This is a genomic window from Bacillus sp. PSXD-155, assembly GCF_049310765.1.
In the GTDB taxonomy this organism is placed as follows: Bacteria; Bacillota; Bacilli; order Bacillales; family Bacillaceae_G; genus Bacillus_A; species Bacillus_A cereus.
In genome coordinates this window covers 1-57671 of the sequence record NZ_JBMOWC010000023.1, presented here as the reverse complement: position 1 = coordinate 57671, position 57671 = coordinate 1, and the positions used below count along the sequence as shown (strand labels likewise).

The following is a 57671-nucleotide window of genomic DNA, read 5'->3' as shown; positions in this document are numbered from 1 at the left end:
TAAATCTATCGGGGTTGAAATTTGCTACTCTTTAAGTGGTGGGGATAAATATTACAAAGCAGAAGATAATGCAGCAATTGTTATTGCTCAGTTAATGAAACACTTCAATATTCCAATTAGTAATGTACGTACACATAAGTCCTGGAGTGGCAAGCATTGCCCACATCGTATGCTTGATGAAGGAAGGCTGGATCAATTTATTAAGAAGATAAATGAAGCACTTAACAACGGTAATAACGATAATAAACCGATACAACCAAAAGGCCTTGGAATTGCGACATCTAAATATCCAGAGGGTTGGGGTATTAATTTATATAGTAGTGGTAATAAAGATGCTTGGTTCACTGGTGAAGTAATTAATACTAAGACTCCATATTTAATTTTAGATGGTGCTTGGTATGGTGGTAATGAAAATATGCTGTGCCTAGGATGGCAGCAATGGGCGAAGCAAGAACATCTTGATGTACAGTGGTTCTATGCATATTCAAAATATCCAGCAGGTTATGGTATTAACACATATAAAGGGCCGAATGGTGAATGGACTGGTAATGTAGATGGGTCTGTGCCTTATGGGATTTTTGCAAGAAAAGATGGTTATATCGATATTGGGCAAAACACATGGGTAAAAGAAGAACATTTTAATGTGAGATAAGGATATGAGAGTAGGATCACTCGTGTGATTCTCTTTAATTTTTGAAAAGGAGATGAGAACGATGGAAGAACAAATCTTCAATTCAATGATTCAACAAGGAGCATTCGCAGCTTTATTTGTATGGATGCTGTTTACTACGCAAAAAAAGAATGAACAGCGCGAAGAACAATATCAAAAAGTTATTGAAAAAAATCAACAGGTCATTGAAGAACAAGCGAAAGCATTTAGTTCGTTGTCGAAGGATTTATCAGATGTTAAGCAAAAAATCTTAGGAAACGGGGATGAGAAATAAAATATGATATTAAAGTATTTGTCGCGTATGCAGGTTCTCAAATAGGAATGCGATTAATATATAGCTAATGAGAAAAAGCCCTAATACCGATAAGTATTGGGGCTTTTTCTCATTAGCTATAGTGAATAAGGTTGTGGTGGATTCTTCAAGAGGAAAGAGTGAATGAAGTCTAATGTAAATGAAATGAAACCTTGAATGATGCCTAGTTATAACACAGTCTTATTCAGAATTTCGTTAGTTCATTTTCTAAATTTAGGGAATAAATATAGCTTAGTACCTTGCAATAAATAATACTAAGTGGTATATTATGGATAAATCAGGTACCGTGTATTGAACAGTACTAAGATAGGGAAGGAGGATGGCACTTGAACGTTCAGTTTAAAAAAGGTGTGCTTGAACTTTGTGTATTAGCACTTGTAAAACGTAAAGATAGTTACGGTTATGAACTTGTTCAGCAAATCTCTAATAAATTTTTAATATCGGAAGGATCAGTATACCCTTTATTACGTCGTTTGACGAAAGAAGGGTATTTTCAAACGTATTTAAAGGAATCTACGGAAGGGCCACCTCGTAAATATTATCAATTAACAGAGCAAGGGGAGACGCAATTTCATTTGTTAGTAACAGAATGGCGTGATTTTGCGAAAGGGGTACAAGAAATTATTGAAGGGGTGGAATGGGATGAGTAAAGAAGGGTTTCTTAAAGAATTATTAAGTTATCTTAGAAAGTTACCAGAGGAAGAGAGGCAAGATATTTTATTGGATTATGAAGAGCACTTTCAGTTTGGACTAGAAGAGGGGAAAACTGAATCAGAAATAATTCAGGGCCTTGGTTCTCCGAAAGTAATCGCAAAAGAGTTACTTGCGATGTATCGCTTCGATGAAATGAAAAAAAATCCATCGACTTCAAATGTGACAAGAGCTGTTATGGCAGCGATTGGACTTAGTTTGTTTAATTTTATTATTGTGTTAGGCCCGTTAGTCGCAATTGTTGCTTTTATATTTTCTTTTTGGATTGGTGGTATTGCTAGTGTAGTAACACCATTTTTCGTTATTGGAAAAGTGTTTATGGGTACTTTTATATGGTTGGATCTTTTCGTTAGTATAACGTTTGTTGGAGTAGGTTTATTGTTATGTATTATCGCTTTTTATAGTACAAAGTGGTTTAAGAGATTGTGTGTACGATATGTAATATGGAACTTCAAAATGATAAAAGGAGAGTAAATGATGAAAAAACTATTTTTAATCGCTATCGCTTGTATCATTATTGGAGTAATAGGAATTTCCCAAACATATGAAAAAGCAGTACAAACTGCTGAAAAAGGCGATAAAGAAGATGTAATTAAAAACGAAACATTAAAAAATATAGAAGTTAAGTTAGATGCCGGAGATATTGTTATCCAAAAATCTCCTGATTCTTCTTTTTATGTAAAGCAATCAGGAGATGTACGTAAACAAGAGATTCGTATTGCAGAAGATGGTGACACATTAAAAATTATTGGGGAAAGAGAAAAAGGTGCTTCATTTGATTTTTCTTTTTATAATTTTAGGTTTCAAACGTCTAAATTGACTCTCCTTGTGCCTGAGCGCTCTTATCAAGATGTAAAAGTAAATTCATCTGCTGGACAAATCGAAATGAGTGATGTGAAAAGTGATAGCGTAAGTGTTAGAACACTTGCTGGAGAAGTAGAGTTGAAACAAGTAACGGCTAAGAATGTGGAAGGATCGACAAAAGCTGGTGAGGTGAACTTTAAGAAGGTATTAGGGAAAGTGACCGCAAAAACAACAAGTGGGGAAATAAATATTCAAGATCATGATTCCAAGTATAATCTAGAAGCAAGTTCAACTGCGGGAGATATAGATATTACTTTATCGGAAAAACCACAAGATGCGGTAATTACTGGGCAAAGTGCTGCCGGAGATGTAACAATTTTTAATGAAGAAAATAATAACGTAACAATTGGCAATGGTAGTAAAAAGATTAGCGGTAAAACGGCTGCGGGAGATGTGACGATTGAAACTCGTTAATAAGAAATAGAATGTATGGAAATCTATCAAAATACAAAAAAAGAAGATAATTACCGTATATAAATAAGGTAATTATCTTCTTTTTATTATTTTTAATGTAAATCACGATATACGCCAATTACTTTCCCGATAACTGACACTTGTTTTAAAATGATAGGTTCTAATGAAGAGTTTTCTGGTTGTAGACGGAAATGGTCTTTTTCTTTATAGAAACGTTTAACAGTTGCTTCGTTATCTTCTGTTAAAGCGACTACAATTTCACCATTATATGCAGACTGTTGTTGGCGAACAACAACTAAATCTCCATCGAAAATACCAGCTTCAATCATACTATCTCCAGAAATACGTAACATGAACACTTGGTCTGCTCCAGCAACAATACTAGCTGGAAGTGGGAAATGTTCCTCTACGCTTTCAACCGCTGTAATTGGTAAACCGGCAGTAACTTTTCCGACAATTGGAACTTGAATAACAGATTGTGTTTCCGTATCCATTCGGTCTTCACCTAAAATTTCAATGGCACGTGGTTTTGTTGGATCGCGTCGAATGTATCCTTTTTCTTCTAATCGTGATAAATGTCCGTGCACTGTAGAACTAGAAGCGAGGCCGACTGCTTGCCCAATTTCACGTACGGAAGGTGGATATCCTTTTTCTTGTACTTTTAGCTTAATAAAGTCGAGAATGTCTTGCTGGCGTTTCGTTAACTTTTCCATGTTTTCTAACACCTCGTTTTCTTTCATTTTTCTTATTAATAAGTATAACATGTGAAAAAACATTCTACAAACATAAGTTCGAACAAATGGCGGATTTATGTTACACTATAGGGAAATAATAGGGAGAAAGAGGGGTTCAAAATGAATGCAATTATTTATGCACGTGTGAGTACAACGAAAGAAGCGCAAGAAACATCATTATTACGGCAAAAAGATGAATTATTGCATTTAGCTGAGCGCTATCAAATGAATGTTACTAAGGTGATTGAAGAGCAGGCTAGTGGATATACAATTGAACGTGACGGTATATTAGAGGTGTTGGATACAATTCGAGACGAACAAATTGATGTGTTACTTATACAAGATGAAACGCGCCTTGGTAGAGGAAATGCGAAGATCGCATTAATGCATTGTTTACATAAAGAAGGCATAAAAGTATATACGCATACACATAATGGTGAATTACAATTGTCGGATTCTGATTCGATGGTATTAGATATTATTGGTATTGTTGAAGAATATCAAAGAAAGATTCATAATTTGAAAATTAAACGAGGTATGCAACGTGCAGTAGAAAAAGGTTATCGTCCAGAAAATAATTTAAAAAATCGTCATTTAAGTGTAGGAAGAGAGAAAAAAGAAGTGCCAATTGAGGAAATTGTACGTTTGCGAAAAAGTGAACTCACGTTTGAAGAAATTGCAGCAACATTACGTGGATTTGGTCATAATGTTTCAAAGGCGACTGTACATCGTAGATATGTAGAGTATACAAAGCAATTGCTTGATAAAGAAGAGTAACTATTGTATGATAATAATCAGTTTTGATTAGAAGGGGGATTCGAGATGATTAATCACGAACTCGTTGAACGCATTAACTTCTTAGCGAAAAAAGCAAAAGCTGAAGGTTTAACTGAAGAAGAGCAACGTGAGCGTCAATCGCTACGTGAACAATATTTAAAAGGATTTCGTCAAAATATGTTAAACGAACTTAAAGGAATTAAAGTTGTTAACGAAGAAGGTACAGATGTTACACCGACGAAATTAAAAGCTTTAAAAAAGCAAGATAATGCAAAATTAAATTAAAAGATGGGCGAAGCCCATCTTTTTTTATTTGTAAAAATCGTTATTTAATAACTTTCCAGTTGTTATTAACTGTTGCTTCTATCGTTTTATGTTCCAATATATAATTAGCGATAAGTTCAGACATATCTGTGGGTATATCTTTTACTACCGGTTTGTTTTGAAACATAAAGAAATTTCCCCCGCCACTTGCACGATAATTATTCATTACAACTTCATATTCTTCATTCATATTAAGAGGAGCACTGTTATGCTGTAAAGATTCTACTCTTTCACCAATTGGTTTTGAAATGTTTAATACATATGAAATCCCTTCCCACATATCGTAATTATAATGTTGTGGTTTTGGTTCTATGTAGGTAGGACTTACGATGATGGATCCATCTGTTTTTAATGTGAAATAAGAAGCAGAGAGTTCAAGAGCGGCTTTTATATCAGCTCCAGTTATTCTAATTACTTTTAATGTGTTTGGATAAATATAATTAGAAACGATGTCACGCATTGTTACATGTTCCGGGAAACCTGGAGATGTATTATGGAACATACTTGTACAAGAAATTGATACCTTAGCTATATCCATCTGTATTTTATTTATGAATTCGATAAAAGGATGATCGTGCAAACGAGTTTGCATAGCATCTGAAATTTGCATGTCCCCCTGAATGATTCCAATAGGTTGATCAAGCCACTTTTGTGTTTTCTCTTCGTAATCGGCTACCAATGAAAGTACATCTTGGTCCGCTTCAATTCCTTGTACAGATAATAATTCAGAAGAGCTCTCTTTTTTCACCCATTTATGTTTCGTTTTTTCGAATGTTACTTTTACTTTTCCGACTGAGTGTCCATTGCATCCGGTCTGTAAAATTGTTACACCGTTAGCCATTGTGTGAGAAATTTCTCGGTGTTGATGACCTGTTAGTAAAAGATCTATGCCTTCAATTTCATGGCACATTGCATATCCTTGGTTTTCACCTGTTAACACTTCAGTAGGTTCCCCGGTTTGTAAATCTCTTTCAAATCCACCGTGATAGGCTACGACTAATAAATCGGGTTTCTCATGTTCGCGAATATAAGAAACCCATTTTTTTGTAGTCTTTAATGCATCTTCAAATAGTAAATCTTTAATGTGATGGGCCTGTTCCCAATTTGGGATGTAATGTGTTGTTACCCCTAAAATAGCGATTTTTATATTGGATTCAATCTGTTTGATTAAATAAGGTTTTCCGAAATAGGGTTTGTTTATGTTTTTATCTAATATGTTTGCTGATAGGTACGGGAAGTTCGCAGTAGTCACAGCATTATTTAATATATTCATCCCGTAATTAAATTCATGATTGCCGATAATTGCAGCGTCATACTGTAAGTAATTCGCTAATAAGGACATTGGATTTTTTTTGTTTTTTTCGTATGTAACGTAATGATAAGTAAATGGCGTTCCTTGAATAAAGTCGCCATTATCAATTAAAAGAACGTTTGTATTTTGGGAACGTTCTTTTTTTATAAGAGTAGAAACTTTAGCTAAACCAAGTTCTGCTGGGGAGTTATCTTGGTAGTGAATGGGATAAACAGTGCCATGTATATCGCTTGTTAATAAGATGTTTAAAGTTACAGTTTGATTTTGTTCCAATATGACTCACCTTTTCTATTGTTATCTTCCAATTAATCATATCAAATATGTGAAGTGAATTTTGATGTGAATGTATAGAATGTGTAAAGATTCTGTAAATAACCAATTGTGTATCAAAATATGTGATATATTTCTTCATGTTTACGGAAGGTTATTTTATAACAAGAAAAATGGAGGCATTAATATGTTGAAAAAAGTTTTTGCAATGAGTACAACAGTTGTACTAGCGGCCGGATTATTAAGTGGCTGCGGGACGAAAGAGTCCAGTGCAAGTAAAAATGAAGATACGAAAAAAGGTTATGTACCAAAGACCTTAAATGTTCAATTTGTTCCTTCTCAAAATGCGGATACGTTAGAGGCAAAGGCAAAACCATTGGAAAAGCTATTAAGCGATAAATTAAATATTCCGGTAAAAGTTAGTATTTCAACTAACTACAATACAATTGTAGAAGCGATGGCATCTAAACAAGTAGATGTAGGATTTTTACCGCCAACAGCGTACGTATTAGCACATGAAAAGAAGGCTGCAAATGTAATTTTGCAAGCACAACGTTTTGGAGTAGAGGATGAAACAGGAGCTCCTACAAAAGATTTAGTAGATTATTATAAATCTGAGTTTGTTGTTAAAAAAGACTCTAATATAAATAGTGTAAAAGATTTAAAAGGTAAAAAAATTGGTTATCAAGATGTAACATCATCAGCAGGATATGTATGGCCTGCAGCTGTTCTATTAAAAGAGGGAATTGATCCGCTAAAGGATGTGAAACCTGTTACATTAAAAGGGCATGATCAGTCACTTATTGCTCTTTTAAATGGTGATGTAGATGCAGCTGTTGTATTCCAAGATGCTCGTAATATTGTAAAAAAGGATTATCCGAATATATTTGATCAAACGAAAATAGTGAAATTTACTGAGAAAATTCCGAACGATACAATTTCTGTACGCTCGGATTTAGATGCAGAGTGGAGCAAGAAATTACAAGATGCTTTCATTGAAATTGGAAAAAATGAGGAAGGCCGTAAAATCATTAAAGAAGTATATTCTCATGAAGGATATATTAAATCTGATGATAGTAAATTTGATATTGTTCGTGAATATGGAAAGACAGTGAAGACGCAATAATACATAGTGAAATGGCGGCTAGCTGGAAGGTGTGAGATTTCAGTTAGTTTGCCGTTTTTTAGTTATTGATAATACATTGAAAGTAGGTAAGATGTGTGATAGAGTTTCGAAATGTTTCCAAAATGTATCCGAATGGCACAAAGGGATTGAATAATATAAATTTAAAGATTCAAAAAGGTGAGTTTATTGTAATGGTCGGATTATCCGGAGCTGGAAAATCTACACTTCTCAGATCCGTAAATCGTCTTCATGAGATTACCGAAGGAGAAATTATTATTGAAGGTGAGTCTATTACTTCTGCGAAAGGAAAAGGATTAAGGCGTATGCGCCGGGATATCGGTATGATCTTCCAAAGTTTTAACCTTGTAAAGCGATCAACAGTATTAAAAAATGTATTAGCTGGTCGTGTTGGATATCATTCCACATTACGTACAACGTTAGGTTTGTTTCCGAAAGAAGATGTGGAGCTCGCATTTCAAGCATTAAAAAGAGTGAATATTTTAGAAAAAGCATATGCGCGTGCTGATGAATTATCAGGAGGACAACAGCAACGTGTATCGATAGCTAGAGCATTGGCGCAAGAAGCAAAAATCATATTGGCAGATGAGCCTGTTGCATCGTTAGATCCACTTACGACAAAGCAAGTGCTAAATGATTTGAAAAAAATTAATGAAGATTTTGGAATCACGACAATTGTAAATTTACATTCTATTGATTTGGCTAGACAATATGCGACACGCATTATCGGATTACATGCAGGAGAAATTGTTTTTGACGGTTTAGTAGAAGAAGCAACGGATGAAAAATTTGCTGAAATTTATGGGGACGTTGCTCAGAAAAGCGAATTATTAGAGGTGGCAGTAAAATGAATGACGTGACGATATATTCAAATGAAATACCGAAGCCGCCGAGTAAATTGAAACATATGTTAACGTTTATTTTAGTTATTTTAATGCTGTGGAGTAGTAGTGTACAAGTAGATGCATCATTTTCAAAACTGGTGGACGGTTTTCCAAATATGGTAGATCTATTGAAAGAAATGGTGCCACCTGATTGGAGTTATTTTCAAGTAATTACAACAGCGATGTTAGATACAATACGTATGGCGATTATTGGGACGACCTTAGGAGCGATTTTAGCTATTCCACTTGCATTGTTTGCAGCAAGTAATGTGTTTACTAACACATTTTTATACAGTCTAGCTCGAATGATTTTAAATTTTATACGAACAATACCAGATTTATTATTGGCGGCTATTTTCGTAGCGATTTTTGGAATTGGGCCACTTCCAGGTATTTTGGCTCTTACTTTTTTTTCAATTGGACTTGTAGCGAAATTGTTGTATGAATCAATTGAATCAATTGACCCTGGCCCACTAGAAGCGATGACAGCTGTAGGGGCTACTAAGGTACAATGGATTGTTTATGGAGTCATTCCACAAGTAAAAGCACACTTTGTTTCCTATGTACTATATACATTTGAGGTGAATGTACGTGCAGCGGCTGTCCTAGGTTTAGTAGGAGCAGGTGGTATTGGACTATATTATGATCGTACACTTGGATTTTTACAATATCAACAAACTGCTTCTATAATTATCTATACCCTTATTGTTGTTTTGTTAATTGACTACATTAGTACATTGTTGCGGGAGAAACTATAATGAATAGAACGACGATGATTGTGCCAAAACCGAAGAAACCGAGTATATATCGCTGGATTATTTTAATAGCACTTACAGTTGTATATGTATGGGCCTTTTCAGGAGTACCATTAGAAGGGATAAAGGACACAGCAGGTGAAATCACGAAAGCAATTATGACAGGGATATTAAATCCAGACTGGTCGTATGTATCTTTGCCAGATGGTGAAGATTTATTACATGGATTAATTGATACGTTGGCAATTGCGATATTAGGTACATTTATTTCTGCATTTTTATCTGTTCCGTTTGCCTTTTGGGCGGCAACGAATATGAGTAGTGGAAAATTAACTTCAGGATCTGGGAAATTTGTACTTAGTTTTGTTCGTACGTTTCCTGAATTAGTTATGGCTCTTTTATTTATAAAAGCTGTTGGTCCAGGCTCTTTTGCAGGAGTATTAGCTTTAGGATTACATTCTATTGGAATGTTAGGGAAACTATATTCAGAAGGAATTGAAAACATAGATAAAGGACCGACGGAAGCGTTGCTAGCAACAGGAGCAAACCGTTTTCAAATACTTTGGTATGCAGTGTTACCACAAGTGTTACCAGATTTTCTATCGTATACGTTATACAGATTTGAAATTAATGTACGATCCGCTGCGATTTTAGGGGTTATTGGAGCGGGAGGGATTGGTACACCTTTAATTTTTGCGCTGAGTTCACGGAATTGGTCTCGTGTTGGGATTATTTTATTAGGTATTATTTTAATGGTAATTATAATTGATTTGATTTCAAGTTCGATTCGGAAACGGATTGTTTAACTTATTTGAAAAGCATCGAAGTTAGATGCTTTTTTATGTTTTTAAAAACGTATTTAAAAAAGTAAGAATAGAAGAAATTTGTATAAATATACAGATAATTCTCTTTCTTTTTAAAATAAAAATAATGAAAAAGTATGTCATATTGAATGCCCATACATTCCCGGAAACATTGATTTTTTTATAAAAAATCAAAAAAATATCAACATATTTGTCGATACATGTTGTATAATCTTGCGTGGGAAGCTATCATATAAATGTATAAAACGTTTACTAATATAAGCGAAGGGAAGAATAGCATGTCACATTCAATCGAACAACTTTCTATCAACACGATTCGCACATTATCCATCGATGCGATTGAAAAAGCAAACTCTGGTCACCCAGGAATGCCAATGGGTGCAGCACCAATGGCTTATACATTATGGACTCAATTTATGAAACACAATCCAAATAACCCAACGTGGTTTAACCGTGATCGTTTCGTATTATCTGCAGGTCATGGTTCAATGTTATTATACAGCCTACTTCACCTATCTGGTTATGATGTAACAATGGATGACTTAAAGAACTTCCGTCAATGGGGAAGCAAAACTCCAGGACATCCTGAGTACGGTCATACAGCTGGTGTAGATGCAACGACTGGTCCACTTGGACAAGGTATTGCAACTGCTGTAGGTATGGCAATGGCTGAAAGACATTTAGCTGCTAAATATAACCGTGATGCGTATAATGTAGTAGATCATTATACATACGCTATTTGTGGTGATGGAGATTTAATGGAAGGCGTTTCTGCTGAAGCATCTTCATTAGCTGCTCATTTACAATTAGGTCGCCTTGTTGTGCTTTATGATTCAAACGATATTTCATTAGATGGCGATTTAAATCGTTCATTCTCTGAAAGTGTAGAAGATCGTTACAAAGCATACGGATGGCAAGTAATCCGTGTTGAGGATGGAAACGATATTGAAGCAATCGCGAAAGCAATTGAAGAAGCGAAAGCTGACGAAAAACGCCCAACGCTAATTGAAGTAAGAACGACAATTGGTTTCGGTTCTCCAAACAAATCAGGAAAATCAGCTTCACATGGTTCTCCACTTGGTGTAGAAGAAACAAAATTAACGAAAGAAGCATATGCTTGGACTGCTGAGCAAGATTTCCACGTAGCAGAAGAGGTATACGACAACTTCCGTAAAACAGTACAAGATGTTGGTGAAACTACGCAAGCAGAGTGGAACACTATGTTAGGTGAATATGCACAAGCATACCCAGAATTAGCAAACGAATTCCAAGCAGCAATGAACGGTCAACTTCCAGAAGGTTGGGAGCAAAACTTACCAACTTATGAATTAGGATCAAAAGCAGCAACTCGTAATTCTTCTGGTGCTGTAATTAATGCAATTGCAGAGTCTGTACCATCATTCTTCGGTGGATCTGCTGACCTTGCTGGTTCTAACAAAACATACATGAATAACGAAAAAGACTTTACAAGAGATGATTACAGCGGTAAAAACATTTGGTACGGTGTACGTGAGTTCGCAATGGGTGCAGCAATGAACGGTATTGCATTACATGGCGGTTTAAAAACTTACGGTGGTACGTTCTTCGTATTCTCTGATTACTTACGTCCAGCAATTCGCCTTGCGGCATTAATGCAATTGCCAGTAACGTATGTATTCACACATGACAGTATCGCTGTTGGTGAAGATGGTCCAACACATGAACCAGTCGAGCAATTAGCAGCGCTTCGTGCAATGCCGAACGTTTCTGTTATCCGTCCAGCTGATGGTAACGAATCTGTTGCAGCTTGGAGACTGGCTTTAGAATCTACAAACAAACCAACTGCTTTAGTATTAACTCGTCAAGACCTTCCAACATTAGAAGGTGCAAAAGATGATACGTATGAAAAAGTAGCAAAAGGTGCATATGTAGTTTCTGCAAGCAAGAAAGAAACGGCTGATGTTATCTTACTTGCAACTGGATCTGAAGTAAGCCTAGCTGTTGAAGCTCAAAAAGCATTAGCAGCAGACGGTGTTGACGCAGCTGTTGTCAGCATGCCATCTATGGATCGTTTTGAAGCTCAAACTGCAGAGTACAAAGAATCTGTATTACCAAAAGCAGTAACAAAACGTTTCGCAATCGAAATGGGTGCTACATTCGGATGGCACCGTTACGTAGGTCTTGAAGGAGATGTGTTAGGTATCGATACATTCGGTGCTTCTGCTCCTGGTGAGAAGATTATGGAAGAGTATGGATTTACTGTAGAGAACGTTGTTCGTAAAGTAAAAGAAATGCTTTAATGATTTCAGAAAAATCTCTCCGGCATGGAGAGATTTTTCTATGTAAATGAGTTTTTTCGACAGAAAAAGTTTTTTATCTCTCCGCAGTCAGACAATCATTGCAAATTTTCTTATATATAATGAAGAGAAAAGGTTGTCCAGATTGGGAGGGGAAAAATGAAAACGTATGAATTGTATTTAATTCAAGAGGATATTGCGAAATCTTATTTTGGTCGTGAATATTTGTTTTTTGATTTATTTGCTCGATTTTCAGAATCTGGGTCCCTTTCGGAGAAAAAAGTGTTATATAAACAAATGATGTATATAACAAAACCATTGCAAGTAATGAAAATTCATCATAAATTAGAACAAGCTTTGCGCGTTCTTGGTAAATATGATAGAACACATCATACACATACACTTTATACGGGAGCGGAGTACGGTGAAATAATGGTGAAACCGCACTATATTCGTATGAATACCTCTGGAAATGTCTCTATGGAAACGACTTTCTTTGAGGTGTTAAGAAAGTGTGAATTAACATTTTTAGCTATGGATTATGAAAATACAAAGTACGGATGGCTGAATCCTCTAAAACAAGTACGAACATATGTGTAAAAAATGTCGAATTGTATCTTGTCTTATTGAAAAGGTTTTAGTACACTGTAAGGTAGACAACATGAAGGAGGAAAATATATGCCAATTTGGTTAGGTATTCTAGTGGGCGTAGTAGCACTAGTAGCAGGCGTGGCGTTAGGATTTTTCATTGCCCGCAAATACATGATGAATTACTTACAAAAAAATCCACCAATTAACGAACAAATGTTAAAAATGATGATGATGCAAATGGGACAAAAACCTTCCCAAAAGAAAATCAATCAAATGATGAGCGCAATGAACAAGCAACAAATGAAATAAGCGCTAAAAGACACTCGCTAAGAGTGTCTTTCTTTTTGTTAGTTACAGTTTTTAAAACTTTTAAAAATTCTGTATTTTTGATAAACTGAAAACATCGCTCATTTTAAGGGAGGAGGAAAAAAATGAAAGTGTTTATGAATTTAGCGTGGTTTTTTAAACAAGAAAAACGAGCATACATAACCGGAATTATTTTATTATTTGGCGTTGCACTTTTAGAACTTGTAGCACCAAAAGTAATTGGAATCGTTGTAGATGAAATTAATGATGGAACATTGACGACCAATAAGTTACTAAATTGGGTTGTACTATTAGTAATTGTAGGTATTACGATGTACATATTACGTTACATATGGCGTATTATGATTTTCGGGTCTTCGTTAAAATTAGCTCGCCAATTACGAAAAAATTTATATGAACATTTTACAAAGATGAGTCCATCTTTCTATCAGTCAAATCGAACAGGTGATTTAATGGCACATGCGACCAATGATATTCAAGCGATCCAGCAAACTGCTGGAGCGGGTGTTTTAACGCTTGTTGATTCATTAGCTGTTGGGGGATGTGTACTCGTAGCGATGGGTTTTACAATTAGTTGGAAGTTAACATTGTTAAGTTTAATTCCGATGCCGATTGTAGCCATTTCGACAAATTATTATGGAACGTTATTACATAAAAGGTTTCATAAAGCACAGCAATCGTTTTCGGAAATTAATGATAAAGTGCAAGAGAGTATGAGTGGAATGAAAGTGATTCGATCGCTTGGACAAGAGAAAGAAGATTTGCAGGCGTTTCGAAAAAAATCAGAAGATGTTGTGCATAAAAATGTGTTAGTTGCACGTATTGATTCGTTATTTGATCCGACAATCGCTCTTATCGTTGGATTTTCTTTTTTAATTGCAGTATGTTACGGATCGGTATTAGTTGTAAGAGGTGAATTAACAGTAGGTGATCTCGTTACATTTACGACATATTTAGGTACCCTCGTTTGGCCAATGTTAGCGTTTGGATGGTTGTTCAATATTATGGAGCGTGGGCGTGCTTCATATGACCGTGTAGAAAAAATTCTTTCACAAAAATCAGATGTAGTAAATAGAGAAAATGCTGTACATACGATAGCGAGCGGTAATGTTTCGTTTGCCGTTGATTCATTTTCGTATAAGAAAAATGAACTGTTACATTTAAACGATATTCACTTTGATTTGAAGAAGGGCGAAACGCTAGGAGTTGTAGGACGTACAGGTGCAGGGAAAACGACTTTATTAAAATGTTTAATCCGTGAGTATGATCATTTTAATGGTGAATTAAAAGTTGGGGAGCGAGATATTCGAGATTTAACACTTCATGGTGTCCGTTCTGCTATTTCATATGTGCCACAAGATCATTTTTTATTTTCAGCAAGTATTGGTGAGAATATCGCCTTTGGAAAGGCGGATGCTACATATAATGAAATTACCCAAGCTGCAGATATTGCTTGTATTCATAATGATATCCTCCAATTTTCAGAAGGATATGAAACAGTAGTAGGGGAAAGAGGCGTTTCGTTATCTGGTGGTCAAAAACAGCGAATCTCTATTGCTCGTGCTTTATTAACAAATGCTGAAATTTTAATTTTGGATGATTGTTTATCAGCGGTAGATGCAAAAACAGAAGAGACAATTTTAAGTGCCTTAAAGAGGGAAAGAGCAGGGAAAACGACGATTATTACTGCACACCGATTAAGTGCAATTCAGCATGCCAATCTTATTCTTGTTGTTGATGAAGGTAGAATTGTACAAAGAGGTACACATGAGGAATTAATGAAGGAAAACGGCTGGTATAAAGAAATGTATGAAAGTCAGCAATTAGAAGCTTTAGTTGAGAAAGGAGGCGTATGATGGTAGAGAAGAAGCGAAGTGATTTAAGTAGATTGCTTTCTTATATGAAGCCATATAAAGGGTTGCTATCTTTAGCATTTATCTTTTTAGTTGGTGCGACAGTAACGGAAATGATGGGGCCTTTTTTAATTAAACAATTCCTCGATGAACACCTAGTACCGCAGGATTTTGAACGATCAGCACTCGTTACTTTATTTGTAATTTACATAGTTGCTCATTTATTAAAAGTATTATTTACGTATTTAAATCTATTGTACTTTCAGAACATTGCTTTTAAGATTGTTCAAGATATGCGAGTTGAAGTATATGAACATGTTCAAAAGCTATCATTAAGTTTCTTTGATCGTACGCCAATTGGTACGCTCGTATCTCGTATAACGAATGATACGGAAGCGATTAAAGATTTTTATGTCAGTGTATTATCAACATTTGTGAAAAATGTAGTCTTTTTAGTAGGTATTTTAATAGCGATGTTTTTATTAGATGTAAAATTAGCGTTATTTTCTCTCGTATTAATTCCGATAATGTTCGCGATTATGGTATTATATCGCCGGAAAAGTGCAGCTTTTTATTTAGAAGTACGTAATCAACTAAGCGTGTTAAATGCAAAATTGAACGAGTCCATACAAGGAATGAATATTGTTCAAGTGTTCAGACAAGAAAAACGTATGAGAAAAGAGTTTGAAGAAGTGAATAATAAACATTATAGTGCAGGGCGACGTACATTGAAGTTAGACGCATTACTTTTACGACCAGCTACGGATTTAGTACATATTGTAGCTATTGCTTTAGTACTAGGTTTATTTGGGATTGATGCTTTAAAGAGCCCTGTTGAAGTAGGAGTTTTATATGCTTTTGTTAACTATATACATCGTTTCTTCCAACCTGTAAATGAGATGATGATGAAATTGTCCTTTTTCCAACAGGCACTTGTTTCGTCATCACGTGTATTTCATTTAATGGACGAGAAAGATTTAGCACCGGTTCAAAAAGGCAATGAGAATCCTCAAGTTGTGGATGGAGATATTGAATTTAAAAATGTTACTTTTTCGTATGATGGAAAGCGTGACGTTTTAAAAAATGTATCATTTCACGTGAAACAAGGGCAAACGGTTGCTTTTGTTGGGCATACTGGTAGCGGAAAAAGTACGATTATGAATTTGTTAATGCGATTTTATAATCTTAAGTCAGGAAATATTGTAATAGACGGTGAAGATTTAGAAAAATTTGAAGAACGAGAAATTAGAAAGAAAATAGGACTCGTATTGCAAGATGCATTTTTATTTGCTGGAAATGTAAAGCAAAATATTCGTATGTATAATGAAGAAATTACGGATGAAGAAGTAAAAGAAGCTGCTCGATTTGTGCAAGCGAATACGTTTATTGAAAAGTTACCAGAGCAGTATGAAACAGAAGTAGTAGAAAGAGGTGCAGCATTTTCAAGCGGTCAACGACAATTAATTGCTTTTGCTAGAACGATAGCAACGAATCCGAAAGTATTAGTATTAGATGAAGCAACAGCTAATATCGATACAGAAACAGAAGAGGCTATTCAAACAGCGTTGCAACAAATGCGAAAAGGTAGAACGACGATAGCCATTGCGCATAGGTTATCTACAATTCAAGATGCAGATCAAATTTTTGTGATGCATGATGGAGAGATAGTAGAAAGAGGAACACATCAAGAATTACTAAGTGAGCAAGGTTTGTATTATAATATGTACTTGTTACAAAATAAAGGGAGTTTGCAAAAGGCCTTGTAAATACAAGGTCTTTTTTATTTTGTATACAAAATATATTTACTCTTTGTTTCTATAGCATAAATGTCGTGTCCTCTTATGAAACTTGTACATATTGTATGTATACGAAGTAAAAAAATTGATAGGAGATTTTATATGCAAAACAGATCGAGTTCAAATGTTACGTTTATTGATGTGTCTCATTGGGAAGGGAATATTGATTGGAATGCAGTGAAGGCATCTGGAATTCCAGCAGCGTATGCAAAAGCGACAGAAGGTGTAAATTACATTGATCCTACTTTTACTAAAAATGTACAAGCAGCCCGAAGTGCGAATGTATTAATTGGTGCATACCATTTTGCACGTCCAGAACAAAATGATGCAATTTCAGAGGCGAAATATTTTGTGAGTATATTACAAAGTAACCAGACAGACTTAATGCCAGTTCTGGATTTAGAATCACCAAAAGATCCGAGTAATAGTAATTTAACTGGTAGCGCTATATCGAATTGGGCAAGAAGCTTCATAAATTATGTGAAACAGGCTACTGGAAAAGATGTAATGTTATATACAGGAGTTTGGTATATTAATGAGTTCGGAATTAGCGGATTAAGTGATATTCCACTTTGGATTGCTAAATACTCGAGTACACCGCCTGCTGATGCTGGTGGATGGACAGCGTGGACAGCATGGCAGTACACAGATTCTGGACAAATTTCAGGTGTAGGAAATTGTGATGTATCAGCTGCAGTTTCACTAGAAGCTTTACAAGGGAATGGAGCAAGTGGTGGAGGGAATGTTTCTCCGCCTAATAATGCAACTCCAGTGTACGGGGTTGCTATAATTAATGGAGATAATGTGAATTTGAGAAGTGGACCATCTTTGCAGTCTAGTGTAATTCGCCAATTGAATCGTGGCGAAACATATGAAGTTTGGGGAGAACAAGATGGATGGCTTTGTTTAGGGACAAATCAGTGGGTATATAATGATCCGAGTTATATTCAGTATAAACATTATGTGGCGACTATTACTGGTGATAATGTAAATTTACGTGACGCTCCATCATTAAAAGGAAATGTTATAAGACAGTTACATCATGGTGAATCGTATCGAGTATGGAGTAAGCAAGATGGATGGCTTTGCTTAGGGACAAATCAATGGATATACTACGATCCAAGTTATATTCAGTATGGTGTACAATAGAGTGAAAATAAAAGGTGCCCCGTCAGAGGTGCCTTTTATCCCGCATTAACTGGCGGTAAGACCCCCCACCTCAAAATTCAGCGGAAGCAAAGAAGTTAGGGGGGATCAATTGCCAGTAAACGCCCGATTGGTTCAACTAATAATCAGTGGGGAAGGAACAAAACCCCCACTGATTAAAGTTTCACTTTATTAAAAATATACAACTTTTACAAAGTCTATATCGAAACCATAGTATACTATAGTAGATATATTTTAAAAAAATAATAGAAAATGAAATAAAGGGGTAAAAATATGAATTATGTGCTAATAGGTGCGGTTTTAATATTATTAGCTGTAGTATTTGTGCTGTTTTATAAAAATAAACAGTTAGAATCAGAGAGTCAGCAAGTAGAATTTGAAAAGAAACAAGCAATTGAAACGTATGAAAACGAAATTGCAGCTACGGTGATAGAGCATAAAGAACAACAAAATAATTTAAAAAATATGGAACAGAAAAAATACAATGATTTACAAGTAAGTGCAAATAGAGAAATTGAAAATATGCGTATGATGAAAAATCAATTAGCTATGCAACATAGTAAAGAACGTAGTGAAATACAAAATAAACATAATAACGAAATACATATGTTTCAAAAATTAATTGCAAATTTACGAGAATATACTAAAAACGGCGCTGAAATGAATACGTACGAAACATTACATTATATGAAGCGAGGATTCATAGAGCAAGGCATCATATTAGATGCTGAAATTGAAATCATGCCGAATGTTTTTATTAAAAATAATAGTGAAATAAACGATAATCGAATCCATCATCTCATCTTGTGCAAAACTGGTATTTATCTACTTGAGACGAAAGAATGGGAAGAGAAATTAATTCATGGTTTAACGAAAGAAAATGCTGGTATATATTCATTTATGATTGATGAAATGGGTAAGTATCAACAAGAAGTTGAAAAAGAAGAGACATTTGAATATATAGTAGGTAAAGATTCGTCAACTATGCAAGTGAAAAATGAAGGAAATCCAGTATATAAGGCGAAGAAACTATCTCAAATTTTATACAATTGTTTGAAAGAAATGCAGGCTAATAGTATAAAAGAAAAGGTAAAACCAGTTGTATATTTTTATAATGAAAATGGAAAAGAAATAATAGATCTTTCTAGTGAGGAAACACCTAGATTAAAAGATCGGGAGCAAATTGTAACGTTCTTCAGAAATGAAATCTTAGCAGGGAAAGTAGTATATACAGTGCAAGAATTAGAACAGATTCGAGAAATGATTAGCCGGATGAATTATATAGTGAGTTAAAAGGGGAGATCTTTCTGAACGCTATGCTACGTGGCATTTTGTATGTATATTTTTGTTTGTATATAGTAATGTACATTGTATTTATATTCGTCATTGATATGGTCCATATACCCTTAAGTGTAAGGAGCATTTTTGTAGTATTCATACCATTTGTTTTATTAGTCATGATTCAAAGGGCTATTTTATATGTTTCTAAAAATCGTAATGAAGAAAAGAAGCAAATGTTGGGGGTTTTAATAGTAGCACTCATACCATTAATAGTGTGCACTGTACAACTAAGTGTAAATGAATATACATCAAAGTTTAATCAAAATAGATGGTTAAATCATGCAGATAAGCGGGTACATATGGTAGATGATCTATTACAAAAATATAAATTAATAGGGAAATCAAATGAAGAAATTATCCAATTGTTAGGAGCTCCAACGGAAACGAGAAGTGGGGAAGAAGGAGTTACCACTTTGTATTATCTTGGGACTGAACGTGGCTTTATTCCAATAGATAGCGAACAGCTTGTTTTCCAATTTGATAGAGATGGAAAAGTCATGGAATATACGGTGCATAAAGATTAAAGAAACGTAGAGGGAAGCTATATGTTATAGCTTCTTTTTTATTTTTCAATATGTCACGGAAGGGGGAGAAGGTTTTTGAGTGGAATAAGGAATGAAAGCGGAGGTGATGCATATATATAGATGCATTGGGTGATTATTAGTCCGATTGGTGAGGGGTAATAATTAATAAGTACGGACAAAAACCCCACTCATTAAAGTTTCACTTTATCATATTGTATAAATGAAAAGGAGGTAAGACGGTGAAAGCAATCCCGACTGATGTCCTGAGTAAAGAATTGATGGAAAGAGAAGGAGTTATCTCTATTACAGTAAAGGAATTTGAAAAGATAGAAGTAGCTGGAGTGGTGGTCGCTGGTCCAGCAGTTATTTTGATTAATCAAGATTAAGTACATATCATTGAAATAAAAAGCATCCATCTAGGATGCTTTTTATTTGTATGTAAGCATAAATATGATGGATAATTGTGTTACTGGAGGGAAAGTCTGTGGCAATAATTATAACAATGTTAGTAATGGGTATTTTATTAGGATTTGTTGGAGCTGGAGGAGCTGGGTTTATTATCGCGATACTCACTTTAGTATTCCAAATTCCTATTCATGTTGCTCTTGCAACATCTTTAACTGCAATGGCATTTACGACATTATCAGGTGTTGTAAGTCATTACCGTGAAGGCAATGTTGCACTTATTATAGGCGGGATTGTTGGGGGATTTGGCGCAATTGGCTCTTATATTGGTTCTAAATTTGGTTCACTTATACCAGCACATCTTCTTCATTGGTTTACAGCTGGGATGTTATTTTTATCGGCAATTTTTATGTTTATTAAATTAATTATGTTCCAAAACAAAGAAAAGTCGTCTTTATATAAACATAAAGAGTTTTCCGTGAACTACTTGTTGAAATGTGTATGCCTTGGATTAGTTACTGGAATGATGGCTGGTTCATTTGGGATTGGTTCTGCACCGTTTATTCAACTTGGATTAATGGTTCTATTGGGACTTACGATTCAGCAATCTGTAGGGACAACAATGCTTGTTATATTACCGATTGCAATTGGAGGCGGGATAGGATATAGTTCGGAAGGATATTTAGATTATATATTGTTATTGCAAGTATTGATTGGGACCATGTTAGGGGCATACATTGGCGCGAAGTTTACAAATTATGCACCGCGAACGCTTTTGAGGTTTTCGATGATTATGACACCGGTTTTAGCTGGGTGTATGCTATTGATGGAATAAAGTGAAATTATAATCAGTAGGGGGTTACTGCTTACAAATAGCGGGATAAAATTAATATAGCAAACTATTAATATATTTTACGAATGAATTATATAGGTAATTCATATTTCCCATATAAAAGGATTTGTTTTAATATTATGAGTGTAAAGTTCGAGTATTCGAAGTACTACTTGAATTATATCCCTATCCCTTTTCTAAAAATGCGAACAAGTTTTGCCCTATTCTATTCAATAGTTAATTGCATAGAAATATATTGTTCGATGACCATTATGGAACGTACATAATGGGAAAATCCCGATCCTTAAAGAGGATGCCCCTAATCTTCATGTGAAAATATGATCGGATATGAAAGCTGCCCAATTTATGGTCAGCTTTCTTTTTGTTCGAAAATTATTTCTTCTTTAATTTCTGTTTGCAATAATACAGTTTTTCCGAAGCGACGTTTGCATTCCGCGCGCACTTTTTCAAGGGCTAGTAGCTGAGTAGTGGCGGGAACTGTGACAATAGCTTGGCGAGGTTTTCGATTTTCTTCACAAAAGACACATTCCACAACATAATTAGAAATCATATTTTCATCCTTCCATTTTTAATTTCTAAGAAGGGATTGTCTATGAAGTTGATGTAACTTTTCGTCATTGTTTTATTATTTTCCTCTTTTTTTCAAGGGGAAAATAATAAAGAAGGCGAATTTTAGTAGGGGAGGGATGTTTATGGAGAGATGGATAGGTAGTGCAGCGGTATGTGTAAATGAAAAAAATGAAGTTTTAATGGTACTGCAGGGAAAAGAGGGAGAAGAAAAAAGGTGGTCTGTCCCAAGTGGAGGACTTGAAAAGGGAGAGACACTAGAAGAATGTTGTATCAGGGAAGTTTGGGAAGAAACAGGTTACAATGTGGAAGTTGTAAATAAAATATATGAAAAAGAGGGTATTACATACGGTGTTCCAGTGTATGTCCATTATTATTTTGTTAAACAAATAGGCGGTAATATGAAAATCCAAGATCCTGATGAGTTAATACATGAAATTGCTTGGAAAGGGATACATGAAGTTGAACAATTGTGTTTAGCTTTTCCAGAGGATTATGAATTGCTGTACCAATATATAAATAAAGAAGCAAGTATGTAAATACTTGCTTCTTTAATGTATCCAAGACAAGAAAAGCGGAACGATAACTAAACTAGCGCCTGCTGTTAAAAGCATGGATAAACTTGCAATTGTTCCTTCCACAGGACCGATTTCGAATGCTTTTGATGTACCGGTTCCATTTGCGCTCGTTCCTAACATAATACCTTTTGCGATTGCTGTTTTAATACGGCAAATACGTATGAGAGAAGGACCGAGCAATGCTCCTGTTAAGGCAGTTAAAACGACAAATACAGCAGTTAATTGTGACATACCACCAATCATTTCTGAAATAGCCATTGCGATTGGTGTTGTTACGATATGTGGCGCTAAACTATGTTCTAGTGATGAATCAATTTGAAAATAATTTGCTAGTAGTGCTGAAGTAATGACTGATAAAAACGAACCGACAATGACATTAAGTAAGATAGCCATTCCATGTTTCTTTAATAAATCAAAGTATTTATAGATTGGCCATGCAAAAGCAACTGTTGCGGGTTTTAATAATTCAGTTAACCAGTGACCACCAGATTCATATGTTTCATAAGGTGTATCTAATCCGAGCAATAAAGCAATTAAAATAATGGGACAGACGAGAAGAGGAGAAAGTAGACTCCAATTCCATCGTTGATACATTTTTTTTGATAGCCAATATGTGAATAGTGTTAATAGTAAACAAAGAAATCCGATCATTGCGTTGATCCTTTCCGCTTTAGTAGCAATTCTGTTAAAAGTCCTGTAACTAAGGTAACGCAAAGAGTGCTAATCATAATAATTAAAATGAGATCGATTCCATATTGTGTTAGTGTATCTCTGTAACGTATGACAGCGACTGCAGAAGGGATGAAAAATAAAATAAGTTCTTTTAATAAAAAATCTGCTCCGTCCTGTATCCATTCTTTTTTAACTAGGTTAAATTTTAATGAAATTAATAATAAAAAAATACCGATTATACTTCCTGGAACTGGGAGGTGTGCCTGTTTTGCAATCCATTCACCTGTCCAAGCGAAACAAAATAGTAATAAAATTTGTCCGCTTAACTTCCACCATTTCATACAGTAACCACCTCTTTCTTTTTTTACATAAAAATTGTAAAAAAGAATTAACAATTTCTACTATACGTTCATTCAAAATATTTGTCTAATATATAAATTATATGTTATTAATATATTAGACATATTAATCGAAAGTGAAAAGGGTGTCCAAAAATGGAATTACGGCATTTGCAATATTTTGTTGTTGTGGCAGAAGAGTTACACTTTGGACGGGCGGCTGCTCGTTTACAAATGACACAACCACCACTTAGTCAACAAATACAGCAATTAGAAAAAGAAATGGGAGTTACATTATTTTCAAGAACGAAAAGAAAGGTTGAACTAACAGAAGCAGGAGAAATGTTTTTAAAAGAAGTAAAAAAGGCGTTTGAACAAATTGAAAAAGCAGTAGAAGTTGCACAAAGTGCGCAAAGGGGAGAAGTAGGATCACTTTCAATTGGTTTTGTAGGTGCGGCGATATATGATATTTTACCATCAATTGTTAGGGAATATAGAAAAAAATTTCCGAGAGTGTCTGTTGCATTACATGAATTGTCAACACCAGATCAAGTTCATGCACTTCATGATAACCGTATCGATATTGGCTTTTTACGTCCACCAATTCCAACACAATTATTAGAATTAGAGCCAATTCAAAGGTTATCTTGCACCTTATGTTTACCAAAGGCACATCCACTTGCAGAGAAAGATGAAATACATATAGAAGATTTACGAGATGAGCCGTTTGTATTTATTACGAGACCAGTATGGCCAGCTTTGTATGATACAATTTTATCTCTTTGCAGAGAAGTTGGATTTAGTCCGCGTATTGTACAAGAAGCAACAGAGTATCAAACAGTTATGGGGCTTGTAGCAGCAGGGATTGGAATTACAGTAATACCCGTGTCGGCAAATAAGTTATATAAAACAGAAGTTGTATATAAAGAGTTATATGATTCTAATTTTGTTGCAGAAATGTCAGTGGCTTACAAAAAAATGAATAGTAATCCAGAGCTGCTAGAGTTTTTAAAAATTGCAAGAGAGAAGAAAAGAATAGAAGTAGAAGATGAGCAATAGTAGTAACAGAATATGGATTTAATTCAAATCCATAAAAGTACACCTTATTAAACAATAAAGCGGAAATGCAACTTAAGTTGCATTTCCGCTTTATTGTTCTTTTTTTAGCTCGATACTAAATAGATAAACGTGTTCATTTTCTTTTAAGAGTAGATCAATACCTGTTTCTTCATCAATGGTAGGAACGCTTACAGTTTTTTTACTGCTTTGGATTACAGCAGCTAAAGTTGTTTTTTGATTGTATTTTAAATTTTTTATAGATTGGATTGTAGTAGTTGCAGAGCTATTTACGCTTGGTGGCGCTTCTTCAGGAACAAGTGTTGAACCACCTTCAATATTCAGATACCACTGCCTTTTTTCTTGTATATCTTTATCGAATTGGAAATGTGGCGGTAAAAAAGAAAGCTTTACTTTCTTTTTTGAAAAATGTGAGGTAGCTATATTAGCAATTTCTTTTGTTTTTTTACCATTGTTATAATAATCAATTGTAGCATTTATTTCATCTTTATCATTTTTAAGAGTAACGTTATAAAATATGCTATTTCCTTCTTGAAAAGGAGTCATTTGTAAAATAGAAGCTTGCTCTTTTGTTAATTTGTATGGCTCAACAATGGCAACTTCATTGTTTTTTATTTGGCTACAACTTGTGAGTAATAATAAACACAAGATTGATAGTAATTTTATACGCATGCAATCTCCTCCTTTTTACAATTATATTCTAAATGTGATTTTTTATCATTTCGTTTTATAGGACTAAAGACTTAGAAGAAATTCCGATTGTAGTGCGATGTTTAAAATGTCATATTTTTATACACTAGTAGTATAGAATGCGTATGTAATAAGGTAGGGGAAGAATTTTATGTCTTTATGTCGGTTAGCGAGAAAAAATATTAGAACATTTGCTACCAAAAGGATGAAGCAATTTATGTGGATTGCTATGAGTACTATGATTTTGTTTTTTATGATATCGTTACAATTTAATGAAGGAGCTATTTTGAAAGTAGGGGATGCATTTGTATTTCAAATGTATTTTTACACACTGTTTATTGTACTAATTTTCATATGTATTTTTACTACATATAAAATGATGTACTCCCTTTTGCTAGTGAGGAGAGAGGAGTTTACATCTTATGTAGCAGAAAATATAAAAAGAAAAGAAGTACTATGTTTATTATGTCAGGAGCAATTATTCATTTATGGAGCAGCATTTGTTTTCGGATTAATTAATGGGATGCTATTTTTGAAATTATTCACGGTTATCTTTATGAAAATCGCAGGGATACAAGGAGTAAATAGTGCGCCAATTACAATATATGCAGTTGTAATTATTAGTATAATTATGATGACTGTCGTTTTAATAACGATGATGCAATGTTATCGATTTGTTCGAAGTTTAAAAGATGAAAATTCGTTGCGATTAAAAGAAAGGGCATGAGAAATCATGCTTTTTTCTATTTTACACATAAAAATAATCATGTTACAGTGAAAAGACCTGACAAAGAATGGGAAGGAAAGGTTGTATAGAATGACAAATGAACAATCAATTGTAAAAGTCGATCGGTTAACGAAGCGAATCGGCTCAAAGACACTTGTACAAAATATTAGTTTTGAAGTGAAAAAAGGCGAGGTTGTCGGTTTACTCGGACCAAACGGTGCTGGAAAAACGACTTTAATGAGAATGATGGTTGGTATGATCCGTATGACAGAAGGTGAAGTATGGATTGATGGTCAATCTGTGAAACAGCAATTTGAAAAAACCGCTGCGAAAATTGGGGCGGTAATTGAGACACCCGAATTTTATCCTTTTTTGAGCGGGTATGAAAATTTAACATATTTCGGACGAATGAATGGTAATGTGACCGAAGAACGTATCGATGAAGTAGTGAAATTGTTAGGAATGGGACAAGTAATTAATCGTAAAGTAAAAGCATATTCACTCGGCATGAGACAACGTTTAGGAATCGCTCAGGCGCTTATTCACGATCCGGATGTGTTGGTACTAGATGAACCGACGAATGGATTAGACCCTAGTGGAATACATGAAATGAGAATGTACATAAAAAAAATTGCACACGAACAAGGAAAAGCTGTACTTGTATCGAGTCACTTACTTTCAGAAGTTGAATTAATGTGTGACAGAGTTATCATTATTCAGCACGGGGAATATGTGGCTACGCAAAATATTCAGCATAGTCAAAGTGAAGAGATGGAGACGATCCGTATACGTGTAGATGATGCGAATAAAGCAGCGGAAATGTTAGGGCATGATGTTTTATTAAAGGATAATGAATTAATTATTAACGTAAAAGATGAAGAAATCCCAAATGTTATTCGTACATTGCTTGAGAAAAATATTCAAGTGTATCGTGTATATGAAGAAAGAAAAACGTTAGAAGAGCAATTTTTAGAATTAACAGGGGGAAAAGATATTGTTTAATTTAGTATATAACGAACTGTATAAAATATTTAAGCGGAAGCGAACGATTATTCCATTTGCGGTTATTGCAGTATTAATAATCGGATTAGGGTGGGTTACGGTAAAGTATTTTGAACCGGAAACAAAAGGATGGAAAGTAGATTATACAGAACGTACTGTAGAAATTGAGAAAAAGCTTGGCATGAAAAAAGAAGCTATTTTAGCAGAAAAATCAGGGGATGAGCTTGTAAAAGAATACCAGCTTAAGATGAAGCATTTAGATACGGATACAGCACCGGCAAGCAGTTCTCCACTTTCTTTCATGAGAGATACAGGTTTTATCGTATTTCCAATTTTGCTCCCATTTATCCTCGTGTATGCAAGTACAATTTTTGCGAATGAATATAGCTGGGGAACATATAAATTTTTAACAATCCGTCCGGCGAGTCGATTTAAAATTTTAACAGCAAAGTTTTTAGCAATTGTTATATTTGCAGCTTTATTGTTTATATTTAATATGATTTTCTCCGCTTTATGTGGACTTGTTATTTATAAATTCCAACAGCCTGCATGGAGTGAGTTTATTTTCCAAGATGGAAATATAATAAAACAAAATATTTTTGTGGAAGCAAGTAAATATTATGTTTTATCGTGGTTACCAACGGTTGTGTATGCATCGTTTGCATTTATGATTTCTGTGTTAACGAGATCTAGTGGAGGTGCAATTGGTATTTCACTATTCCTTGCTTTATCAGGCAATATTGCGTTATTAGCAGCCACTAGATATAACTGGGCGAAATATTTATTGCCAGCAAACACAGATTTATATAGTATTTCAAAGAATGGAAGTTTTATTGATGGAGTAACATTCCCGTTTGCATCATGTATGTTACTGCTTTATTTGTTCGTATTTTTATGTATTTCATATACTGTGTTTTTAAAACGTGATTTAACTTAATAAGAAAAGCCGTTCAGGGTGCTGAGATGCACTTTGAACGGCTTTTTTTATGAGAATTGTTTAAGTGCTCTTTCGGCTAGTAAAGCAAAGTATTCTGCACTTATAGGCAGTGCCTCTTCATTAATTGTAAAAGCAGGATGATGCCATTCATGTGTACCGCTCGTTCCCATAAAGACGAATGAACCTGGTATTTCCTGTTGGTAAAATGAGAAATCTTCTCCAGCCATTGACGGACTAGGCGAGATGATATTAAGATTCATCTTTGTGGCAACTTGAGTAGATAAGTCTGTAAGAGCTTTATCGTTGTGAACAGCAGGAGGACCTGAATAAAAACGGAATTTCGTTTTTACACCTAATGCATCAGATACACCTTTAATAATACGCTCCATGAGTGCTGGAATCTTTTCACGTGTTTCAGCTTGGAACGTGCGAATCGTTCCTTCTAACGTAGCTTTTTCAGGAATCACGTTCCACGTATTTCCTGCATGAATATTTGTAACACTAACAACCGCATTATGAGATGAACTTATATTTCGGCTTACAATTGTTTGCAGTGCCATCACAATTTGAGAGGATGCGACAATAGGATCTACGCCAGCATCTGGTACAGCCGCGTGTGTACCAACTCCGTGAATTTCAATTTCAAATCGATCAACTCCAGCCATCAGTGGACCATCTTTAATGCCAATTGTACCTACTGGTAAATCAGGTTTATTATGCATGCCGAAAATCGCTTGCACATTACGTAAATGTCCAGCATCAATAACTTTGCAAGCGCCATTACTACTTTCTTCAGCTGGTTGGAATATGAAGCGAACCGTTCCATTTAGGGAAGATTCTCTTTCTTTTAATAAGAAAGCAGTACCTAAAATAGCAGCTGTATGAAAATCGTGTCCACAAGCATGCATTTTCCCTCGTACTTTAGATGCATAGGACAAATGTGTTTCTTCTTGAATAGGAAGGGCATCAATATCAGCACGAACTGCTACAATTGGTCCGTTTTTATTACCAGACACTTCAGCGATAATTCCTGTTTCTAAATTGGAATCAATGATAGTAATATTTTTTTCTTCTAACCAATTTTTTATTGCTTTTGTTGTTTCGAACTCTTCATATGATAGTTCTGGATACTCATGTAAATGTCGACGGATGGAAATAAGTTTTTCTTTTAGTTGATTTGAAATAGATACCATGTAGTATGCCTTCTTTCTTCAGCAAAATAGTTATCATAAGTATACAACAATAAAAGAGAGGATTCTCAAATGAAAATCCTCTCTCGTTTATCCCATAAAAGCCCGATTGGTTCAACTAATTAAAGTTTCACTTTATGCTGCGACTTTTTTATGCGTAGGATGTTTACGATAACGTCCACGCATTGCGTATGCAATTTGCGGGATTGCAATCCCAATTAATATAAGTGATACACCGAACCATTGTGAAGATAGTACAGCCTCTTTTAAAACGAATACGGACATAATTGTTGTAACTGGTAGTTCCGCTGCACCAAGAATAGTCGCTAAGCCAGAACCGATTTTTGGAATCCCGATTGTAAAGGCAATAGATGGAATGACGATACTAAATGTTCCTAATCCTAAACCGTATTTCCAAAGACCTTGAGAAATGGCACCATTAAAAATAAATGTTGGTGGGAATACAATCATGACTAAAGTTAAAGCACCAGTCATTAAGAGAACACCGCGCGGTAATGAAGGTACTTCAACAGCAACTTTTCCGCTCACGAAAATGTATGTTGCGAATGTAACAGCAGATAATAAACCTAAAATGATTCCAGTCGTATCGAAAGCACCTGCTGATTGTTCTAGTAAACCACTTGATAAAAATGTCCCTACAAGTAAGAAAATAACAGAAATAACTTTTTCTCTTGAAGGTAATGTTTTTGTTGCGACTGCTTCAATGATAATTCCGACCCAAACGAATTGGAATAAAAGAATAATTGCAATAGAAGCTGGTACAGTTTTTAATGAGGCATAATAAAAAATTCCGGTAAAACTTGCAGATGTTCCTGCAACGAATAAAAGTAATGCTTGCTTTAAAGGAACGCGATGTCTAGAAAATAGAAGTGTAATAGCAAGCAAAATAATCCAACCGAACAAATATTGGCTGCCAATTACCTCTCCGAGTGAAAATCCTTCTGCATATGCAAGCTTAACAAAAATAGCTAAAATTCCATAACTACACGCTCCTAATAAAACTAAAAGAGAATAACGAAGCATGAAAAATTCCTCCCATCTATATGAAGTTGTTCCGTATCGAAAATATATAACTAGAGGGAAGTATACAAAATTAGAAATAAAGGGTCAAATGAAAGAAAAGTATGACATTTTATAGAATAATAATAAAAGTATGATATTTATGCATAATCTTGAAATTATTAATAGTAGAAGTATTATAAAATCAACTTTGCATTGTATAGAGACAGCATTTGAAAAAAATATTTTTTAAACAAATATGTAAATAGACGTACTAGTAGCGTGCTAATTATTTGAGAAACTATGTTACCTTTGTTATGTTAATAACAATTAAAGGAGTTTCATAATGCATTTGAGTTTTTTCTATATAATAGAAGGAAATGAAAACGTTTTATTAGAAACTGTGAGGAAATATGTTTTTTCTTATTGCCACGTTGTAAAAGTGATTTCACGAATTGTTCATAGTATTTTTATGTGTTTTTGTTACAATATTTAGGGAGAGGAGTGGAATGATGCAAGATATTAGTATTTTTTTAGCGTTTGGCGCCGGGTTCTTATCATTTATTTCCCCATGTTGCTTACCGCTTTATCCGGCATTTTTATCGTACATAACAGGTATGTCGGTTTCTGAATTGAAAGAAGAAAATGCAATGCTTCGCAAAAGAAGTATGATACATACAGCGTTTTTCTTACTTGGATTTTCAATTATATTTATTGCAATTGGATTTGGTACAAGTTTTATTGGAGGAATCTTTACTGACTATAAAGATTTAATCAGACAGTTAGGTGGTATCTTTATCATCGTGTTCGGTTTAATTATTGTCGGGGTGTTTAAGCCGAAATTTTTAATGCAAGACCGTAAATTTACATTTAAAAATCGTCCAAGTGGCTATTTTGGATCAGTACTAATTGGATTAGCCTTTGCAGCAGGGTGGACGCCATGTACCGGACCAATTCTAGTGTCCGTAATTGGATTAGCAGCAACAAACCCAGAATCAGCAATGATTTACATGATTGCTTACATACTTGGATTTGCTATCCCGTTTTTCGTACTGTCATTTTTTATTACGAAAATGTCTTGGATTAAAAGAAATAGTATGGCCTTCATGAAAGTCGGAGGATACATTATGATTGTTATGGGTGTCTTCCTATACTTTAACTGGATGACGAAAATTATCGTATATTTCTCAAGTTTATTTGGTGGTTTTACCGGTTTTTAGTATTATTCTGCGAAAATGTTGGAAATACTAACGGAAAAGCATATAATGAAAGTATATTTTGCATATAGCCACAAAAAAGGATGAGAAAATATGAACATAGTTGTTTTATCCAGTATCGTTGCTGTTTGTATGGCTGTCGGTGCGATGTTTATTCGTTTAAAAGCAGCTAAGAAACCTGCAACATTGAAAAAAATTATACTTCCGCCATTTTTTATGAGTACGGGCGCATTGATGTATGTTTTTCCTGAATTTCGATTAACTCCAGCAGAAATGTTAGAAGCAATTGGTGTCGGTTTGATTTTCTCTATTTTTCTTATTAAAACATCTAAGTTTGAAATTAGAGGACAAGAGATTTATTTGAAGCGTTCAAAAGCCTTTGTTTTTATATTAATTGGATTACTTGTCGTGCGGATTGTATTTAAAACATACTTAAGCCAATCTCTTGATTTAGGACAACTTAGTGGCATGTTCTTCTTACTTGCGTTTGCGATGATTGTGTCATGGAGAATTGCAATGTATCGTTCCTTTACGAAATTACAGAAGGAAATGGAAAAAGAAGATGGTTTTTATAATGAAAAAGATATGAAGCTAACTTAAAAACTGTATATGTACTAAATAAAAAGACAGCGTTAAAGGCGCTGTCTTTTTTATCGAAAATAATATGGAGTTACTTTGCGAGTAAAGATTTATAGTTAGAATAATCAATCTTTTTTTCTTGTAGTTTTTTAATTAAAAATTTATGATCACGCTTTGGTGTGGCAATGATATATCCTTTAATAATTAAGTCTTGTGTAATTCGAGAGGCATTTTCTTGTAATGCAAGTTCCCCGATTTTTCCAGCGATCTTTGATTTTGCAACATCGCGAAATAGTTCTGGAACAGGGCTTACAAGCTCTTCTAACAATTGTTTTTGTTCGTCAGCCCATAAATGTCTCGTTTTATTTATGTAGTGTTCTTCCCAATCCAAAATGGACATGCCGTCTTCTTTTGGTAATCGTTTTAAAAATTTTCTGAACATAAAGTATCCACCGATAGACATAAGCCCTAATAAAATAACCGTCCATAATACAATGAACCAACTGAACCATCCTTCGAGCAAGCATATCCCCCCTTAATGATAGCGGTTTTCTTTTATTCATATTATATACAGTGAGATTCATAGAAAGCAAGAACGCTTGGTCATTTTGACCAAGCGTTATAGTTTAAACGAAGTATAGTTGTTCAACACATAAATTATTATTATCGTCTTCAACATACTCAATAATAAGTGTGCCAACTTTACGATCTTTATCTTCAGTTGTGAAAATAGAGTAAGAAGTAAAACGTGTTTTTGATAGGCCGCTTATATGTGTAGGTAAAGAAATGTAGTCGTTATCGCGGAAGAATTCCATCAGTTCAATATCCTCAAATTCTTTTCGGTCAACTTGTTTGTTTGTATAGCGGCGTTGAAGTTGTTTTAAAGACTCATTCCAAGAAATTGCTTTTGTGTCGTATACCATTGTTCTATCTCCTTACTGTATGTAATCATTAAGAACATACGTTCTAATCTAGTATACTCTTTTTATTCGAAAAGGGAAAGCAAAAAATAATGTAAGCTTGGATTTCCAAGCTTACATTATTGATGCGTCCGTCATAATCTCTATTTTTTATTATAAGTTAGATAGGAATAAGAAACAAGATGATATATATAATGTTGAGAGTTTTAAAAATTCTGTATATTATAGGTGTACTAAAGTGTAAGGGAATGAGAGGTATGGTATACGTAATTTCACTGCAAGGGCCGATGGCTAGCGGAAAAACAACATTGGCTAAAAGGTTAGAGAGATGTGGGCTTTCGGTTATATATGAAAATCCTTATCCAATTGTAGAAAAGCGAAAGCGATTAAATTTGGATATGAATTCAAAAGAAGGGTTTATCATAAATCAAAAAATGTTTATTGAAGCAAAAATTAAGGAGTTTCAAAATGTGAAAGGTTCAGTCGTAATTTTTGATCGCGGACCAGAAGACATTGAGTTTTTTACACTCTTTTATCCAACGATTATAGGGGAAGAGTGGGATATAGAAGCTGAATTGAAAGGTGAATTATATAAATTAAGAGAATGTCGTTCAGATGCCATTTTTTATTTAGATGTGACGAAAAAGAATGTATATGATAGAAAAAATAACGATAGGACAAGAAAACGAAGTACATTTGAGGAGCAATTTAAATTAGTAGAAACGGAAAAAGATTGGTATAAACAATTTCCTGTAACTTATTTGGATACGAATAGATTAACAGTGGACGATCTAGAGGTATATTTTATGTACTGGTTAAAGGAGAGAGGGCTATGAAAAAAATACTTTTATTTGTATACCCAACATTTGCAGAGTTTGAAATAACAGTAGCAACGGCATTGCTGAAAACGAAGTATGAAATCATAACAGCGGGCTTAACAAAAGAATTGATTATAAGTGAAACTGGGTTGCAAGTGCAGCCGCATATAGAAGTAAGTGAAGTATGTGTAGATGAGTATGAGGGGATACTTATTCCAGGTGGAGAAGAAGTACAGTTGGAAGATGCAAAATCTCTTTTTTCAATCATTCGTCAATTTCATGAACAAGAAAAATTAGTGGCGGCAATTTGCGCTGGACCGTATGCGCTAGCAAAAGCGGGCTTATTTAAGGGGATTTCTTATACTGCGACTATAGATTATCAAAAGTTCGATTGTTTTCCAATAGAAAATTTCGTGTATAAAGAAGTTGTGCAACACTCAAATATCATTACAGCACAAGGGCATGCATTTGTACCATTCGGAATAGCAATTGCCTCTTATTTTGGAGTGGCAGACGAACATAATACAGATTTTTATGGTGGTAAAGGCAATGTAGTAATGGAGAAACTTTTACGAGAAAACGTGTAAAAGCTAGCAAATGCTAGCTGTTTTCTTTTTGACATTGATAAATGGCTAACGTTTTTGGATCACGCCATATACCGTTATGAAGTGACAATTCATTTTCTACTTCTTCTTTTAGCCATACCTTCATTTCCGTGTGAAGGTATGTATTATCAGGTATATTTAGCGACGGAAACATGCTAGAAATATAGTTTACAATCGGAGTAGCATGATGAAAAACGAGAGCATTATGAATAACTGCTTCTTCAACAGTTGGAAAAACAGACTGTAATATCTCTTTACCATTTTCCAAACAAAATGGCGTGACTGAAGATGTTGTTTTCGGTAAATCAAATGCGTCTAACATGCGGTTACACATTTCAACTATACGAGGTAATGTAACGTCAGAATTTGTTGTAGCTAAAAGTGAGCCACCAGGACGTATTACTTTATGGAATCCTTGGATTGTTTTTTCGACGTCTTTCATGTGGTATAACATATGTCTTGCGACGATCCAGTCGTAGCAATTAGCTTCGAAAGGAAGTTTACCAGCGTCACCTAGTCTCCACTCGATTATGCTATTTTTTATTGTAGCTTCAGAAAGCATCGTTTTCGATTGATCCAAACCTGTTAAATGTCCTGTATGACCGTTAGTTTGTAATAGGGAAAGGAAACTCCCGTTAGCGCACCCAACCTCTAATATTTTTTCATCTCCTTGAAGTTGTAAATGATCCATGACGACTTCATCTAAATTCACATGTTTTTCTTCATAATGTTTATGCGTATTAATACGTGTTTGTAAATGGTTACTTACGTTGTATTGGCGTTTTACATCATTCATCTTTTCGCATTCCACTTTCGTGCAAAATTGCTGAATTGCGTGCGTTAATACATCTGTTTTCTTTAAACCTTCGTAATGGAGTGCTAATTCAAACCTTTCAAGTAATTTCTCTTCAATTCGAAAATGAATATCTTTTCGTTTTGTCACTGAAATTTCGCCCCTTTGCATCTGTTAGTGAGACTATAGCACGTCTGGAAATTTTGTGTAAATCATTTGTGTACACAAAATTATGGGGATGAAAAAAATATTTGAATATGATTTTAAACTATTGACGATTTAAATGTTTTCATATATTCTTAAATTAAGTAATATTCAAATAATTCAAAAGAAATGAGAGAGTCACATGCTTCTTCAAGGAACACATCGAATTGGTCGTATGGCCATGCTGTTGGCACTTGCGGATGAGAATGAAAGTCCTGTATTATCCATTCCAAAAGGTTGGAAGTATTGTACGGGGAAAGTGGGTTCAATGAATTCGCAAAAGGTTGTCGCAGCAATGGAAACAGCGGCTAAAAGCAACCAAGTTATTGAAACAGACGTTTACAGAGAAACACATGCACTTTATCATGCAATTATGGAAGCTTTGTACGGAGTGACGAGAGGTCAAATTCAGTTAGCAGACGTTCTTCGTACAGTAGGACTTCGTTTTGCGATTGTGCGCGGTACACCATACGACGGAAAAAAAGAAGGCGAATGGGTTGCTGTTGCATTATATGGAACGATTGGTGCACCTGTAAAAGGATCTGAGCATGAGGCGATTGGTTTAGGAATTAATCACATATGATTTGCCCATAGTCTATTAGTTAGAAGGGGGCCTTACTTTTTTAGGACAGAAGTCTGTCTTAAAAAGATAAGGTCCCCTTTTGCCTTTTTAAGGAGGAAAAATGATGATTACGTTAACAGGACATACATTGACAGTTGAAGAAATGAAGAGGTTATTACTGGAAGGAGAAGGTGTAACAGCTTGTCCAACTAGTATGCAAAAGGTAGCGGAGTGCCGCGAAGTAGTTGAGAAAATTGTAGAGGACGGAAGAGTCGTTTACGGAATTACAACTGGATTTGGAAAGTTTAGTGATGTGCTTATCCAAAAAGATGATGTAAAGGCACTTCAGCATAATTTAATTCAGTCACATGCATGCGGGATTGGTGATCCATTCTCTGAAGAAGTATCGCGCGGAATGTTAATTTTACGAGCAAACACGATGCTTAAAGGAGTATCAGGCGTAAGGCCGCTTGTTGTAAATATGCTTCTTGAGTTTGTAAATCGTAAAATTCATCCAGTCGTTCCGCAACAAGGTTCACTTGGTGCAAGTGGAGATTTAGCGCCTTTATCTCATCTCGCGCTCGTATTATTAGGCGAAGGTGAAGTGTTCTATAAAGGGAAACGCGTTCATGCAATGGTTGCTCTTACAGAAGAAGGGCTTGAGCCAATTGAACTTGAAGCGAAAGAAGGTCTTGCGTTAATTAATGGTACGCAGGCGATGACGGCACAAGGAGTTCTTTCTTATATAGAAGCAGAAGCAACGGCGTATCAAGCTGAACTAATTGCTTCGATGACAATTGAAGGGTTACAAGGCATTATTGATGCATTTGATGAAAATGTTCATAAAGCACGTGGTTATAAAGAGCAAGTGGAAGTAGCAAGCAGAATTCGTGACATTCTTCATGATAGTAAATTAACAACAAAACAAGGAGAACTACGTGTACAGGATGCCTATTCACTTCGCTGTATCCCGCAAGTACACGGTGCTTCTTGGCAAGTTTTAAATTATGTGAAAGAAAAATTAGAAATTGAAATGAATGCAGCAACAGATAATCCGCTTATCTTTGATGGTGGGGAAAAAGTAATTTCGGGCGGGAATTTCCATGGTCAACCGATTGCGTTTGCGATGGACTTCTTAAAAGTAGGAATGGCAGAACTTGCAAATATTTCAGAACGTCGTATTGAGCGTTTAGTAAATCCGCAATTAAATGATTTACCACCATTTTTAAGTCCAGAACCAGGACTACAGTCAGGTGCAATGATTATGCAATATGCTGCAGCGTCACTAGTTTCTGAAAATAAAACGTTAGCACATCCGGCGAGTGTAGATTCAATTCCGTCTTCTGCTAACCAAGAAGATCATGTAAGTATGGGAACAATTGCTTCACGCCATGCACATCAGATCATTCAAAATGCAAGACGTGTTCTTTCAATTGAGATGATTTGTGCAATGCAAGCAGCAGAATATCGCGGTATTGAAAACATGAGTGCAGTGACGAAGAGCTTCTACCATCAAGGCCGTCAACAAGTACCTTCTATTACAAATGACCGCATATTCTCAACTGATATTGAAAATATTGCGCATTGGTTAAAAACGAATTATTCGATAAAAGAAAGATTAGATGTAAACGCAGCACTATAAAATGAGAAAAGGGAGAGATTGAAATGGAAAAAGTACAACAAACAATTCGCGCGCCAAGAGGTACAGAGTTACAAACGAAAGGTTGGGTGCAAGAAGCAGCACTTCGAATGTTAATGAACAATTTAGATCCTGAGGTAGCTGAAAAACCAGAAGAATTAGTTGTATATGGTGGAATTGGCCGTGCAGCTCGTAACTGGGAAAGCTACAATGCAATCGTAGATTCATTAAAAACGTTAGAAAGCGATGAAACGTTACTTGTTCAATCAGGAAAACCAGTTGCCATTTTTAAATCACATGAAGACGCGCCGCGTGTTCTGTTAGCGAATTCAAACTTAGTACCAAAATGGGCGAATTGGGATCACTTCCGAGAACTAGAGAAAAAAGGTCTTATGATGTACGGACAAATGACAGCTGGTAGCTGGATTTACATTGGAACACAAGGGATTCTACAAGGAACATATGAAACATTTGGTGAAGCAGCTCGTCAACATTTTGAAGGTTCATTAAAAGGTACATTAACACTTACTGCTGGTTTAGGTGGTATGGGTGGTGCACAACCTCTTGCTGTAACGATGAATGGCGGTGTTGTCATTGCTATTGATGTAGATAAGCGTAGTATCGATCGTCGTATTGAAAAGAGATATTGTGATAAGTATACAGAATCATTAGAAGAAGCATTGGCTATTGCAAACGAGTATAAAGAGAAGAAAGAGCCTATTTCAATTGGATTATTAGGCAATGCAGCAGAAATTTTACCTGAGTTAGTAAATCGTAATATTATCCCTGACTTAGTTACGGATCAAACATCTGCTCATGACCCATTAAACGGTTATATTCCAGTAGGTTATACGTTAGAAGAGGCAGCGAAACTTCGTGAAGAAGATCCAGAACGTTACGTACAATTATCAAAAGAAAGTATGACAAAACATGTAGAAGCAATGCTTGTAATGCAAGAAAAAGGCGCAATTACATTTGATTATGGAAATAACATTCGCCAAGTTGCTTTCGATGAAGGCTTGAAAAATGCATTCGATTTCCCAGGATTCGTTCCAGCATTTATCCGTCCATTATTCTGTGAAGGAAAAGGACCGTTCCGCTGGGTAGCACTTTCTGGTGATCCAGAAGATATTTATAAAACAGACGAAGTAATTTTACGCGAGTTCGCTGATAATGAACATTTATGTAACTGGATTCGTATGGCTCGTCAGCAAGTTGAATTCCAAGGTCTTCCATCACGTATTTGTTGGTTAGGTTACGGTGAGCGTGCGAAATTTGGTCGCATCATTAATGAAATGGTGGCAAATGGTGAATTATCAGCACCAATCGTAATCGGTCGTGACCATTTAGATTGCGGATCAGTAGCATCTCCAAACCGTGAAACAGAAGCGATGAAAGACGGTAGTGATGCAGTAGCAGACTGGCCAATTTTAAATGCATTAATTAACAGTGTAAACGGTGCAAGCTGGGTGTCTGTTCACCACGGTGGCGGCGTTGGTATGGGGTATTCACTTCACGCTGGAATGGTTATCGTTGCAGATGGAACAGAAGCAGCAGCAAAACGTATTGAACGCGTATTAACTTCTGACCCTGGTATGGGTGTTGTTCGTCACGTAGATGCTGGGTATGACTTAGCTGTTGAAACTGCGAAAGAAAAAGGCGTTAACATTCCAATGATGAAATAAGGAGGAGAAAACATGCTGGACACTTTACTAATAAATATCGGTCAATTACTAACAATGGATCAAGAAGATGGCTTGTTAAGACGGGAAGCAATGAACACGCTTCCTGTTATCGAAAACGGTGTAGTCGGAATTGAAAATGGCGTAATCACTTTCGTTGGAACAGCGGAAGAAGTAAAAGGATTACAAGCGAAAGAAGTTATTGATTGCGGAGGGAAAATGGTTTCTCCTGGCCTAGTTGATCCGCATACTCATCTTGTATTTGGTGGATCTCGTGAAAATGAAATCGCGCTGAAATTACAAGGAGTTCCGTACTTAGAAATTTTAGAACAAGGCGGCGGTATTCTTTCGACTGTAAATGCAACGAAACAAGCATCGAAAGAAGAACTTGTTCAAAAAGCGAAATTCCATTTAGACCGCATGCTATCTTTCGGTGTGACAACTGTAGAAGCGAAGAGTGGTTACGGATTAGATGATGAGACGGAATGGAAACAATTAGAGGCAACTGCACAATTACAAAAAGAGCATCCAGTCGATTTAGTTTCAACATTTTTAGGTGCTCATGCAGTTCCAAAAGAGTATAAAGGAAGATCAAAAGAGTTTTTACAATGGATGTTAGATTTATTGCCAGAAATGAAAGAGAAGCAATTGGCTGAGTTCGTCGATATTTTCTGTGAAACAGGTGTGTTCTCTGTCGAAGAGTCAAAAGAGTTTTTACTAAAAGCGAAAGAGCTTGGCTTTGATGTGAAAATTCATGCAGATGAAATCGACCCTCTTGGTGGTGCGGAAGCTGCTGCTGAAATCGGTGCAGCATCAGCAGATCATTTAGTTGGCGCTTCTGATAAAGGAATTGAAATGCTTGCAAACTCGAATACAGTAGCAACTCTATTACCAGGAACAACTTTCTATTTAAATAAAGAAAGCTTCGCTCGCGGTCGTAAAATGATTGATGAAGGTGTTGCAGTTGCATTAGCTACAGACTTTAACCCAGGTAGCTGTCCAACTGAAAACATTCAGCTTATTATGAGCATTGCAATGCTAAAACTGAAAATGACACCAGAAGAAGTTTGGAATGCCGTAACAGTTAACTCATCTTATGCCATTAACCGTGGTGATGTAGCTGGGAAAATTAGAGTTGGTCGTAAGGCAGATTTAGTGTTATGGGATGCTTACAATTATGCTTACGTACCGTACCATTATGGTGTAAGTCATGTAAATACAGTATGGAAGAATGGGAATATTGCATATACAAGAGGTGAACAATCGTGGAGCACGGCCACTATTTAAAGAAAAATGCAAAGTTTATTGATCGTGAAGTGACGAAATGGAGTGAAATGATTAAAGATTGGGAGGAAGGTGTAGAAATATTCGGTGCTGCCTTAATTGGAGCACCCCTTTCTAAACCATCTATTAGTCATTCAGGTGCATGTTTTGCGCCAAAAACAATTCGTGCGATGTTAGATGCATATAGTACATACGCAATTACAGAAGAACACGATATGAAAGAAAGTGTTCTGTATGATTGCGGTGATATTACGATGCATGTGACGGATATAAAAGAAAGTCATAACCGAATTGCGAAAACAGTTGGTCATGTAACGAAAGTAAATCCGAACATGATACCAATCGTACTTGGTGGTGACCACTCAATTAGTTTTCCAAGTATAACAGGATTTGCAAATAGTAAAGGGAAAATCGGTATTATTCAATTTGATGCTCATCATGATTTACGTAATTTAGATGATGGTGGTCCATCAAATGGTACACCGTTCCGTAGTTTGCTAGAAAATGATGTCATAACAGGAAAACAACTCGTTCAAATCGGCATTCGTAATTTTTCAAATGCACGTGCGTACCATGAATATGCAAAAGAACATGGTGTGACAGTGTACACAATGAAAGACGTACGAAAACGAGAAATAAAAGATATTATCACGGAAAGTATTGAAGTATTAAGAAATCAGGGTGTGACTTCTATTTACATTTCTCTTGATATGGACGTACTAGACCAAGCATTTGCGCCAGGTTGTCCAGCAATTGGCCCTGGTGGGATGGATAGTACTACTTTACTTGATGCAATTGAATTTCTTGGTAAAGAGCCACTCGTTCAAGGGATGGATATAGTAGAAATTGATCCAACTCTTGATTTTAGGGATATGACGAGTAGAGTAGCTGCGCAAGTGATTATGAGTTTTCTTTTAGCGCGGGAGACGATTCGTAAGCAGGTTAGTATATAGACAGAAAAGTAGATCTTTATTTATGCCTTATCAAAAACACATCACTACTTAAATGTAGTGATGTGTTTTTGTGTTAAAAGAGAATGAATGTGTGTGGAACCGTTAATGGAATTGCGGTTTTTATAGTGTATTGTGTAAATTTAATTTCTTGCTTCTGAAGTGTTGACGTGTAAAATAATTTTGTGATAAAATAAAAATTTTGCTAAAAAAATGAATGTGTGTTAAGCTTAAGAAGGTTACCATATATGGAGGTGGATTATTTGTTTCAAATTGGCGATAACATTGTTTATCCAATGCAAGGAGCAGGTATAATTAAAGCCATAGAAGAGAAAGAAATCGCAGGAAAAAAACAACAATATTATGTTATAAAAATGTCGGCTAACAATATGGAAATAATGATTCCTGAAGGCAAAATATTGAACTCAAATATACGACCAGTTACAGATATCAAGGCATTACTACACATAATAGATATTTTTTTGCATGGGGAATCAGATAGATTACTTACGTGGAAACAAAGGTATAAAGTGAACACTGATAAAATAAAAACGGGTAAAATGCAAGAAGGTGCTGAAGTTGTGCGTGATTTAATGCGTATACAGAAAGAAAAAGCACTTAATGCAAGCGAAAAGAAAATGTTAGATAACGCACATGAATTTTTGATTAGTGAACTTGGATTAATTGAAGGTATCACAGAAAATCAAATAAAAAGCTTTTGTTAAGGTTCATTACAAATAATGTATTGCATCCCAAAAAAGATCTTGAATTTTTTGGGAACATAATTATAGGCAATCAATCATTTCAAAGACATTCAACTCTTTCAAACCACTTTTAAAGCATTAACCTCTTTTGTTATTACTACAATCAAATCCATTTTTATTTTAAATTTCTTTTACGAATGTTCGAAGTTTAATTCAATACTTCGATAAAATAGTTACTTGATTTTTGCAATCCTGATTCACACTGGCACGGACGAGGAGCCGTAAGGATGAAAGAGAGGTAGGGCTTTCATTGTTTTAGGTATATAAGTTAGTATTTTTAGAAGAATACTGAACCATATTCACTTCTATTGATAAGGTATTTTTTATATTAAAGAGATAAACGAATTGACAGCCATATATGGTCAACAAAAAAGGTTTCCTTCTAAGGAAACCTTTTTAATATTATTTATAGTATTTTATTTTTTTGATATTCGAATTTTTTATTGTAAAGTCGTAAAAATTGACGTTACTATCTAAAAGTAAGTATGATGCGATTATAGTAAGATTTTTTAGGGGGAAGAAAAATGACAAGTTCAAGTAATAAAGCAGCGAGTATTTATGAAGGAACAAATGTAAACGCTGGTGGATCTTTTGAAAACGTTGAAGAAACAAAGTTGTTTGATCCAATTCAAATTGGAGCTTTGTCTCTTCGTAATCGTATAGCAATGGCACCGATGACAAGATGCTTTGCAGATAATGAGACTGGAGTAGTTGGCGCTGATGTAGTGGAATACTACAGAAAACGTGCTGCGGATGGAATTGGACTAATTATTACAGAAGGAATTGTCATTAGTCCGAGAGCAAAAGGGAACCCAGGAGTACCAGGTATTTATACGCAAGAACAAATCGATTCTTGGAAACCTGTTACAGAGGCAGTACATAAAGAAGGCGGGACGATTATTGCTCAAATATGGCATGTTGGGCGTATGAGTCATCATGAAATAATTGGTGGTCAATTGCCACAAGCACCGTCTGCTATTGCTGCAGAAGGGAATGTTCCGCGTTTTCGTAAACCGTTTGATACACCAGAAGCATTGACGTTAGAAGAAATAGAAGAAGTTATTGGTCAATACGCACAAGCTGCGAAAAATGCAATCGAAGCTGGGTTTGATGGAGTAGAAATTCACGGTGCACACGGATATTTAATTGATCAATTTACTTATGAGTTTGCGAATAAGCGAACAGATAAATACGGTGGTGATTTAAAACAAAGGTTAACATTTATGAAAGAAGTAACGGAGGCTGTAATAGAAGCAGTTGGAGCCGATAAAACACTTCTTCGTTTCTCTGCTTTTAAAGGTGATAACCCTACTTATATGTGGGAAAATCCAGAGCTTGCAATTGAAACGTTCGTAAATATGTTCAAAGAAGTTGGATTAACGATGATCCATCCTTCAACGATGAATTATACGCAAGAGATTGCTGACGGAAAGAATTTTCATCAACTAGTAAGAAAATATTGGGATGGTACGATTGTTGGGGTTGGTAATTTAAATCCGAAAGAGGCCGAAGAAGCGTTGCAAGAAGGAACAATTGATGTAGTGGCATTCGGCAGACCGTTAATTGCTAATCCAGACTTTGTTCATCGAATTAAACATGCTGAAAGTTTAGTTGAATATGACGCGAAAGAGCATCTTGCTACGTTAGTATGAATAAAGATAAAAGGAGAGCACACCGAGTGTTCTCCTTTTATTATGGGATTTCATAGGGGGAAGCGGGATGAGTGAAACGCTACTCGTTATTATTAGTATATTACTATTTTTAATGTTGCTTTTAATCATCTTTTTTATCATTACATTTTTTATAAAAAAACGAACACATCATTCTATTTTAAAGTTACATCCGTACTTAGGAAGAATGCGCTACTTACTGGAAAAGATAGGGCCTGAATTTCGACAATATTGGTTTGATCATGATACGGATGGAAAGCCTTTCTCACGTTATGATTTTCAAAGTGTTATGTTTTTAGCGAAATATCGCTCTGAAATACTTGGTTTTGGATCAAAACGAGATTTTGAAGCTTCTGGCTATTATATTGCTAATACATTATTTCCGATATTAACTGAGGAATTAAGTGTGAATCTTTCGCAAGAGCGGGAAGGTAAAAAGTACATGATTCATAAAGAAGGATTATTTTCAAGAAGAGAAAAATTGACAGCGGATACAACGAATCTTTGGCTGTACGAAGAAGATGATGCAATTATAGTCGGTGAAAACCGTAAATATCCGTGGAAACTACATGGCATGTTTGGAGCATCTGCGACTTCTTACGGCGCGATTGGAGAAAATTATATTTTAGCGAGTGGTTTTGGAGCGAAAATGGCAGGCGGATCGTGGATTAATACTGGTGAAGGTGGCGTTATTCCAGAACATTTACATACAGGAGCGAATATCGTTGCGCAAATTGGTCCAGGGTTATTTGGGTACCGTGATGAGGACGGTAATTTTTCAATGGGAAAATTCATGGAGAAAGCGAAAGAAAGTAATATTAGAGCATTCGAATTGAAATTTGGGCAAGGTGCTAAAATACGTGGTGGTCATCTAGAGGGACAAAAAGTAAATGAGAAAATTGCTTTTGTTCGCAACGTCCGAAAGGGAGAGACGATTAATTCACCGAATCGATTTTCATTTTTAAAGAATGCAGTGGATACACTTTGTTTTATTCAACAGTTGCAAGAAAGCGGCGGTAAACCAGTTGGAATGAAAATTGTAATTGGTCAGCAGGAGCCTTTGGAAGATTTAATAAAAACAATGAAAGAACTAAATATTTACCCAGATTTTATTACAATAGACGGTTCAGAAGGTGGATCAGGGGCAACGTATAAATCGATGGCAGATTGTATGGGACTGCCGCTTATTCCAGCATTACTTACATTTATCGATACAGCAAATTATTATGGTGTCCGTAACAAGTTTAAAGTATTTGCATCGGGTAAATTAATCACACCAGATAAAGTGGCGATTGCTTTAGCGATTGGAGCGGATGCTGTAAGTTCAGCCCGCGGATTTATGATGGCAAGCGGCTGTATTATGGCCCTTCAATGTAATTCTGGCCAATGTCCATCTGGTGTAGCCACGACGAATCCGCATTATCAAAAAGCGTTAGATCCGTATGAGAAGAAGTGGCGAGTCATGAATTATATAATAAGTATGAGATATAGTGTGTTCTCACTCGCAGCAGCAGCGGGAGTAAAGAGTCCGCGCCATTTAATGAGAGAGCATATTGTGTTTAAAGATGAGGTGGGGCGGGTAGTTTCTCTTTCAGAATTGTTTCCTACTAGTAAATAGAAGATGAGCTATGCTTAAATAGAGTTAAAAGTCATACATTTGTATGGCTTTTTTATTTTCTGAATATTATTACTTTAATTTCTTGAAAAATCATTGTAATCCACTGGGATAAAGGCGTTTATAAAGGTTTTCACATGTAATGAAAAGTGCTCGTTCACTTGAAAGAACAAAAAATGTTTGTTAAGGTAGGGAACCATAAGCGAAAACAAGAAAATAGAAAAAGTCATTTTTCGAAATTTTGAATGGCTTATGGAATAAGGGAGAGATTTGGTGAAGATTGAAATTATGGTTTCGCTTGCTATTTATATGGCAGGTATGTTGTATATCGGATATTGGTCTTATAAGAAGACATCCGATTTATCAGATTATATGTTAGGTGGAAGGGGACTCGGTCCAGCAGTTACAGCTTTATCAGCTGGTGCTTCTGACATGAGTGGTTGGATGCTAATGGGATTACCTGGTGCGATGTATGCAACAGGATTATCAAGTGTATGGATTGCGATAGGTTTATTAATAGGTGCTTATGCAAACTATTTAATCATTGCCCCACGTTTACGAACGTATACAGAAGTGGCAAATGATTCAATTACGATTCCAGACTTTTTAGAGAATCGGTTTAAAGATCGTACGAAAATACTTCGTTTTGTCTCCGCTATCGTCATTTTAGTATTTTTCACATTCTATGCGTCGGCTGGTTTAGTTTCAGGTGGACGTTTGTTTGAAAATTCTTTCAACCTAGATTATAAAATTGGTTTATTTGTAACAGTGGGTGTCGTTGTTGCGTATACACTATTCGGTGGCTTTCTAGCCGTAAGCTGGACGGACTTTGTACAAGGTTGTATTATGTTTATTGCGCTTGTACTAGTGCCAATTGTTGCTTTTACGGATGTCGGTGGTGTAACAGAAACATTTAATACGATTAAACAAGTCGATGCATCGCATTTAGATATGTTTAAAGGGACCACAATACTTGGCATTATTTCATTTTTAGCATGGGGACTTGGGTATTTTGGTCAACCGCATATTATTGTCCGTTTTATGGCAATCACCTCTATTAAAGATTTAAAGACTTCTCGTAGAATCGGTATCGGTTGGATGACGATTTCAATTATAGGTGCAATGCTTACTGGTCTAATTGGTATCGCTTATTATGCTAAAAATAATGCGACATTACAAGACCCAGAAATGGTCTTTGTAACATTCTCCAATATTTTATTCCATCCGTACATTACAGGATTTTTATTATCAGCTATTTTGGCTTCGATTATGAGTAGTATTTCCTCACAATTACTTGTTATTTCAAGTGCAGTAACGGAAGACTTCTATAAAACATTTTTCCGTCGTAATGCAAGTGACAAAGAACTTGTATTTATCGGTAGATTGTCAGTATTAGTAGTAGCTATGATCGCAGTTGTTTTAGCGTATCATCCAAGTGATACAATTTTAACACTGGTAGGTTATGCTTGGGCTGGATTTGGTTCAGCGTTCGGACCAGCCATTTTATTAAGTTTATATTGGAAAAGGACGAATAAATGGGGCGTTCTTGCAGGTATGATTGTTGGTGCAGTAGTTGTTATAGCATGGGTACAAATTCCAAGTTTAAAAGCAATTATGTATGAAATGGTACCTGGATTTTTCTGTAGTTTATTAACTGTTATCGTTGTAAGTTTATTAACGAAAGAACCCGTTAAAGCAGTTCATCGTGAATTTAATGAGATGGAAGCAATATTGGAAGAAGAAACGAAATGATTAGCGAAGAGAGTAAACGAAACTGGCGTTTACTCTCTTTTTATTTAAAATGAAAATAAGGAACTTATTGACAACTAAAAGTAAGTAACTTATAATAAATTTGAGTTCAAGTTAATTTGTACTTTGAATAAAGATTTTAAATGGAGTAAATATTTTTTAAAAACTATCTCGAATTTGAGATGAATTGACAAGCTGGAAGTTAATGTGTATTTTTATAATCGATATCTCGAATTCGAGATAAAATTATAATGACGGATTTTACTTTGTAGCATGGACAAAATGAATAATGAATTTAAATGTAAAAGAATTTTTATAATGAAATAAAAAAGGAGTGGAAGAAATGGAAAAGAAAACAATGGGAATCCATCACATTACAGCGATTGTAGGGCATCCACAAGAAAATGTAGACTTTTATGCTGGTGTATTAGGGTTACGTTTAGTGAAACAAACAGTGAATTTTGATGATCCAGGTACGTACCATCTTTATTTTGGAAATGAAGGAGGAAAACCTGGAACAATTATTACGTTTTTCCCATGGGCAGGTGCTCGTCAAGGTATTATTGGGGATGGTCAAGTAGGAATTACGTCTTACGTTGTACCAAAAGGTGCAATGGAGTTTTGGGAAAATAGATTAGAAAAATTCGATGTTTCGTATACGAAAATGACTCGTTTTGGAGAGGAGTATTTAGAATTTGATGATCCGCATGGTTTGCATATAGAATTAGTTGAAAGAGAAGCAGGCGAATTAAATAATTGGAGTTTTGGAGAAGTTACACCAGAAGTAGCAATTAAAGGGTTTGGAGGTGCTGTTCTTTTATCTGCACAGCCTCAAAAAACAGCTGAATTGTTAGAACATATTATGGGTCTTGAGAAAATTGGAGAAGAGGGTGAATTTGTTCGATTCCGTTCTTCTGCTGATATTGGAAATATTATTGATTTGAAATTATCAACAATCGGTCGTGGCCAAATGGGCGTTGGTACAGTTCATCATATAGCTTGGAGAGCGATTGACGATGCTGATCAGCTAGACTGGAAAGAGCATGTGTCGCGTTTTGGATATCACGTAACTCCTGTACAAGATCGAAATTATTTTAACGCGATTTATTTTAGAGAACATGGTGAAATCTTATTTGAAATTGCAACAGATCCTCCTGGTTTCGCTCATGATGAATCGTTAGAGACGATGGGTGAGGAATTAAAGTTACCGGAACAATATGAACAACATAGAAAACAGATTGAACAAACGCTTTTACCATTTGAAGTGAGAAATTTAGATTAAAGTGATTGAAGGGGGAATAGGATTATGATGAAACATGTTTTTCAAAAAGGAAAAGATACGTCAAAACCAGTGTTGTTATTACTTCATGGCACAGGTGGTAATGAATTAGATTTACTACCACTTGCAGAAATAATTGATCCGGAAGCGTCGGTATTAAGCGTTAGGGGAAATGTGTTAGAGAATGGGATGCCGCGTTTCTTCCGCCGATTAGCAGAGGGCATTTTTGATGAAGAGGATTTAATTTTCCGTACGAAGGAATTAAATGAATTTTTAGATGAAGCGGCTAAAGAATATAAATTCGATAGAAATAACATTGTAGCTATCGGTTATTCGAATGGGGCAAATATCGCAGCAAGCTTATTATTCCATTACGAAAATGCATTAAAAGGTGCTGTGCTTCATCACCCAATGGTACCAAGAAGAGGAATGCAATTAGCAAATTTAGCAGGGAAATCTGTGTTTATTGCTGCTGGGACAAATGACCCAATTTGTTCATCAGCAGAGTCAGAGGAATTGAAGGTACTATTAGAAAATGCAAATGCGAATGTAACAATGCATTGGGAAAATCGAGGGCATCAATTAACGATGGGTGAAGTAGAAAAAGCAAAAGAGTGGTATGACAAAGCATTTTAAAAAAAGAAGCATCTGCTAATCGTTAGCAGATGCTTCTTTTTTATTTAAGACTGGATTGCAAGATGAGATGAAGAAAGTGGTAGCTCAATATCAACAATCGTACCTTTATTTAATTCGCTTGAAATGTGTAATCTACCATGATGTTCTTCAATTATTTTGTAACACATCATTAATCCTAGTCCTGTGCCTTTTTCTTTTAAACTATAAAAAGGTTCGCCTAGACGGGAGATACGATCTTCAGGAATGCCGCAACCTTCATCGATAATTCGTATTAAGATGAAATTATCCTCTAATGGTTTTGTTTGGATGAAAATATTTCCGCCATTTGGCATTGCTTCTATCGCATTTTTTAATATGTTTATAAACACTTGTTTTAATTGATTACCGTCACATTGAATATCATATACGTAATCAAAATGATCCATGATGATATGAACGCTATGCATAATTGCAGTCGGTAAAATAAATGTAACTACCTCTTCAATTAAAGTTTGTATGTTACAAGTTTGGATAGATAATACTTGTGGCTTAGACATCGCCATAAATTGACTCGTGATGGATTCCATTTGTGAAATCTCACTTAACATAACATCGATATACCATTTCTGCTCCTCACTTATTTCAGGGAGGAGCAACGTTAGAAAACCTTTTAGAGAAGTGAGTGGATTTCGAATTTCATGGGCAATTCCAGCTGTCAGTTGTCCGACTACTGCGAGCTTCTCTGATTTTCGTAGTAACTTTTCAGTTTCTTTTAGCTCAGTAACATCTCTCCCCATCACGATAAGACCTTTGCGAGAACCATCAGGATGATAAAGCGGAACTTTTGATATACTTAAGATTAGATCGAAATCATCTCTATGTATAATAAATTCCTCGCCATGAAGAATTTGTCTTTGTTGCCATGCTAGTTCATCGATTTCTTCACAATGTAAAAAAGCTTCTCGGTATGCTTCATTATATTGAATGAGTTCGCTATCTTTTTTCCCGTGGTAAGGTACATGATGGAAATTGAAGCAAGAAAGTGCGTAATCATTTGCCTCAAGCCAGCGCCCTTCATGATCTTTAAAAATAACAAACGCAGGCATGGAGTTTACTAATGTACGTAATCTCTTCTCACTTTCTTTTAGCATATTCTCAATTCTTTCTGATTTTTCAAGCGGCTTCATAATAGCATATACGCCAGTAAGACGATTTTGAACAAAAATAGGAACTAGTTTTGTCACAACATCTAATAAGAATCCATTTTTATGATAAATAGATAAGATATACTCTTGTTGATTATCCGCTTCAGTATTCTTTATATTTTGTAATACTTGCTCAGAAATATGGGCTTCTAAAATAGAGGTAATATTTTTCTGTTCTAATTCTAAAGAAGTGTAACCTAATATTCTTTCGGCAGAAGGATTTATATGTAGAATAACTCCTTCTAAATTTAATGAAATAATACTATCAGGATTGTGTTCGAACAGAGATGCGTACATTTCTGTTAATGAACGATCTTGTATATGGTTTCGCAAACGTCTAGAAATGTTCGGATGACGTTTTTTTTGAGTTGGTGAATATTTTTTACGACTCATAATAGTTCCTCCGTACAAATAGCATCTAAAAAGATTTGTCTATTTATAACTATAATATAGATGTAATGTGTATTTCTATAAAAAATGGAAGTTATAGAATAAATTTTGTTTTTTTTTATTTTTTGCAAGGTGAATGCAGGATGGTAATAAGGGGAGCTTATATTGTTTTATAAACCTTTTGTAAGTTACAGACGGCCGTTTTCCGTATAACATTAGGGTAGAGGAGGGGGAGAGAAAATGAAAAATTATATTCAAGGGATTGATCACGTGCAAGTAGCTGCACCTGTAGGGTGTGAAGAAGAGGCGCGTGATTTTTATGGGAATACGATTGGTATGGAAGAAATTCCAAAGCCAGAAGAGTTGAAAAAACGAGGTGGATGTTGGTTTAAATGTGGAAATCAAGAAATCCATATTGGTGTCGAGCGGAACTTTACACCAGCTAAAAAGGCTCATCCAGCTTTTTATGTGAATGAAATTAATGAATTTAAGCAAACACTTATAGAGCAAGGTGTTAAAGTGATTGATGATTATGCACGACCAGATGTAATTCGATTTTACGTGTCAGATCCATTTGGAAACCGAATTGAATTTATGCAAAATAAAGACTAGGTGGATTCCCACCTAGTCTTTAACTTCTTCTGAAAAGTCCTAACACTTCTACAGTTTCTGTAATATTAACGAATGCATTCGGATCGATTTCAGAAATTGTTAGTTTCATACTTGCTAATTCTTCACGAGAAACGACCGTCATAAGTACACGCTTTTTCTCGCTTGAATAAGCACCTTCGCCATCAAGTAACGTTATTCCACGTACAACAGTTGAAAGAAGTTGTTTTTTCATTTTTTCTGCTTCATTTGTTACAATCATAAGTGTAACTTTACGATGTTTTGTATGAACAGCATCAATTACTTTACCAGTTACATAAATTGAAAGTAAGCTTGTAAGTGCAACATCCCAGGTGAAGAAAAATCCTGCGATTATTACAACGACTGCATTTAAAATAATAAGGAATCCGCCAAGTTTAATGTCTCGCTTGCGGGATAAAAGCATACCGATAATATCAAATCCACCAGTGGATCCATTACAGTTAAAAACAAGACCAATACCAGCTCCGGCGATGACACCTCCGAAGATAGAAGATAACAATGGATCTGTTGCTACGACTTTTACTGGAACGTAGTATAATGCAACAGATAATACAACTACAGAGACAACTGTGTTAAAAATTACTTTTTTTCCAAGACCTATGTACCCTAAAATAAGGATAGGTAAGTTTAATACAAAGTTAATAATGCCTGTGTTTACAGGGGTTACAATCCCTAAAATAATAGCAATTCCGCCAATTCCACTACTTAAAATTTTGTGGGGGATAAGGAAAAGATTAAAGGCAACCGCAATAATAATAGAACCGATAATAACACCAAGGAATCTGACCATTTCTTTCCCGTCCTTCACTGAAAAATTCATATTATTTCAAGATTATATATGATATTGAAAGTTTTGGGTAAAAACAGTTTATTTAGGTAAATTAGATTAATCAAAAGAATTTGAGTATTTTATCATTTGAAAGGGGATACAGTTGTGAAGATAAAAACATATCAACAGAAAAGCCCGTTGAAGCAAGAATGTGAGGATTCTTATTTTTGTAATAAAGAAAAAAAGATTTATGGTGTATGTGACGGTGCAACACCACTTGTCCCGTTTCGTGATGAAAAGGGACATAATGGAGCATACATCGCTTCGCATTTATTTGCAAGTTATTTTACTGCATTACGAGAGAATCATAGTTTACAATTTGCAGTTGCCAAAGCAAATGAAGCATTGCAAAGCAAAATGTTAGAATATGAAGTAGACACGAGAAAAAAAGAGCATTTGTGGTGCACATGTATCGCGGCAGTCCAAATAGTTGGTGAGAAAATTGAATATGCGCAGCTTGGGGACTGTATGATTGTCGCAACTTTTCAAAATGGAACGATGCAAGTATTAACGAAAGACACAGTTGAAGGAATTAGTAAAAGAGCAAAAAAGAAGAGGGAAGAAGATCGTAAAAAAGGGTTATCTGTACCAGAAGAATATGTTTTTCAAGATGTTCGAGAACAGTTAAAATACAATCGTTATCTTGCAAATATGCCAGATGGTTATTCAGTTGCAAATGGAATGAAAGAAGCGATACATTATTTACAACATGGTGAATTACATACAGATGAAGTGAGTGGGATTTTTATTTGTTCAGACGGGTTATTTCACCCAGATTGGTCATTAGAACAAACTGTTGCATATATAAGAAAGAATAGTATAAACGAATATATAGCAATTATTGAAGAGCTAGAAGCGGAAAAGAGAATAAGGCCAGATGATAAAACGATTATTATGATTGATTTTTAAGAGGAGGCAGTTCAAATGGAAATTAAACGTGTCAATCTAACATTTCAAGATGAATTAGTTCCTTTAGAAAAAGTAAACAAACTGATTATTCACCATACAGCTGAAGATGGATGGGACGTGTATAAAACGCATGAATTTCATCAAACTGTAAGGGGGTGGAGCGGAATTGGTTACAACTATTTTATCGAAAAGGATGGAACTGTAGTGGAAGGACGAGGTTTACATATTGGAGCGCACGCGAAAGACCATAACCGCCATACAATTGGAATATGTATGACGGGAAATTTCGATAAATACGATCCAACTCCTGCACAAGTGAATGCATTATATTCTTTATGCAAACTGTTTATGAAGCAATTTGCTATAAAGAAAGAAAATATACTCGGTCATAGAGAGTTAGAAGGAGTTACAAAAAGCTGTCCTGGTAATCGTTTTTCTATGGTAGAGTTAAGGAAGATACTATCTTAAATATAGAGGAGTAACAACGATGATGAATATAAAAATACCAAATGATAAAAAAGAAGAACTTGTAGCACAAATTCAGCAATTTTTTATGGAAGAAGATTTAGATGAAATTGGACGTTTCCAAGCAGAGCGTTTAATAGAAGAAATGATTAAATTAGTTGGACCGTTTGCATATAATCAAGCAATTGGAGATGCAAGAAAGCTTGTAAGTGAGAAATTAACGAATATCGAAGAAGATTTATACGTGCTAGAGAAGAATGAAGGAAAATAAAAAAAGAGCCGATGGGCTCTTTTTTTATTTTTCTTTCTTATGTTCTTTATATTCATGTACTTTTTCTTTTACATTACCAACTGTATCTTTAGCAGTGCCTTTCACCTTATCCCATTTTCCTTCAGCTTGTAATTTCTTATTGTCAGTTACTTTCCCAACAACTTCTTTTACTTCACCTTTTACCTTATCAATGGCACCTTCTACTTTTTCTTTTAAACCATGATCATGTTTAGTCATACATTTCTCCTCCTTGTAGTTTGATTAGAATTCTCTTTTCATATTGCAAGTTGAATGATGTATCTAGTAATATCGTAACAAATCTAGTTTGAATATTCAAATGATTAATAGGATAGAAAAGGATTTGTCATAAAATGTTTAAAAATGTAACGGAAGGAGAAATAAAGTAAATTATATGTCTTTTGCGGTCCATATTGATTTTGTATAAGCAATTTTCATGTGGGCACGCTCCATGTTATTTTGACTGCCGCTACCGAACCTTGCTTGTCCAACTATTAAAGTACAATTGGATTCAATAGCTGTCTTAATTCGCTTTTGAATTAATGCAGTATGACAGCCTTTACGCTGAAATTCTGGCAAAGTAGCAGAAGCAGCTAATGATGCGACACCTTTATTTATATACAGGACACCAATACCAGCAGGGCTATTTTGAATTTCTGCTATGAAAAAATGCCATCCTGGTTCATTGTAAAGAATTTCGTTATTTTGGTGAACACCATCTTTTGTAAAGGATGGCATATTAAATCCACGTACATATATGTCTGCAAAAATATCAAATTCATTTTCTTTCAGTTTTCGTAATGTAATATTAGAAGGAAGAAGTGATGAACCCTTTCTCGGTATACTATACAAAGCAGTATGGAAGCTAGATTGGTAAAAACCTTTTTGAGATAAGTATTGAAATAGTTCAGTTGTGCCTTGCGCTGGTGTAATTTCAAAACGGCAAGGAATTTGTAGTGATTTATAATAAGAAATGATTGCATCAATCGCATCTGCATTTGTAATACCTTTTACCGTATTAAAAGCAGGACCGGCAATTATTTTTGATGAAAAGGCAGTGGCACTACCGAAATTTTTCATTTGCACTTGCATTGGATTTCCACTCATTGCTTGTAGTCCCTCTAATCTAGAAGAGAGCATATCAATTTCTGCATTTTCAATTTCTGTTGCTATATCGAGTGTCATAACAGTAGTCATAAAATTCCTCCGTTAATAAATATATTTCATAGTATATATACGATTTTTGTTTTGAGATTCCTGTTGTAATGTAGGAGAATAAGAAGTTTTTTGGAAGGGAAATGGAATTGAACTGTCGAAGGGAGTGGAAACAGATTAAAGGTGGTGCTCTCATGAAACAAAAAGTCGTGCAGACATGCTCTAATTGTGGTTCTCATAACATAGGAGAAGGTGAGTTTGTCGGATATGCACAAATACGGAAAAAGGAGACGATGTTCACATCTTCACCAGTAGATGCTTATATTTGTACAGATTGTGGCAGTATACTTCTGTTAAAGGTACGGAACTATCAAAAGTTTAAGCAGAAACCGTTATGATGATTAAAAGATGATTATACCCCAACTTGTTTACGAATCGTCTTATATTAAGGAAATTGATATAAGTGATATTTTACATATATGTGAATATGATATAGGGAAATAATTGGTAATTTATATCGCATAAGGGTACATAAATCGCTGAGTGATACGAAAAATAAAGAAGATTTATAAAAATGTTACGCTATTTTTCCCTTAGATAATTTTTGTCTAAGGGTCTCTCTCTTCTAACGAAAGTACAGTTTAGTAAAGCTATTATTAAGAGGAACTGTTATCGGCATTGTTATACTCTAGTATTAGGAAAAAATGTACGCTATGAAGTCAAAATATAAGGTGGACAGGTGAATAATATAAAACCTCCTAAATAACATCAGTGTAATCATAACTTGATAAAGTATATAGAAATAGGAACGGTGTTTACATACAGTTTAGTTATCAAAACAAAGGAGGCATATTTATATGGAGGTTGTGAGAAGCTTTTAAGTTTCCGATGTATGCGTAACAGTTAATGTAAGAAAGGATTTTATTTTTGGGGTTTTAAAAAATATCAATAAATGATTAGGATAACAGTTGTTTAAAATGAAGAAATAGGCCTTCATCACTGGGACCTATTTCTTCATTTTATGGCTCTGGTAGTAATGAGCTATACTTCCGCATTACCTTATCTTTCAAGAGACTTTGTAATGGAACTGTTTTGCAATGTCCTTTTGTAATTAAAAACCCTCAATTAATCCTTTTTTAATCCCTTTTACGACTGCTCCAACTCTTGAATCTACACCCAATTTTCTAATAATTGAAGAAATGTGATATTCTACAGTTCTTTTGCTGATGGAAAGGTCCATACTAATCTCATAATTTGTTTTATCTTTTGAGATTAAGTGAAGTATTCTTTGTTCAGCAGAAGTTAGTGCTTCAATATTATTTCCCATAATTTGATTTTTAGAAAATAGTATATATCCCATGTGACTTTGACGAATGGCGTTAGCTAGGTCAAATGCTGATCTTTCTTTCGTGATGTATGCACTTGCTCCAGCTTCAAAGGCCGCATTATAATATTCTTCATGATCATATCCTGATAGAATTACAACCTTTACATCCGGAAATTTTGCCAATAAATCTTTTGTAAGTTCAATGCCGTTATATTGCTTCATCCTGATGTCCGTAACAATTACATCAGGACGGGTTTCTGCCACGGTTTTAATTAATATGGAAGGATCATTGACGGTATTAATTACCTTAATATCTTCCTCAGATTCTAGTAGTCTTTGGATGCCTAGCATAACTAGCAAATGGTCATCCACTAGTAGTGTATGTATACTCATTTTTTTCCTCCCAATTTACTGGAATGGTAAATGTGACTAATGTCCCATGTTCTTTTTCAGAAGATATTCTCAAATTTCCGTTTAACTCGGAAACTTGACGCTGGATAGTCATTAGGCCAAGGTGGTTGCTTGTACTAAATTCAGAAAAACTGTTTGGAACACAAAAGCCTATGCCATCATCTTCTACAGTACAAACATAGCAGCCTTTTTCTTCTATGATATGTATTTGAACATTATTCCCCTTGGAATGCTTAATAGCATTATTCAGTAGCTCTTTTATTATGCGATAGATCTGTATTTCGAGATTCTTCGAGAGAATTTTTAATTTGCAATTAAATTGTATATGAATGAGAATGCGATAATTTAATTCGAACTCGCGTTTTAGTGTGTGTAAACTCGCTTCTAAGCCTAAATCTTCTACGATAATAGGGTGAAGATTATGACACATTTTTCTAATACTATAGATAATATCTTCAAGTTGCTCATCCATTGAATTTAATATATCTATAGAAAAGTTTCTCTTAGTCTGAAGCATTCTTATTTCGTTTAATTGCAAAATAAGAATTTGAAGAATTTCATCATGTAAGAAAATCGAAAGCCTTTTCCTTTCGTCCTCTAGAGACTGTATAATTTGGTAGTTAAATTGTTTCCAGTTTTGAGCCTTTACCTTTGCTTTTCGAATTTCTTTTTTATTACTATTGAGGGTATTAACACTTAATAGTAAATTTGCCGAGTTTATTACAACCTCTTCAAGTTCATTAATTTCTTTAGGTTTAAATAATGTATAATCATTTTTTTCACCAATAATAATAGCTCCCTGCATGCCTTGGTAAATAAGTATTGGAAAACAAATTAAGTGGTATTTTTCAAACTGAATATGAATAGGAGTAGTACCTTCCTTTAGTAACAGATTCTGTTCAAGTTGATTCAATTGGTTAAATAGCTCAAATTTATCCATATCCTGAAAAATACCTGTCTCATATAATGAATGATAAATACTATTTGAGTTCCATATTATAGACACACCATTAATGTTGAACATCTGGTTAATAAGCTGTCCTATTAATTTTGCAAGCTCTTTAGCATGTTTCTCCTTAGAGAGTGTTTGAAAAAGTTCAATCTTATGTAAACCTGATTGCGCATCATTTTTTATGTTGAAATACCTAAATAATGAGAGAATAAGTTT

General features: G+C 35.1%; 64 protein-coding genes (1 of these 64 running past the window's edge). 47 read left to right on the top strand and 17 right to left on the bottom strand.

What is annotated here, in order from left to right; genetic code table 11:
* From ACO6VI_RS21905 to ACO6VI_RS21885, 5 genes are all read left to right on the top strand, one after another.
* Positions 1–652 carry the 3' portion of a peptidoglycan recognition protein family protein gene (locus ACO6VI_RS21905; protein ID WP_063548393.1) on the top strand. It extends 251 nt beyond the left edge of the window, so the window shows 652 of its 903 coding nt (coding positions 252–903); its start codon lies beyond the left edge, outside the window; the stop codon is at positions 650–652.
* 61 nt (positions 653–713) lie between these two features.
* On the top strand, positions 714–944 hold the full coding sequence (locus ACO6VI_RS21900; protein ID WP_000392443.1) for a BhlA/UviB family holin-like peptide: 231 nt from the start codon (positions 714–716) through the stop codon (positions 942–944).
* Between the two features lie 365 nt (positions 945–1309).
* Positions 1310–1633 (top strand): PadR family transcriptional regulator, encoded by a 324-nt coding sequence (locus tag ACO6VI_RS21895; protein ID WP_001102628.1) that lies wholly within the window; start codon positions 1310–1312, stop codon positions 1631–1633.
* The gene (locus ACO6VI_RS21890) at positions 1626–2168 is read left to right on the top strand and encodes a DUF1700 domain-containing protein (RefSeq protein WP_023522791.1); all 543 of its coding nucleotides are present in this window, start codon (positions 1626–1628) and stop codon (positions 2166–2168) included. Before ACO6VI_RS21895 ends, ACO6VI_RS21890 begins: the two co-directional genes overlap by 8 nt.
* Complete coding sequence (locus tag ACO6VI_RS21885) at positions 2169–2972, top strand: DUF4097 family beta strand repeat-containing protein (protein ID WP_063548391.1); 804 nt, start codon at positions 2169–2171, stop codon at positions 2970–2972.
* Between the two features lie 92 nt (positions 2973–3064).
* Here ACO6VI_RS21885 and lexA read toward each other — a convergent pair whose 3' ends face one another.
* Positions 3065–3685, bottom strand: a complete 621-nt coding sequence (gene lexA, locus ACO6VI_RS21880) for a transcriptional repressor LexA (RefSeq protein WP_000413738.1) — start codon at positions 3683–3685, stop codon at positions 3065–3067.
* 141 nt (positions 3686–3826) lie between these two features.
* Here lexA and ACO6VI_RS21875 point away from each other — a divergent pair, with 141 nt between their 5' ends.
* Positions 3827–4483, top strand: a complete 657-nt coding sequence (locus ACO6VI_RS21875; protein WP_000991471.1) for a YneB family resolvase-like protein — start codon at positions 3827–3829, stop codon at positions 4481–4483.
* A 45-nt stretch (positions 4484–4528) separates the two neighbouring features.
* On the top strand, positions 4529–4768 hold the full coding sequence (locus ACO6VI_RS21870) for a DUF896 domain-containing protein (RefSeq protein WP_000607015.1): 240 nt from the start codon (positions 4529–4531) through the stop codon (positions 4766–4768).
* Between the two features lie 40 nt (positions 4769–4808).
* On the opposite strand, the gene ACO6VI_RS21865 is transcribed toward ACO6VI_RS21870, so the two are convergent.
* On the bottom strand, positions 4809–6392 hold the full coding sequence (locus ACO6VI_RS21865; protein WP_063548389.1) for a bifunctional metallophosphatase/5'-nucleotidase: 1584 nt from the start codon (positions 6390–6392) through the stop codon (positions 4809–4811).
* Between the two features lie 184 nt (positions 6393–6576).
* Here ACO6VI_RS21865 and ACO6VI_RS21860 point away from each other — a divergent pair, with 184 nt between their 5' ends.
* The 14 genes from ACO6VI_RS21860 (at position 6577) to ACO6VI_RS21795 (ending at position 21111) form a co-directional block, all read left to right on the top strand.
* On the top strand, positions 6577–7515 hold the full coding sequence (locus ACO6VI_RS21860; protein WP_000915063.1) for a phosphate/phosphite/phosphonate ABC transporter substrate-binding protein: 939 nt from the start codon (positions 6577–6579) through the stop codon (positions 7513–7515).
* A gap of 95 nt (positions 7516–7610) precedes the next feature.
* Entirely contained in the window at positions 7611–8384 is a 774-nt protein-coding gene (phnC, locus tag ACO6VI_RS21855; protein ID WP_023522788.1) for a phosphonate ABC transporter ATP-binding protein, read from the top strand.
* Entirely contained in the window at positions 8381–9175 is a 795-nt protein-coding gene (gene phnE / locus ACO6VI_RS21850) for a phosphonate ABC transporter, permease protein PhnE (protein WP_001000774.1), read from the top strand. The genes phnC and phnE (ACO6VI_RS21850) overlap by 4 nt, the downstream gene beginning before the upstream one ends.
* Entirely contained in the window at positions 9175–9978 is an 804-nt protein-coding gene (gene phnE / locus ACO6VI_RS21845; protein ID WP_001082388.1) for a phosphonate ABC transporter, permease protein PhnE, read from the top strand. Before phnE (ACO6VI_RS21850) ends, phnE (ACO6VI_RS21845) begins: the two co-directional genes overlap by 1 nt.
* 296 nt (positions 9979–10274) lie before the next feature.
* Positions 10275–12275, top strand: coding sequence for a transketolase (gene tkt / locus ACO6VI_RS21840; protein WP_016512442.1), 2001 nt, complete (start codon positions 10275–10277; stop codon positions 12273–12275).
* A gap of 156 nt (positions 12276–12431) precedes the next feature.
* Positions 12432–12872, top strand: coding sequence for a sporulation inhibitor of replication protein SirA (gene sirA, locus ACO6VI_RS21835; protein WP_000860652.1), 441 nt, complete (start codon positions 12432–12434; stop codon positions 12870–12872).
* 78 nt (positions 12873–12950) lie between these two features.
* The gene (locus ACO6VI_RS21830; RefSeq protein ID WP_001123317.1) at positions 12951–13172 is read left to right on the top strand and encodes a YneF family protein; all 222 of its coding nucleotides are present in this window, start codon (positions 12951–12953) and stop codon (positions 13170–13172) included.
* A 122-nt stretch (positions 13173–13294) separates the two neighbouring features.
* Positions 13295–15046: an ABC transporter ATP-binding protein gene (locus ACO6VI_RS21825; RefSeq protein ID WP_023522787.1), complete on the top strand. Its 1752-nt coding sequence runs from the start codon at positions 13295–13297 to the stop codon at positions 15044–15046.
* Positions 15046–16809 carry an ABC transporter ATP-binding protein gene (locus tag ACO6VI_RS21820; RefSeq protein WP_063548387.1) on the top strand — a complete coding sequence of 588 codons (1764 nt, stop codon included), beginning with the start codon at positions 15046–15048 and terminating at the stop codon, positions 16807–16809. The genes ACO6VI_RS21825 and ACO6VI_RS21820 overlap by 1 nt, the downstream gene beginning before the upstream one ends.
* A gap of 132 nt (positions 16810–16941) precedes the next feature.
* Entirely contained in the window at positions 16942–17988 is a 1047-nt protein-coding gene (locus ACO6VI_RS21815) for a GH25 family lysozyme (RefSeq protein WP_001181402.1), read from the top strand.
* 291 nt (positions 17989–18279) lie between these two features.
* Positions 18280–19299, top strand: coding sequence for an NERD domain-containing protein (locus tag ACO6VI_RS21810; RefSeq protein WP_063548385.1), 1020 nt, complete (start codon positions 18280–18282; stop codon positions 19297–19299).
* 23 nt (positions 19300–19322) lie between these two features.
* On the top strand, positions 19323–19871 hold the full coding sequence (locus tag ACO6VI_RS21805; protein ID WP_065484986.1) for a hypothetical protein: 549 nt from the start codon (positions 19323–19325) through the stop codon (positions 19869–19871).
* A gap of 239 nt (positions 19872–20110) precedes the next feature.
* Complete coding sequence (locus ACO6VI_RS21800; RefSeq protein WP_000644411.1) at positions 20111–20257, top strand: BC1881 family protein; 147 nt, start codon at positions 20111–20113, stop codon at positions 20255–20257.
* 98 nt (positions 20258–20355) lie between these two features.
* Positions 20356–21111, top strand: coding sequence for a sulfite exporter TauE/SafE family protein (locus tag ACO6VI_RS21795; RefSeq protein WP_000974667.1), 756 nt, complete (start codon positions 20356–20358; stop codon positions 21109–21111).
* Positions 21112–21478: 367 nt separating this feature from the next.
* On the opposite strand, the gene ACO6VI_RS21790 is transcribed toward ACO6VI_RS21795, so the two are convergent.
* The gene (locus tag ACO6VI_RS21790) at positions 21479–21679 is read right to left on the bottom strand and encodes a DUF3903 domain-containing protein (RefSeq protein WP_000625226.1); all 201 of its coding nucleotides are present in this window, start codon (positions 21677–21679) and stop codon (positions 21479–21481) included.
* Positions 21680–21821: 142 nt separating this feature from the next.
* Here ACO6VI_RS21790 and ACO6VI_RS21785 point away from each other — a divergent pair, with 142 nt between their 5' ends.
* Entirely contained in the window at positions 21822–22235 is a 414-nt protein-coding gene (locus tag ACO6VI_RS21785) for an NUDIX hydrolase (RefSeq protein WP_053563807.1), read from the top strand.
* A gap of 12 nt (positions 22236–22247) precedes the next feature.
* On the opposite strand, the gene ACO6VI_RS21780 is transcribed toward ACO6VI_RS21785, so the two are convergent.
* Together ACO6VI_RS21780 and ACO6VI_RS21775 are read right to left on the bottom strand one after the other, a co-directional pair.
* A complete protein-coding gene (locus tag ACO6VI_RS21780) occupies positions 22248–22925 on the bottom strand; it encodes an LrgB family protein (protein WP_000578965.1) in 678 nt (225 codons plus the stop codon).
* Positions 22922–23287: a CidA/LrgA family holin-like protein gene (locus tag ACO6VI_RS21775; RefSeq protein ID WP_000872365.1), complete on the bottom strand. Its 366-nt coding sequence runs from the start codon at positions 23285–23287 to the stop codon at positions 22922–22924. The genes ACO6VI_RS21780 and ACO6VI_RS21775 overlap by 4 nt, the downstream gene beginning before the upstream one ends.
* A 153-nt stretch (positions 23288–23440) precedes the next feature.
* On the opposite strand from ACO6VI_RS21775, the gene alsR reads away from it, so the two are divergent.
* The gene (alsR, locus tag ACO6VI_RS21770; RefSeq protein ID WP_000423235.1) at positions 23441–24343 is read left to right on the top strand and encodes an acetoin biosynthesis transcriptional regulator AlsR; all 903 of its coding nucleotides are present in this window, start codon (positions 23441–23443) and stop codon (positions 24341–24343) included.
* 90 nt (positions 24344–24433) lie between these two features.
* Here alsR and ACO6VI_RS21765 read toward each other — a convergent pair whose 3' ends face one another.
* On the bottom strand, positions 24434–25033 hold the full coding sequence (locus ACO6VI_RS21765; protein WP_063548381.1) for a hypothetical protein: 600 nt from the start codon (positions 25031–25033) through the stop codon (positions 24434–24436).
* Between the two features lie 169 nt (positions 25034–25202).
* Here ACO6VI_RS21765 and ACO6VI_RS21760 point away from each other — a divergent pair, with 169 nt between their 5' ends.
* The 3 genes from ACO6VI_RS21760 to ACO6VI_RS21750 all read left to right on the top strand — a co-directional run bounded on the left by ACO6VI_RS21760 (position 25203) and on the right by ACO6VI_RS21750 (position 27717).
* The gene (locus ACO6VI_RS21760; protein ID WP_000050626.1) at positions 25203–25778 is read left to right on the top strand and encodes a hypothetical protein; all 576 of its coding nucleotides are present in this window, start codon (positions 25203–25205) and stop codon (positions 25776–25778) included.
* 90 nt (positions 25779–25868) lie between these two features.
* Entirely contained in the window at positions 25869–26780 is a 912-nt protein-coding gene (locus ACO6VI_RS21755; RefSeq protein WP_063548379.1) for an ABC transporter ATP-binding protein, read from the top strand.
* A complete protein-coding gene (locus tag ACO6VI_RS21750; protein WP_000482759.1) occupies positions 26773–27717 on the top strand; it encodes an ABC transporter permease in 945 nt (314 codons plus the stop codon). The genes ACO6VI_RS21755 and ACO6VI_RS21750 overlap by 8 nt, the downstream gene beginning before the upstream one ends.
* A 47-nt stretch (positions 27718–27764) precedes the next feature.
* Here ACO6VI_RS21750 and ACO6VI_RS21745 read toward each other — a convergent pair whose 3' ends face one another.
* Complete coding sequence (locus ACO6VI_RS21745; protein ID WP_000253676.1) at positions 27765–28910, bottom strand: M20 peptidase aminoacylase family protein; 1146 nt, start codon at positions 28908–28910, stop codon at positions 27765–27767.
* 132 nt (positions 28911–29042) lie between these two features.
* The gene (locus ACO6VI_RS21740) at positions 29043–29951 is read right to left on the bottom strand and encodes an EamA family transporter (protein ID WP_000947044.1); all 909 of its coding nucleotides are present in this window, start codon (positions 29949–29951) and stop codon (positions 29043–29045) included.
* A 322-nt stretch (positions 29952–30273) separates the two neighbouring features.
* Between ACO6VI_RS21740 and ACO6VI_RS21735 the strand changes: the two genes are divergently transcribed.
* The 3 genes from ACO6VI_RS21735 to ACO6VI_RS21725 all read left to right on the top strand — a co-directional run bounded on the left by ACO6VI_RS21735 (position 30274) and on the right by ACO6VI_RS21725 (position 31744).
* Entirely contained in the window at positions 30274–30423 is a 150-nt protein-coding gene (locus ACO6VI_RS21735) for a hypothetical protein (RefSeq protein WP_002152557.1), read from the top strand.
* Positions 30424–30439: 16 nt separating this feature from the next.
* Positions 30440–31147 (top strand): cytochrome c-type biogenesis protein CcdA, encoded by a 708-nt coding sequence (gene ccdA, locus ACO6VI_RS21730; RefSeq protein WP_001152676.1) that lies wholly within the window; start codon positions 30440–30442, stop codon positions 31145–31147.
* Between the two features lie 90 nt (positions 31148–31237).
* Positions 31238–31744 (top strand): CcdC family protein, encoded by a 507-nt coding sequence (locus ACO6VI_RS21725; RefSeq protein WP_001028640.1) that lies wholly within the window; start codon positions 31238–31240, stop codon positions 31742–31744.
* Between the two features lie 70 nt (positions 31745–31814).
* Here the strand turns inward: ACO6VI_RS21725 and ACO6VI_RS21720 are convergent, their stop codons facing one another.
* Positions 31815–32246, bottom strand: a complete 432-nt coding sequence (locus ACO6VI_RS21720; RefSeq protein WP_063548377.1) for a DUF2621 domain-containing protein — start codon at positions 32244–32246, stop codon at positions 31815–31817.
* Positions 32247–32349: 103 nt separating this feature from the next.
* Entirely contained in the window at positions 32350–32646 is a 297-nt protein-coding gene (locus tag ACO6VI_RS21715; RefSeq protein WP_000262400.1) for a hypothetical protein, read from the bottom strand.
* Between the two features lie 245 nt (positions 32647–32891).
* Between ACO6VI_RS21715 and ACO6VI_RS21710 the strand changes: the two genes are divergently transcribed.
* Both ACO6VI_RS21710 and ACO6VI_RS21705 read left to right on the top strand, forming a co-directional pair.
* A complete protein-coding gene (locus tag ACO6VI_RS21710) occupies positions 32892–33479 on the top strand; it encodes an AAA family ATPase (protein WP_140157222.1) in 588 nt (195 codons plus the stop codon).
* The gene (locus ACO6VI_RS21705) at positions 33476–34048 is read left to right on the top strand and encodes a DJ-1/PfpI family protein (RefSeq protein WP_016512444.1); all 573 of its coding nucleotides are present in this window, start codon (positions 33476–33478) and stop codon (positions 34046–34048) included. Before ACO6VI_RS21710 ends, ACO6VI_RS21705 begins: the two co-directional genes overlap by 4 nt.
* A gap of 13 nt (positions 34049–34061) precedes the next feature.
* Here the strand turns inward: ACO6VI_RS21705 and ACO6VI_RS21700 are convergent, their stop codons facing one another.
* Entirely contained in the window at positions 34062–35009 is a 948-nt protein-coding gene (locus tag ACO6VI_RS21700; RefSeq protein ID WP_063548373.1) for a class I SAM-dependent methyltransferase, read from the bottom strand.
* A 196-nt stretch (positions 35010–35205) separates the two neighbouring features.
* Here ACO6VI_RS21700 and hutP point away from each other — a divergent pair, with 196 nt between their 5' ends.
* The 11 genes from hutP to ACO6VI_RS21645 all read left to right on the top strand — a co-directional run bounded on the left by hutP (position 35206) and on the right by ACO6VI_RS21645 (position 48893).
* Positions 35206–35646, top strand: coding sequence for a hut operon transcriptional regulator HutP (gene hutP, locus ACO6VI_RS21695; protein ID WP_000926516.1), 441 nt, complete (start codon positions 35206–35208; stop codon positions 35644–35646).
* A 103-nt stretch (positions 35647–35749) separates the two neighbouring features.
* Positions 35750–37267 carry a histidine ammonia-lyase gene (gene hutH, locus ACO6VI_RS21690; RefSeq protein ID WP_422424047.1) on the top strand — a complete coding sequence of 506 codons (1518 nt, stop codon included), beginning with the start codon at positions 35750–35752 and terminating at the stop codon, positions 37265–37267.
* A 23-nt stretch (positions 37268–37290) separates the two neighbouring features.
* Positions 37291–38949 (top strand): urocanate hydratase, encoded by a 1659-nt coding sequence (gene hutU / locus ACO6VI_RS21685; RefSeq protein WP_023522768.1) that lies wholly within the window; start codon positions 37291–37293, stop codon positions 38947–38949.
* 12 nt (positions 38950–38961) lie between these two features.
* Positions 38962–40233 (top strand): imidazolonepropionase, encoded by a 1272-nt coding sequence (hutI, locus tag ACO6VI_RS21680; protein WP_063548369.1) that lies wholly within the window; start codon positions 38962–38964, stop codon positions 40231–40233.
* Complete coding sequence (gene hutG / locus ACO6VI_RS21675; protein WP_023522766.1) at positions 40212–41183, top strand: formimidoylglutamase; 972 nt, start codon at positions 40212–40214, stop codon at positions 41181–41183. Before hutI ends, hutG begins: the two co-directional genes overlap by 22 nt.
* Before the next feature lie 260 nt (positions 41184–41443).
* Positions 41444–41905 (top strand): CarD family transcriptional regulator, encoded by a 462-nt coding sequence (locus ACO6VI_RS21670; RefSeq protein WP_175056340.1) that lies wholly within the window; start codon positions 41444–41446, stop codon positions 41903–41905.
* 563 nt (positions 41906–42468) lie between these two features.
* Positions 42469–43596: an alkene reductase gene (locus ACO6VI_RS21665; RefSeq protein WP_023522763.1), complete on the top strand. Its 1128-nt coding sequence runs from the start codon at positions 42469–42471 to the stop codon at positions 43594–43596.
* A gap of 67 nt (positions 43597–43663) precedes the next feature.
* Entirely contained in the window at positions 43664–45232 is a 1569-nt protein-coding gene (locus ACO6VI_RS21660; RefSeq protein ID WP_063548367.1) for an FMN-binding glutamate synthase family protein, read from the top strand.
* Between the two features lie 270 nt (positions 45233–45502).
* Positions 45503–46981 (top strand): sodium/proline symporter PutP, encoded by a 1479-nt coding sequence (gene putP, locus ACO6VI_RS21655; RefSeq protein ID WP_065484965.1) that lies wholly within the window; start codon positions 45503–45505, stop codon positions 46979–46981.
* Between the two features lie 340 nt (positions 46982–47321).
* Entirely contained in the window at positions 47322–48260 is a 939-nt protein-coding gene (locus ACO6VI_RS21650) for a ring-cleaving dioxygenase (RefSeq protein WP_000412726.1), read from the top strand.
* Between the two features lie 24 nt (positions 48261–48284).
* Positions 48285–48893: an alpha/beta hydrolase gene (locus tag ACO6VI_RS21645; RefSeq protein ID WP_000975455.1), complete on the top strand. Its 609-nt coding sequence runs from the start codon at positions 48285–48287 to the stop codon at positions 48891–48893.
* Between the two features lie 44 nt (positions 48894–48937).
* On the opposite strand, the gene ACO6VI_RS21640 is transcribed toward ACO6VI_RS21645, so the two are convergent.
* Entirely contained in the window at positions 48938–50470 is a 1533-nt protein-coding gene (locus tag ACO6VI_RS21640) for a BA3702 family sensor histidine kinase (RefSeq protein WP_000087652.1), read from the bottom strand.
* A 237-nt stretch (positions 50471–50707) separates the two neighbouring features.
* On the opposite strand from ACO6VI_RS21640, the gene ACO6VI_RS21635 reads away from it, so the two are divergent.
* Positions 50708–51079 carry a VOC family protein gene (locus tag ACO6VI_RS21635; protein WP_000800772.1) on the top strand — a complete coding sequence of 124 codons (372 nt, stop codon included), beginning with the start codon at positions 50708–50710 and terminating at the stop codon, positions 51077–51079.
* Between the two features lie 19 nt (positions 51080–51098).
* Here the strand turns inward: ACO6VI_RS21635 and ACO6VI_RS21630 are convergent, their stop codons facing one another.
* Positions 51099–51908, bottom strand: coding sequence for a YitT family protein (locus ACO6VI_RS21630; RefSeq protein ID WP_000251344.1), 810 nt, complete (start codon positions 51906–51908; stop codon positions 51099–51101).
* A 126-nt stretch (positions 51909–52034) separates the two neighbouring features.
* Between ACO6VI_RS21630 and ACO6VI_RS21625 the strand changes: the two genes are divergently transcribed.
* The 3 genes from ACO6VI_RS21625 to ACO6VI_RS21615 are packed head-to-tail and all read left to right on the top strand — an operon-like array spanning position 52035 to position 53592.
* Positions 52035–52856, top strand: a complete 822-nt coding sequence (locus tag ACO6VI_RS21625) for a protein phosphatase 2C domain-containing protein (RefSeq protein ID WP_140157221.1) — start codon at positions 52035–52037, stop codon at positions 52854–52856.
* Between the two features lie 15 nt (positions 52857–52871).
* Positions 52872–53324, top strand: coding sequence for a peptidoglycan recognition protein family protein (locus ACO6VI_RS21620; protein ID WP_000403999.1), 453 nt, complete (start codon positions 52872–52874; stop codon positions 53322–53324).
* 19 nt (positions 53325–53343) lie between these two features.
* Entirely contained in the window at positions 53344–53592 is a 249-nt protein-coding gene (locus ACO6VI_RS21615) for a DUF2164 domain-containing protein (RefSeq protein ID WP_000981064.1), read from the top strand.
* Between the two features lie 24 nt (positions 53593–53616).
* Here the strand turns inward: ACO6VI_RS21615 and ACO6VI_RS21610 are convergent, their stop codons facing one another.
* The gene (locus ACO6VI_RS21610; RefSeq protein WP_000160410.1) at positions 53617–53829 is read right to left on the bottom strand and encodes a CsbD family protein; all 213 of its coding nucleotides are present in this window, start codon (positions 53827–53829) and stop codon (positions 53617–53619) included.
* Positions 53830–54000: 171 nt separating this feature from the next.
* Positions 54001–54807 carry a GNAT family N-acetyltransferase gene (locus ACO6VI_RS21605; protein ID WP_063548361.1) on the bottom strand — a complete coding sequence of 269 codons (807 nt, stop codon included), beginning with the start codon at positions 54805–54807 and terminating at the stop codon, positions 54001–54003.
* Positions 54808–54959: 152 nt separating this feature from the next.
* Here ACO6VI_RS21605 and ACO6VI_RS21600 point away from each other — a divergent pair, with 152 nt between their 5' ends.
* Positions 54960–55163, top strand: coding sequence for a hypothetical protein (locus ACO6VI_RS21600; RefSeq protein WP_063549354.1), 204 nt, complete (start codon positions 54960–54962; stop codon positions 55161–55163).
* 713 nt (positions 55164–55876) lie between these two features.
* On the opposite strand, the gene ACO6VI_RS21595 is transcribed toward ACO6VI_RS21600, so the two are convergent.
* Complete coding sequence (locus ACO6VI_RS21595) at positions 55877–56485, bottom strand: response regulator transcription factor (protein WP_023522756.1); 609 nt, start codon at positions 56483–56485, stop codon at positions 55877–55879.
* The coding region (locus ACO6VI_RS21590; RefSeq protein ID WP_422424038.1) for a sensor histidine kinase at positions 56457–57671 on the bottom strand (1215 nt) is incomplete at its 5' end. The genes ACO6VI_RS21595 and ACO6VI_RS21590, both read right to left, overlap by 29 nt.

Bases quoted from the DNA above. Each gene is read 5' to 3' on its own strand.
- hutP (WP_000926516.1), top strand. From the start codon at position 35,206: ATGCTTCTTCAAGGAACACATCGAATTGGTCGTATGGCCATGCTGTTG.
- hutI (WP_063548369.1), top strand. From the start codon at position 38,962: ATGCTGGACACTTTACTAATAAATATCGGTCAATTACTAACAATGGAT.
- ACO6VI_RS21745 (WP_000253676.1), bottom strand. From the start codon at position 28,910: ATGGTATCTATTTCAAATCAACTAAAAGAAAAACTTATTTCCATCCGT.
- ACO6VI_RS21640 (WP_000087652.1), bottom strand. From the start codon at position 50,470: ATGAGTCGTAAAAAATATTCACCAACTCAAAAAAAACGTCATCCGAAC.
- ACO6VI_RS21870 (WP_000607015.1), top strand. From the start codon at position 4,529: ATGATTAATCACGAACTCGTTGAACGCATTAACTTCTTAGCGAAAAAA.
- ACO6VI_RS21740 (WP_000947044.1), bottom strand. From the start codon at position 29,951: ATGCTTCGTTATTCTCTTTTAGTTTTATTAGGAGCGTGTAGTTATGGA.
- ACO6VI_RS21595 (WP_023522756.1), bottom strand. From the start codon at position 56,485: ATGAGTATACATACACTACTAGTGGATGACCATTTGCTAGTTATGCTA.
- ACO6VI_RS21665 (WP_023522763.1), top strand. From the start codon at position 42,469: ATGACAAGTTCAAGTAATAAAGCAGCGAGTATTTATGAAGGAACAAAT.
- ACO6VI_RS21645 (WP_000975455.1), top strand. From the start codon at position 48,285: ATGATGAAACATGTTTTTCAAAAAGGAAAAGATACGTCAAAACCAGTG.
- ACO6VI_RS21815 (WP_001181402.1), top strand. From the start codon at position 16,942: ATGCAAAACAGATCGAGTTCAAATGTTACGTTTATTGATGTGTCTCAT.
- ACO6VI_RS21760 (WP_000050626.1), top strand. From the start codon at position 25,203: ATGTCTTTATGTCGGTTAGCGAGAAAAAATATTAGAACATTTGCTACC.
- phnE (WP_001082388.1), top strand. From the start codon at position 9,175: ATGAATAGAACGACGATGATTGTGCCAAAACCGAAGAAACCGAGTATA.
- ACO6VI_RS21785 (WP_053563807.1), top strand. From the start codon at position 21,822: ATGGAGAGATGGATAGGTAGTGCAGCGGTATGTGTAAATGAAAAAAAT.
- ACO6VI_RS21885 (WP_063548391.1), top strand. From the start codon at position 2,169: ATGATGAAAAAACTATTTTTAATCGCTATCGCTTGTATCATTATTGGA.
- ACO6VI_RS21830 (WP_001123317.1), top strand. From the start codon at position 12,951: ATGCCAATTTGGTTAGGTATTCTAGTGGGCGTAGTAGCACTAGTAGCA.
- ACO6VI_RS21860 (WP_000915063.1), top strand. From the start codon at position 6,577: ATGTTGAAAAAAGTTTTTGCAATGAGTACAACAGTTGTACTAGCGGCC.
- ACO6VI_RS21705 (WP_016512444.1), top strand. From the start codon at position 33,476: ATGAAAAAAATACTTTTATTTGTATACCCAACATTTGCAGAGTTTGAA.
- hutU (WP_023522768.1), top strand. From the start codon at position 37,291: ATGGAAAAAGTACAACAAACAATTCGCGCGCCAAGAGGTACAGAGTTA.
- ACO6VI_RS21620 (WP_000403999.1), top strand. From the start codon at position 52,872: ATGGAAATTAAACGTGTCAATCTAACATTTCAAGATGAATTAGTTCCT.
- ACO6VI_RS21755 (WP_063548379.1), top strand. From the start codon at position 25,869: ATGACAAATGAACAATCAATTGTAAAAGTCGATCGGTTAACGAAGCGA.
- ACO6VI_RS21660 (WP_063548367.1), top strand. From the start codon at position 43,664: ATGAGTGAAACGCTACTCGTTATTATTAGTATATTACTATTTTTAATG.
- ACO6VI_RS21710 (WP_140157222.1), top strand. From the start codon at position 32,892: ATGAGAGGTATGGTATACGTAATTTCACTGCAAGGGCCGATGGCTAGC.
- ACO6VI_RS21725 (WP_001028640.1), top strand. From the start codon at position 31,238: ATGAACATAGTTGTTTTATCCAGTATCGTTGCTGTTTGTATGGCTGTC.
- ACO6VI_RS21875 (WP_000991471.1), top strand. From the start codon at position 3,827: ATGAATGCAATTATTTATGCACGTGTGAGTACAACGAAAGAAGCGCAA.
- sirA (WP_000860652.1), top strand. From the start codon at position 12,432: ATGAAAACGTATGAATTGTATTTAATTCAAGAGGATATTGCGAAATCT.
- ACO6VI_RS21600 (WP_063549354.1), top strand. From the start codon at position 54,960: ATGAAACAAAAAGTCGTGCAGACATGCTCTAATTGTGGTTCTCATAAC.
- ACO6VI_RS21780 (WP_000578965.1), bottom strand. From the start codon at position 22,925: ATGATCGGATTTCTTTGTTTACTATTAACACTATTCACATATTGGCTA.
- ACO6VI_RS21715 (WP_000262400.1), bottom strand. From the start codon at position 32,646: ATGGTATACGACACAAAAGCAATTTCTTGGAATGAGTCTTTAAAACAA.
- ACO6VI_RS21635 (WP_000800772.1), top strand. From the start codon at position 50,708: ATGAAAAATTATATTCAAGGGATTGATCACGTGCAAGTAGCTGCACCT.
- ACO6VI_RS21820 (WP_063548387.1), top strand. From the start codon at position 15,046: ATGGTAGAGAAGAAGCGAAGTGATTTAAGTAGATTGCTTTCTTATATG.
- ACO6VI_RS21790 (WP_000625226.1), bottom strand. From the start codon at position 21,679: ATGATTTCTAATTATGTTGTGGAATGTGTCTTTTGTGAAGAAAATCGA.
- hutH (WP_422424047.1), top strand. From the start codon at position 35,750: ATGATTACGTTAACAGGACATACATTGACAGTTGAAGAAATGAAGAGG.
- ACO6VI_RS21805 (WP_065484986.1), top strand. From the start codon at position 19,323: ATGCTACGTGGCATTTTGTATGTATATTTTTGTTTGTATATAGTAATG.
- ACO6VI_RS21775 (WP_000872365.1), bottom strand. From the start codon at position 23,287: ATGAAATGGTGGAAGTTAAGCGGACAAATTTTATTACTATTTTGTTTC.
- tkt (WP_016512442.1), top strand. From the start codon at position 10,275: ATGTCACATTCAATCGAACAACTTTCTATCAACACGATTCGCACATTA.
- lexA (WP_000413738.1), bottom strand. From the start codon at position 3,685: ATGGAAAAGTTAACGAAACGCCAGCAAGACATTCTCGACTTTATTAAG.
- ACO6VI_RS21900 (WP_000392443.1), top strand. From the start codon at position 714: ATGGAAGAACAAATCTTCAATTCAATGATTCAACAAGGAGCATTCGCA.
- ACO6VI_RS21630 (WP_000251344.1), bottom strand. From the start codon at position 51,908: ATGGTCAGATTCCTTGGTGTTATTATCGGTTCTATTATTATTGCGGTT.
- ACO6VI_RS21615 (WP_000981064.1), top strand. From the start codon at position 53,344: ATGATGAATATAAAAATACCAAATGATAAAAAAGAAGAACTTGTAGCA.
- ACO6VI_RS21605 (WP_063548361.1), bottom strand. From the start codon at position 54,807: ATGACTACTGTTATGACACTCGATATAGCAACAGAAATTGAAAATGCA.
- ccdA (WP_001152676.1), top strand. From the start codon at position 30,440: ATGCAAGATATTAGTATTTTTTTAGCGTTTGGCGCCGGGTTCTTATCA.
- ACO6VI_RS21735 (WP_002152557.1), top strand. From the start codon at position 30,274: ATGCATTTGAGTTTTTTCTATATAATAGAAGGAAATGAAAACGTTTTA.
- phnE (WP_001000774.1), top strand. From the start codon at position 8,381: ATGAATGACGTGACGATATATTCAAATGAAATACCGAAGCCGCCGAGT.
- ACO6VI_RS21610 (WP_000160410.1), bottom strand. From the start codon at position 53,829: ATGACTAAACATGATCATGGTTTAAAAGAAAAAGTAGAAGGTGCCATT.
- ACO6VI_RS21765 (WP_063548381.1), bottom strand. From the start codon at position 25,033: ATGCGTATAAAATTACTATCAATCTTGTGTTTATTATTACTCACAAGT.
- ACO6VI_RS21825 (WP_023522787.1), top strand. From the start codon at position 13,295: ATGAAAGTGTTTATGAATTTAGCGTGGTTTTTTAAACAAGAAAAACGA.
- ACO6VI_RS21890 (WP_023522791.1), top strand. From the start codon at position 1,626: ATGAGTAAAGAAGGGTTTCTTAAAGAATTATTAAGTTATCTTAGAAAG.
- ACO6VI_RS21810 (WP_063548385.1), top strand. From the start codon at position 18,280: ATGAATTATGTGCTAATAGGTGCGGTTTTAATATTATTAGCTGTAGTA.
- alsR (WP_000423235.1), top strand. From the start codon at position 23,441: ATGGAATTACGGCATTTGCAATATTTTGTTGTTGTGGCAGAAGAGTTA.
- ACO6VI_RS21650 (WP_000412726.1), top strand. From the start codon at position 47,322: ATGGAAAAGAAAACAATGGGAATCCATCACATTACAGCGATTGTAGGG.